Raw genomic sequence first — 54,724 nt, 5'->3', positions numbered from 1 at the left:
GCGCGCAGCTGGAACGCTGGCTGGGCGGCAACTCGGCAGTGGTGCGGGCGATGCCCAACACGCCGGCCCTGCTCGGCGCCGGGGTGACCGGCCTGTACGCCACCGCCGGCGTCAGCGTCGCCCAGCGCGCGCAGGCCGACATGGTGCTGGCCAGCGCGGGGCGCACGGTGTGGATCGACGATGAGGCGCGCATGGACGCGGTGACCGCGGTGTCCGGCAGCGGCCCGGCCTATGTGTTCCTGCTTGCCGAAGCGATGGAAGCGGCCGCCGTGGCCCAGGGACTGCCGGCCGATGCGGCGCGCACGCTGGTGGTGCAGACCCTGCTCGGCGCCAGCCGCATGCTGGACGAATCCGGCGAGGCCCCCACCGAACTGCGCCGCCGCGTGACCTCGCCCAACGGCACCACCCAGGCGGCGATCGAGAGCTTCCAGGGCGATGACTTCGAAGCGATCGTGGCACGCGCGATCGACGCCGCCACCCGGCGCGGGCAAGCGTTGTCGGCGGCGAACGACTGAGCCACCGGTAGAGCCACCCCATGGGTGGCTGGCGCGGTGCCGGAACGAAAAGCAGCCACGCATGGCGTGGCTCTACCTGGAGGCCCCTGACCGGGGTAGAGCCACCCCATGGGTGGCTGGCGCGGTGCCGGAACGAAAAGCAGCCACGCTTGGCGTGGCTCTACCTGGCCGCCCCCGGACCGGGGTAGAGCCACCCCATGGGTGGCTGGCGCGGTGCCGGAACGAAGCGCAGCCACGCATGGCGTGGCTCTACCGTGGCGGGACGTTGGCCAGCAGGAAATCCACGAAGCTGGACAGCTTCGGTCTTGGCCGGCGATCAGGCAGGTACACCAGATGCAGCGGGCGCGGCTCGGGCAGGTAGTCGGCCAGCACCGGTTGCAGGCGCCCGGCGGCGATGTCCTCGGCAAGCAACACTGCCGGTTGCAGGATCAATCCCGCACCGGCCAGGGCGGCGCGGCGCAGGCCGTCGCCGTCGTTGCAGAGCAGGCGCGACTGCGCCGACCAGTCCTGCTCGGGATGCCCGCGCAGGCGCCAACCATGGCCACCACGCCAGGCCAGGTGGGTCAGGCAATCATGATCGCGCAGGTCCGCCGGGTGCTGCGGAATGCCCTTGCGCTGCAGGTAGGACGGCGCCGCGCAGATCTGCATGGCATACGGCGGTAACGGTCGCGCCACCCATTCGGCCGAGCCGATCTGGCCCATGCGCACCACCGCATCGAACTGTTCGTCGATCAGGTCCACGCGCCGGTTGCTCAAGTCCAGCTCCACGGTCACCTGCGGATAGGCGGCCAGGTACTGCGCCACCAGCGGGGCCAGCACGCAGCTGCCCCAGGTGACCGGTGCGCTGATCCGCAGCACGCCCTGCGGCTGCGCCTGCAGCCCTTCGACGCTGGCCTCGGCCTGCTGCACCTGTTCCAGCACGGTGCGGCAGCCGGCCAGATAGTTGCGGCCGGCATCGGTGAGGCTTTGGCGGCGGGTGTTCCGCTGCAGCAGGCGCACGCCGAGGTGGGCTTCCAGCTGCTGGATGTACTTGCCGACCATCACCGAGGACACCGCCATGTGCGCGGCGGCGGCAGTGAAGCTGCCGTGTTCGACCACGGCGACAAAGGCCTGCATGCAGCGCAAGGTATCCATTGGTAACCACGGGTTTGCAATCTACAAAGCATACGCCCGTTACCTAACCGGCGATCCAGGCGCAGACTGCCTGCACACCTTTCGGAAGCCCCTCTCATGAAGATCCTTCTCGTTGGCGCCAGCGGCACCCTTGGCCAGGCCGTAGCCGCCACGCTCGGCCATCATCACCAGCTGATCCGCGCCGGCCGTCACGGCGGCGATGCGCAGGTCGACCTGACCGACGATGCCAGCGTGCAGGCGCTGTTCCAGCAGGTAGGGAACGTCGATGCGGTGATCGCCACCACCGGACGCCTGCATTTCGGCCCGCTGGCCGGGATGAGCCCGACGCAGTTCAACCTGGGCCTGCAGGACAAGCTGCTCGGCCAGGTCCGGCTGAGCCTGGTCGCCCAGCACCATCTGAACCCGGGCGGTTCAATCACCCTCACCAGTGGCATCGTCAGCGCGCAGCCGATCCGCGACGGCGCCAATGCCACCTCGGTCAATGCGGCGCTGGAGGGTTTCGTGCGCGGCGCGGCCTGCGAACTGCTGCCGCGTGGGCTGCGCATCAACGTGGTCAGCCCGAACGTGCTGGTCGAATCAATGGACGATTACGGCGCCTACTTCCCCGGCTTCGAACCGGTGACCGCCCATCGCGCGTCGCTGGCCTACCAGCGCAGCGTGGAAGGCGTGCAGAGCGGGCAGGTGTTCACCGTGTGGTGAGGGCGGTGCCGGCCAGCGGCCGGCACTACCTCCCACATGCCGGGTACCTCGATGCCCTGCCATACCGGGACCGGTAGTGCCGGCCGCTGGCCGGCTCCTGACGACGGAGGGCACTACGAGAGCCGGCCAGCGGCCGGCACTACTCCCAGCGGCGGGGGCCGTCGCCCTGATCGCCCAGTGCGTCCTCGGGATTGGTCAGGCGACAGCGCTTCAACGACAGGCAGCCGCAGCCGATGCAATCGGTGAGCTGGTCGCGCAGCAGCAGCAGTTGCGCGATGCGCTGGTCCAGTTCGCTGCGCCACAGCGCCGACATCCGGGCCCACTCGGCCTTGGTCGGGGTCTTGTTCTCCGGCAGCGCCGCAAACGCGGTCGCCACCGCCTCCAACGGCATGCCAACGCGCTGGGCGACGCGAATCACCGCCAGCCGGCGCAACACGTCGCGCGCGAAACGGCGCTGGTTGCCGGCCGTGCGCAGGCTGCGGATAAGCCCTTTGCGCTCATAGAAATGCAACGCCGAGACGGCCACGCCGCTCCGTTTGGCCACGTCCCCTACACTCAGTTCCTGCGCGATCACTGCTTGACCTCAACCTTGGTTCAGGTGGCATCCTGCGCGCCGCCGGGATGCACTGCAAGTCCGGTCCTTCCCCCGATGTCTGGAATCCGCATGTCCGTTGATGCCGCACCCCCACCCGTCGCCCTCCCGGCGGTGGAGACCCCGATCCCCTCGATTCTGTCGCCGGCCTATCGCGCCACCACCATCGGCATGGTCGCGCTGGTGTCGCTGCACGGTTTCGAGGCGCTGGCAGTGGCCGCGGCGATGCCAACCGTTGCCCAGGCGCTGGACGGACTGCCGCTGTATGCCCTGGCGTTCGGCGGCACCCTGGCCACCAGCGTGATCGGCATGACCCTGGCCGGGCGCTGGAGCGATCAGCAAGGGCCGGCGCGACCGTTGTGGCTGGGCCTGGCCTGCTTCATCGCCGGCCTGCTGGTGGCCGGGCTGGCCCAGCACATGCCGGTGCTGGTGCTGGGAAGGTTGCTGCAGGGGCTGGGCGCAGGGGCGATCTCGGTGGCGCTGTATGTGCTGGTCGGGCGGACCTTCCCCGAGCCGATGCGGCCGCGCGTGTTCGCCGCGTTTTCAGCCGGCTGGGTGGTGCCCTCGCTGATCGGCCCCGGCATCAGCGGGCTGATCGTGCAGCACCTGGGCTGGCGCTGGGTGTTCCTGATCGTGCCGCTGCTGGCCATTCCCGCCGCCCTGCTGCTGCGCCCTGCCCTGCGCAACCTCGCCCCGGCCGGGGCGGCAAAGGGCAACCGCACGGTGGTGCGCTGGGCGATCGGTGCCTCGGTCGGCGCGCTGCTGCTGTACGTCGGCGGCCAGCAGCGCGGCTGGGCAGCGGTGTCGATGCTGCTGCCAGCGATCGCGTTGCTGGCGTTGTGCAGTTGGAAGCTGCTGCCGGCCGGCACGCTGCGGCTGCGTCGTGGCCTGCCCAGCGTGATCGCACTGCGTGGCATCGCCGCGTCGGCCTTCTTCGGCTGCGAGGCGTTCCTGCCGTTGCTGCTGCAGCGCGAACGCGGGCTGAGTCCCTTGTTTGCAGGGGTGGCGTTGAGCCTGGGCGCGCTGGGCTGGTTCAGCGGGTCGTGGATGCAGGGTCATCAACGCCGCGGCTGGTCGCGCCGCCAACTGCTGACCGGCGGCGCACTGCTGATGAGCGTGGGCATCGTGGTCACCGCGCTGGCCCTGCAACCGGCGGTGCCGCTGTGGTGCGCGCTGGCCGGCTGGAGCATCACCGGGCTGGGCATGGGCATGATCTACCCGAGCCTGTCGGTGCTGACCCTGTCGTTGTCACCGCCCGCGCAGCAGGGCGCCAACACCTCGGCCCTGCAGTTGAGCGAGGCCCTGGCCGTGGCCACCACGCTGGCGGTGTCCGGCTCGCTGTTCGCCCTGTTCCTGCAGGGCAACGTGGTGGTGGGCTACCTGCTGACGTACGTGATCATGCTGATGCTGGCGGTGCTGGGCGTGCTGGTCGCGCGGCGGATCTGATCGCCGACGCGACGGTGCTGCCTCAGTGTCCGACGTCCTTGAGGTCCTCGCGCAGGATGCGGCGGATCTCGAGCACGGCCTGCGGGGTTTCCTGCACGCTGTGCCCGGAGATGATCACCTTCTCCGATACCGCCCCGTCCAGATGCGCGCTCCAGTACGGCACCAGGCCATCGTCGGATTGCTGCAGTGGCACGTCCGGTTTGCGCTGGGCGATGATCGAGTGGTACTTCAGGCCCGGCTCGATCGGCAGGGCGCCGGCGGCCTTGACGAACGGATCGCTGGCCTTGAGGTTGTCGATGCTGTTGGGGATCTGCAGTTTGGTCTGCTGTGCGGACTGCGTTTCGGCCTGCTGCAATGTCTGGAACACATCCTCGAACTTGCCCAGCAGGGTGATCGGCAGGCGCACCAACCGCCCAATCAGACGCCCGACGCGGTTGCCGGCGATGTCGGTGCCCTTGTGCGGGGCGGCAATGAAAATGGCGCGTTCCACGTTCGGTTCGGCGGTGAAGTGCAGCAGCGGACCGAGCTTGGCTTCCACGCGCTTGAGGCGTTCCCCCTTGAGGTCGTAGTTGGCCAGCAGCTGGTCCCACAGCACATCGCCCGACGAGGTGACCAGCAACCGCGCCAGCACGCCGCCCATGCTGTGGCCGATGAACACCATGTCCTTGGACGCCGGCGTGCTGCCGTTGGGATCGAAGTGCTTGAGCGTGTTGTTGAACGCCTGGTTGATCTCGTAGCGGTTCAATGCGATCGGCGCGTTGGTCGGGTAATACACCTGCCACACCTGGAAGTGCTTGCGCAGTTCGGGGTCGCCCATCACCTCGTTGGCCACGTTCACCCACGCCTCCGGGCTGCTGCCCAGACCGTGCAGCATGAAGATGATGCGGCGGTTGGGGTCCCATGGCTGCATCAGGTACATATGCGGTTCGCCGATGCCTTCGCTGAGCCCGAACAGGGTGCGCAGCGACTGCGTGGCAAAGCCGGACTGCGCCAGCCACATGCCGTAGGCCGCAGTGAAGTTGCCGGCCAGCGGCACTTTCTCGCCGTGCAGGTTGACGCTCTCGGTGGACTCCGGTGAGTACACATCGAACAACACCTGGGTGGTGTCCAGCACCTGCTTGAGGGTGTCGCCCTTGAAGCGCAGCAGCGCGGTGGCGTTGATCGCCGACATTTCACTGTACTGGGGAATCTCGGCCTTCTGCCCGTCCGCGGCGGCGATCAGCTTGGGCGGGTCCATCACCACCACCAGTTCGGCGCCGAAGCCATCGCGGCGATAGGTGCTGCGCAGGCCGGCAAAGCTCAGCGACGAGGCCGACACCATGCCGGTGGGAATGCTGGGCATGCGCAGCTCGTCGAAGTCCGAGGTCAGCGTCCAGCGCTCGCCGGCCACCGGTGCGTTGTAGTCCTCCCCTTCCAGCGCGCTCTCGCGGGCGCGCTTGAATACCACCGCGGCGGTCTGCTCGGCGGCGTAGTTGTAATAGTCGCGGACCTGGGTCTGGCGATCCTCGAAGGCCCGGTCCGATGGCGTGCGCCCACTGAAAAACAGGTAGGCGTAGGCATAGCGCGCCGCTTCCAGCCACGCATCCAACGCCGCATCGCTCATCGGATGCTTGTCGCGATCCTTCGGCTTGGGGCTCAACCCCAGCGCGTTCTTCACCCACAACTCGGACAGCGCGGAAAGCCGCTGTTCCTCGGGCAGCACGTCGGTGTCTTCCAGGGTCTTCTGGCAGGTCGCCACGTCCTTGGCGCACGTATCCTCGTCCAGCCCGATCACGCTCAACGTCTCCTGCGAGGCGGCGCTGAGCTTGCCCGAGGTGAGCACGTCGCCGCGCTTGTTGGCCAGGTAGTCGGTGGGGGCCACCTGTTTCATGGTCACCATCGCGCAGCCGCTGGACAGCAGCAGCGACAGCACCACCGCCAGCAACGGCAGCGTGCGGCGCGGGAACCTCATGGACAGCCGTTTCATGGAACGCTTCCTTGCTCGGCGCCGGGCATGCCCTGGCGGATCAGTCGGGAAAAATCGGGATCGTCGCCGGCGGCGCGTGCGCGATCGGTGATGCGGCCGCGCGCCTTCAACGTGGCAAAGTCCACGCCCGGCGTCAGCACGCCCAGGTCGCGTGCGTACTCGGCGAAATAGCCCGACACCAGCAGCCGGTAATCCAGCGGCAGGCCCGGCGCGATCTGCTTGGCCAGTTCGTACACGATGGTGGTGCAGTTGCTGGTAAGCGTGTTGTAGAACGCCGGGGCGGCATCCAGCTTGCGTGCCTCGCCCAGGTAGGACACGAACAGGCCCTTGAGCTGTTCGCGCGTCATGCCGTGCAGCCGATACAGGTAGACATCTTCGCCACGCACGTTGCTGCGCACGCGGATGATGTCGGTTTCCTCCGAGGCCACCAGGGTCATCTCGAACTTGCGGAAGAACCCGCCCAGTGCCGAGAACGACTCACCGCGCTCCTTGCGGATCTCCAGCGAGAACACCAGGTAGCGACCGTCGGCGAAGCCGAAAGACACCAGCGTGTGGGCGATCATCGGTCCCATCCAGTAGGACATCACCAGGTCGGCCGAGCGCAGCTGGTCCAGGTCATAGCTGCGCCGCACCCAGCGCACGTCGTGGTCGTCTTCGCTGCGCCAGGTGAAGTCGCGGACGTTGTCCAGCACGACATGCTGTCCGTCGAACGCAACGACCTTCAGCCGTTGGGCCACGTCATCGGCCCAGACCCGGTCCTGGCGCGGGGTGAGCAGCAGCCACCACACCCCCGAGGCCACCAGCGCGGCCACGTACAGCGCGCCCGGCCAGCGCCCGGCGCGCGCGCGCCCGACCGCCACTGCCGTGGTCAGCGCGAAGCCCAGCCACACCGCGATCGCGATCCCGCGCAACCACCCCGGACCGGGCAGCTGGTAGGCCAGCAGGCCGGTGATCCACAGCGCTGCGACCAGCATCACCAGCGCCAATCCCCATCGTCCTGCCTTCTTCACGCGTCGTTCCGTCGTTGGTTCGGGGCGCTAGTTAGCCATAACCGGGGGGTGGGGAACATATCTGCGTGTTCAGTTTGGGCCGGCGGCATACTTGCAGGCCCCGGTCCACCCCTCAGGAGCTGTCGCATGCAGGGTCTGCGTTCCATCGGCGGCGTGCCGATCCAGCGCCATCATCTGGCCCGCTGCCACTGCGGCGCGGTGGTCCTGCGCCTGCATCTTCCCGACGGCGTGCTGTCGCCGCGGCGCTGCGACTGTTCGCTGTGCCGGCGCAAGGGGGCGATTGTGGGCTCGGTAAAGCTGGCCGACCTGGAGGTGATCCAGGGCGACCAGACGCTGCGTCTGTACCAGTTCAACACCCACGTGGCCCGGCACTGGTTCTGCAGCATCTGCGGCATCTACACCCACCACCAGCGCCGCTCCTCGCCGGACGAGTACGGCTACAACCTCGGCTGCCTGGACGGGATCAACCCGTACGCGCTGGGCGACGTGCCGGTCAACGACGGGGTGAACCACCCTTCCGACCGTACACCGGGCTAGTGGCTGCGCCGCCGCGGCGGCGGTGCCACTTTCTGCCAGGGCGCCGCCATCCGGGGGCGTCCCACGCGCAGCGGGCGCTTGAACACGGGGCGACGCTGCGCGGCGTCCGCGGGGCTTGCAGGCGGCGGTGTCTGCGTGGCCGGCCGTGCAGGCCAGAGTCGGTCGAGCAACCACATGGCAGGTCTCCGTGGGGGACGGTGACGGGTGACGTTACCGACGCGTTGGCATAGGCCAGGTGAGGTCGGCACGACAATCGTGTGACGACCCGCCGGTCCTCATTGCACGGTGCGCGCCTTGCCCACCCCACGCACCAGCACGATCGCCAGCAGCGTGCCCGAGAGCATGCCGCCGATCACGCTCATGCCGATCTCGCGCCGGCTCACGGCACCGGCGCCCGTAGCCAACGCCAGGGGGATGACGCCGGCGATGAACGCCAGCGAGGTCATCACGATCGGCCGCTTTCCGGGCACCCGGATGAAATCGACCGGCTGTCGAGCATCGTCAACGCCATGCTCGAACGCATCGAGCAGTTGATGACCGAGGTAAAAGGCGTGTGCGACAGCATCGCCCACGACCTGCGCACACCGCTCACCCGGCTGCGCGCACACCTGTACCGCAACCGCGTCGAACTGGGCGAAAACGATCCGCACACCGACCAGATCGACAAGGCGCTGGTCGAAGCCGATCTGCTGATGGCGCGCTTCACCGCCCTGCTGCGCGTGTCCGAACTGGAAAGCCATCAGCGCCGTTCGGCCTTCGTCGAGGTGGATGTGGCCGAGCTGCTGCGGGAGCTGCACCAGTTCTACCTGCCGCTGGCCGAAGAGAAGCAGCAGGTGTTGCAGTTGGAGATCGCCGCGCCATTGCCACCGGTCAGCGGCGACCGCGAACTGCTGTTCGAGGCCCTGGAAAACCTGCTGTCCAATGCGTTGCGCTTTACCCCCGAACATGGCCGCGTCCTGCTGCGCGCGGTGGAGGACGCCGGCGCCACCCGCATCGATGTCATCGACGATGGCCCCGGCATCGCCCCGCAGGACCGCGCCCGGGTCTACCAGCGCTTCTTCCGTGGCACCGACGAGACCGGACCGGGCGACGGCTTCGGGTTGGGCCTGTCGATCGTCGCCGCCATCGCCGGCCTGCACGCCTTCCGCGTGCGCACCGGCGAGGCACCCGACGGCGGCGCGTGGCTGAGCATCCGTTGCATCGCCGATGCGCTGGTTTGAGCATCAGCCATCGGCGCTGGCCGCCGCAGGCATCCGTTCCCTCCCCAGCAAGGCGTAGACCAGCAACGCACTGCCGGCGGTGAGTGCGGCCAACCCCCGCAGCAGCCAGACCAGCGCGTCGCGGCTGGCCTGCTGCAGTACCTCCACCGGCACCCCCGGCAGCAGGGAAGACGCCTGCGCCAGCGAACCGGTGGCCAGGTAAGCACCGGCCTTGCCCAGGGTCGCCAGCGGCACACCGCTGCCCGGCGCCAAACGGTGCGCCACCAGCGTCGCCAGCACGGCCGTCACCGCCGCCAGCGCGATCCCCTCACCCGCCACCCGCACCGTGCCGAAAATGCCGGCGGCCATGCCGGCGCGCTGCACCGGCACCACGCTCACCGACAACCCGTCCATCAGGCCCCATGGCAGCGCAGTGCCGGCACCGATCAGCAGCAGTGCCGGCCACCACTGCGTGGGCGCCGCATGCAGCGCGCGTTGCGACAACAGATACAGGCCCACCGCGCACACCGCCAGGCCCAGCGTGCACAGCCGCGCCGCACCAAAGCGTCGCGCCCAGCCGGCGGCCAACATGGGCAACGCCAGCATCGGCGCGGACAACGCCAGCATCTGCAGGCCCACCTGCAGCGGCGACTGCGCCTGCACGCCCAGCAGGTGCAGCGGCAGGACCACCAGCAGCACCACGTAACCGAAGCAGGTCGCCACCGGCAGCAACTGCACGCCGAGGAAGCCGCGTTGCGCGAACAGCGACAGGTCCAGCAGCGGTTGCCGCTGGCCGCGCTCGATCCGCACGAACAGGGCCAGCAACACCGCCGTGGCCAGCAACGCGCCCACCACGGCTGGCGAGCGCGGCCCGTGTTCGCCCAGCAACAACAAGGCGACCGTCAACGCCGCCAGCATCAGGCTGAAGCTGATCATGCCGGCCACATCCAGGCGCACGTGCTGGCCCCGGCTCTCGTCCAGGTACCGCCGGGCCAGCGCCCACGCCGCCAACGCAAGCACCCCGCCCGAGGCGAACACGCTGCGCCAGCCCAGCGCCTGCAGCAGCATCCCGGCCAGCAGCGGTCCCAGTGCCAGGCCGACACCAAACATCGTGCCCATCAGCGCAAACACCCGGGTACGCGCATGCCCATCGAAGCGGTGCGCCAACGCCGCCCCACCCGACGCCAACGCGGCGGCGGCGGCCACGCCCTGCGCGCCTCGCGCAAGATCCAACCAGCGCAGATCCGGCGCCAGGCACACCGCCAGCGTGGCCAGCACGAAACCGCCGGTGCCGCACAGGAACAGGCGGCGGCGCCCGAGCCGGTCGGCCAGACCACCGGCGGCCAGCAGCAGGCTGCCGAAGCTGAGCATGAAGGCATTGGTGACCCAGGCCAGCGCCGCGGGCGATCCCGGGAAGCGGCCGGCCAGCACGGGTACCGCCACCGCCCCGGCGGAAAACGAGAGCGGCAAGGCCAGCGCCGCCAGGCATACGGCCAGCACGGCCCAGCGCGGATCGCGCCGGGACGGCTCAAGGGAAAACAGGGACATGGGATCTTCCAGCGAAGTCGGGTATTGACGATAGGGATGCGGCTATCTGCAATAAATGGCGCCAAAGTCGTTTGATTACGGCCACTTCTTCCGTAATGATCCGGACATGGACTCGATCACCGCCCTGCTAGCCTTCGTCCGCACTGCCGAGGCCTCCAGCTTCGTCGGCGCCGCCCGCAGCCTTGGCTTGTCGCCTTCCACCGTCGGCAAGCGCGTGGCCCGGCTCGAACAGGACCTCGGCGTGCGCCTGTTCCAGCGCACCACCCGGCGCGTGCGCCTCACCGAAGAAGGCGAGGTGCTGCTGCAGCGCTGCAAGCGCGCGCTGGACGAGCTGTCTGAAGCGCGCGCCGACCTCAGCCAGCGCCAACAGTCGCCCAGCGGCTTGCTGCGGGTGGGCCTGCCTACGATCGGCTACCGTTTCCTGTTGCCATTGCTGCCGCTGTTCCGGCAGCGCTACCCGGGCGTGCAACTGGAGCTGGATTTCAACGACCGCCTTGTCGATGTGGTCAGCGAAGGGCTGGACGTGGTGATCCGCAGCGGCGAGCTCGCCGACTCCAGCCTGATGGCACGCCGGCTCGGCCCGTTCCACTTCGTCCTGTGCGCAGCGCCTGCGCATCTGCATGCGCACGGTCAACCGGCCACGCTGGCGCAACTGGCCACCCAGCCTGCGGTGCGCTTCCGGTTCCCGACCACCGGCAAGCTGCAGGCCTGGTCACTGCCTGGCCACGACGACGACGCAGGCGACGCGCTGGTCACGGTGATGACCTGCAACAACATGGAGGCGCTGCTGGCCGCGGCGATCGGCGGCATGGGCGTGGCGTGGATGCCCGACTTTCTCGCCGCCGAGGCACTGGCCGATGGCCGCCTGCAGGAACTGCTGCCCGACCACCCGCGCCAGCTCGGTCAGTTCTCGCTGCTGTGGCCTGGCAATCGCCAACCCAACGCGCGGCTGCGTGTGTTCATCGACTTCATGGCCGAACACCTGTTTCCCGGCGTTGCATCCCCGCCACCACAGCGCCGTGGCCACCGCTGACCGCCGCGGCCGCATCACGTACCATCGCCGGCAACCTCGCCAGCCCCGCGCCAGCCGAATGCAACGATCCACCCTAAACGCCTGGTTCCTCGTGCACAAGTGGACCAGCCTGGTCTGTACCGTGTTCCTGTTGCTGCTGTGCCTCACCGGCCTGCCGCTGGTCTTCGGCGAGGAAATCGCCCACCTCAGCGAACCGGAGGTCACCAACGCCGCAGCCGATGCGGTGCCGCGCGATCTGGATGCGCAGGTTCGCACCGCGCTACAACGCTATCCCGGCGATGTACCGCTGTTCGTCGGCTGGGATCCGGATGCGCCCACCGTCTACGTCAACACCGGTGCACGCGTGGATACCCCGCCACCGCAGATGCACACCGCGCTGCTGCATGCGATCACCGGCGAGGTACTGCCGGCCGCACAGTTCAACGAAGGGGTGATGTACTTCCTCTACCGCCTGCACACCGACCTGTTCCTTGGGCTGCCGGGCATGCTGTTCATGGGCGCGATGGGGGTGCTGTTCGCCGCGGCGATCGTCTCCGGGCTGGTGCTGTACGGCCCGTTCATGCGCAAGCAGCCATTCGGCACGCTGCGCACCGGCCGCAGCCGCCGGTTAGCGTGGCTGGACCTGCATAACGTACTCGGCGTCGTCACCCTCGGCTGGGCGCTGGTGGTGGGTATCACCGGCGCCATCAACACCGTCGCCAAACCACTCGAACAGGCATGGCAGGGCGAGCAGTTGGGCGAATTCGCCGCGCGCTATGCAGGGCAGCCACGCCCGGCCACGCTGGCCTCGCTGCAGGCTGCGGTGGATACCGCGCGCGCCGCCGAGCCGGGCATGCGTCCGGCCTTCGTCAGCTTTCCCGGCACCGGCTATAGCGGCGATCACCACTATGGCGTGTTCATGCAGGGCAACAGCGCACTCACCGAGCGCCTGTATCGCCCGGTACTGGTCGATGCACAGACCGGCACGCTCACTGCGCAGCCCCAGCTGCCGGTCTACATGAGCGTGCTGCTGCTCAGCCAGCCGCTGCACTTTGGCGATTACGGCAAGCTGCCGCTGAAGATCCTGTGGGCGCTGCTGGATCTGCTGACCATCGCCGTGCTGGTCACCGGCCTGTGCCTGTGGCTCAAGCGCGGCAGCACCGAGGCGCGCGTGAGCGAACTCGAGCGCGCCGCACGGGCCGGAGCCGCCGCGTGAACCGGCCCCATTCCGCACCACGCAGCCCGTTCATCGCCCCGGCCTGGGTCGCTGCGGCCAGCGTGCTCGGCCTGGTCAGCGCCCTGATCGGCGACGGCGTGTTCGACGTGGTCTCCTGGCTGGTGTTTGCCGTACTCATCGCGCTGGTGGTGCGTGCGTGGGTGAAGCGCACGCGCTGAGCGCGCGTCTGCACGTGTAGTGCATGGTGGCATCGCTAGCATCGGGCGCGTCACCTCCCCCACCGGCTCACCCATGTCGCTCCTGCCCGGCCCGCGCTTCCTCAACACCGTACTGCTCGGCGGCAGCACCGAGCAGAAACTGCAGGCCGCCGCAGCGGCCGGCTTCGCGCAGATCGAACTGTGGCGCGAGGACGTGCAGGCCGCCTCGGTGGACGCCGTACGTGACGCACTCGCACGCACCGGACTGCAGCTGACCGACCTGCAGGTGCTACTCGATTTCGACGGTGCCCCGGCAGCCACGCGCGAGGCCAAGCGCGACGAAGCGCAGTTGCTTCTGGACATGGCCGTCGCCGTCGGTGCCGGCACGGTGCTGGTGCCCGCCTGCACCACGCCGGACTGCCAGACGCACCAGGTCACTGCCGATCTCCGCTGGCTCTGCGGGCAAGCTTCCGCGCGCGGTCTGCGCATCGCCTACGAGGCCATGGCATGGAGCCACCTGCATTCCACCGTGCCGTCGGCATGGCAACAGATCCAGGCAGTGGATGCCGACAATCTGGATCTGGTGGTCGATGCCTTCCATCTGTTCGCCGCCGGTCGTGGCGTCGACGACCTGCAAGGCATTCCGGCAGACAGAATCGCGCTGGTGCAACTGTCGGATGTGACCACCCAACCGCAGCCCGGTGCCGTGAAGCAGCAGGCCCGACACGCACGCTGCCTGCCCGGCAGCGGCATCTGGCCAGTGGCGGCGCTGGTGCAGCGACTTGCGCGCATGGGGTACACCGGGCCGATTGGCCTGGAGGTGTTCAATGATGCGATGAAGGCGCGCGACCCGGCCGCGGTGGCCAGCGACGCCATGGCGGCACTGGACCGGGTATTGCGCGCGCCCCGCTAGAGCCATCGTTGAACGAGGGCCTATCTATCCCAACCACGTTGCTGTGTAGACCGATGCAAGATCCGCTGCCTGCAGGAACTGCTGCAACGCAGGTGCCGGCGGGGCGGCATGCACGCACAACGGCACTGCGAGTCCCGCACCATGGTCGTCAAACAGCCGGCCGCGCAATCGCCGTCCACTGCGCGGCGACATCCTCGATGCTCTCCGCCCGCACCGCACGCAGGTCGCGCGGATACGCCACATCCTCGGCCTCCACGCTCCGCGTGGCATGGAACTGGCCATTGCTCGCGCGCAGGATCCAGCCACCCTCGCCGCACGCCGCCGACGCCAGATACGCAACACCCGGTGCCACCGCATCGGGATGCAACTCATCCGGCTCACCCTGCACGCCCCACATCCGCGTCTTGGCCACCGGCGACACCGCGTTGACCACGATCCCGTGCGGCGCGCCCTCCGCGGCCAGCACGTTGACGATGCCCACCGCAGCCAGCTTCGCCGCCGCGTAGGCCGCCAGCCCGTGCTGCACATACTGCGGATACAGCGCGCGATCAGAAGTAGTCAGCACGATGCGTCCGTAGCCCGCGTCCTGCATCGACGCCCACGCAGCCTGCGCCAGCCACAGGGGCGCCTTCGCGGCAATCGCCATCATCGCGTCGAAGCGCTCGTCCTCCAGCGTGTCGATCGGCTGATACTCGACCCACCCGGCGTTGTGGATCATGAAATCCAGGCGGCCGAAGCGCTGCAGGATATCGGCCACCAGGACCCGGCACTCCGCGCGATTGTCGAGCGCGCCGTGCGCGGCATGTACCGCCAGGCCCTGCGCGCGCAGCTCGGCCACCGCCCGTTCAATCCGCTGCGGATCAAACCCGGTGCCGTCACGGCCGGCCCCCACATCGTGCATCACCACCTGCGCACCGCGCCGTGCCAGCAAACGGCTGTAAGCCAGGCCGAGGCCACCGGCCGCGCCGGTGACCAGGCCTACCTGGCCAACGAAAGAAAGCGAGTCATCTCTGTCCATGCGCCCAGCGTCGCGCTGAACTGCCCCGGAGGCCAATACCAATTACAGGGGGGCTGCGATACGCGGCGCGTATCAAGCTTTACATGCGCGTGGGTTCAACCACCACCGCCGTGCCATAGCACAGCACTTCCGTCAGTCCGGTCATCACATCGGTGGCGTCATAGCGCATGGCGATGATCGCGTTGGCACCCAGCAGGCGCGCATGCTTGGCCATGTCCCGATAGGTCTCCTCGCGGGCCTGCTCGCACAGCTCGGTATAGATGGTGATATTGCCGCCGAAGATCGTCTGCAACCCGCCGAGGAAATTGCCCACGATCGAACGCGAACGCACGGTGATGCCACGCACCACGCCCAGGCTGCGCACGATGCGATAGCCGGGCAGCTCCATGGCGGTGGTCACCATCGAATCATCGAGCCGGGTAACCGAACTGGCACGTGGACTGCTGTTGTAAGGATCGGTCATTGCGGCCTCGTGGTTGTGCTGCGTGCGCGCCGATATGACGTGCCATCCGGTGGAGTTTCAGGGATACCGCTTGGGCAGGACATCCGTTGCCGACGAGGACACCTTCCCCGCGCGCCAGAACAGCCACGTGAACCACAGCACGCCCGCCCACAGCAGTGTCCAGCCGACGACGATCAACATCTGTGTGCCGTCATCGCTGCCGTTCCGATCCGGCCAGAAGCGCCAGGTGTCCACGTAGGCGAGATACACGCCGAGCAACGACACCGGGATGCCGAGCAACAACCCGATCCCCCTCGCCCAGCGGTGGCGTCGGAAGAACACCAACGCGCCCAACACCACCACGGCCGCCATGAAGACCGGCAGCCCGAAGAACATCGTCAGCATGCCAACCGGGTCGGAAGCGAGTGCCGGTAGCGGCACGCACAGCGCGATGGGCAGCAGCCAGCTGACCATCGGCGTTCGGGTACTGGGTCGACTATTCATCTGCTGCGCTCTCTGCGAGTGTGTCGATGATGCATCAGGCCGAATGCGTCCTGCTACAGACGAACGCTCATCGGGGCTGCCGCCTGACCACCTGATAGATCGCCACGTTCCGCTCGGCCAACGCGCGCACCACTTCAGGGATCAACTGCATCGGCAGATCCACCTCATAGCCGTGCGCCGTGGTGCGAAGCGCATCCGGCGCGAAGTGGAAGGCTGGATGACCATCGCTGCGTTGAACCAGGAACGCGATCATCGCGTCCCGCACGACGTGCTGCCACTCGCCCACCTCGAAATACACCGGGTACAACACATCACTGTAGTCGGCCGGGCTGGCGAGGGCGGGATCGGTTGCGTCGGGTTCCATGCGGCTCTCCAGGTCACGTGGCGGGAAGGCGGCGGAGGCACCTTATGCTCCCCATGACGAACACGGCCGCAAAGGCGAGGAAAAGCCACATGAAGGTTGTCCGCACCGGTCTTCCGAGCGGATTGAAGCGGGTCTGCTGCTTGAGCGACACGTCCCACGGTTCACGCCATTTCATGTCGCACTTTGCATCCGCGTCAGTAACTGATTCGTGGACATGAGCTGTGCCATGCACAATACGTTCGGTTGAATTGCCATGTGAATCAGCGCAGGCCGCGGCTCGTGCCCGTTCAGCGGCCGTCGTTCACCCCATTCGCATTGTTGCTCGACCGACCTCGTTCTGATTTTGGCTCTGTTCCTGCGCCTGCGCGCGCACCTGCTGCGCATCTGCTGTTTCCAATGCCTGCAGATTCTGCATCAAAGGCTGCTGCGTCGCTTCGCCCCGATCGACGTGAGCACGCATCACAAACTGGTCGTTGTCTGCGCTCTTCCAGACCGCAAACACATTGCCGTTGGTCGCGCTGGGCACGACTTCATGGATTTCCGGTATCGGAGGCACATGCGTACGGGCCCGCAGTGCGAGCGCAGCGGCGATGCGTTCCTTGTCCTGCACATCTGCATACACACCCACCTCGGGTCCGAGCTGCTCCAGCCCAGCGAGCGCCTGCCGATAGAGCGGGTTGGCGCGCAATTGCACCTCGCGTCCCGGATCGGCGGCAGCATCGTTGGCGCTGAACGTATTCCCCGAGGTGCCCAGCCCCGGCACCACGGGCTTTAGAGAATGATCCAGCGGGCGACCCGATGCGGGCGCCCAATGTCCGCCGACGCCATCTTGGGTGGGCTCGCGGAGATGCGCATCGCGCAGCACACTGTCGGCGAAGGTGTTGGAATTCTGCCGCTGCGGGTCGTAGGGGTATTTGTCGTCCTTGCCCTGGGCGTTGGCCACCATCTGCGCCCACGTCCCGGACAGGTCGGCACCGCTGGCAATCCGCTCGCGATATTGCGCCTGGCCAGTGGCATTGGGATTTTTCGGATGGTCTGGATTGGCGGCGTCGTAGGCGAGGTTAGCCTCTACCTGTATCCGTCCATACGGCAATCCCACCTGGGCATCGCCGGTCCATCCGCTGATGGTGTGTTGCTCGCCATTACGGTCGGTGTAGAGGATGAACTTGTGGTGGTACTCCTTGCCCAGCACCGATCCGATATTGCGATATCCGATCTCGATCTTCTCGTCCATGGCCCGATCCTTATGACTACTGGTACTTGAGATGAATCGCCTTCACGGCGATCAATGCCCCTTGGGTGTCGAAGGAAAAGGTCATCACGATCGAACGTGCATCCGGATCGAGCATCGCCTGACCCTTGTTGTCCCGGACCACCAGCTTTTCCGGCGTCTCCTCGACGATCTTCGACGACGCCGACGCAAGGAATGCCTCCTTGACTACGGCCCGGCCCGTGCCGACGGGAAAGTGCTCGGCGACAAGGTCGCTGACGTCAAGTTGCTCGAAGCGAACCGGCGTTGCCGAGGCATAGATGGATTCCAGCATGGGTCGAACTCCTGTCAGTGTGGTCTGTCCCTGGGCCGGGACGACTTTTCCGTCCCCTGCGGCGGCACAACCGGACAGCGGAAGTACTACAGCGGCGAGGGTAATGATTGCCGCCCATCGGCGAAACGACCTGCATCGCATCATGGTCTCCTGTCGTCCGTTGGCTTGTCGCATGCGCGTAGCCTCGGTCCAACCTCAATGGCCGAGGTGGAGAGAATATATCGCCCCAACGGTTCATGTTGCGTGGCGGCCCCATCCTTCACCGCCGGACGTCGGGTCCATCCCGCGCGACTGTATCCAATGCGGAATCCATGCCAGCGCCATCCCTGGCGAGCGCCTGCTGACTGCGGGCAAGGTGATGCCTGAGTACAAGGATGCGCCGCCCCCCCCCAACCCGCAGGCAACAAAAAAGCCGACCCAAGGGGCCGGCTTCTTCATGTTGCAGCGTGGTGGGCGGTACAAGGTTCGAACTTGTGACCCTTGCCGTGTGAAGGCAATGCTCTACCGCTGAGCTAACCGCCCGATGCTGCTGAGCCGCTCATTATAGGGCGGCAAATTTCGACGTCAACGGTTTTGCCGAATTTTCTTCACATCGTGTGGGTGGGCTTGTCCGAGGTGAGGATGCCGGCCAGCAGCGTCTCGATCCGGTGGCGCACGTTTTCCCCTTCCGCCCCTTCGGCCAGCTGTACGCCGATGCCGGCCGCCCGGTTGCCCTGGGCGCCGGCGGGGGTCACCCAGATCACCTTGCCGGCCACCGGCAGGCGCTCGCTCGAGTCGGGCAAGGTCAGCAGCAGGAACACCTCATCGCCCAGGAAGTAGCGCTTGGGGGTGGGCACGAAGACCCCGCCATTCTTCACGAACGGCATGTACGCGCTGTACAGCGCGGCCTTGTCCTTGACCGCCAGCGACAGGATGCCCTGGCGGGCGTTGGTGGCACTCATGCTCTATTCCCCTTTGCTTGCCGCTCGTTGACCTTGTTCCAGGCCAACAACAATTCCACCACCGCAAGGTCGGCGCGCACGGTGGTGCGCAGCAGATCGCGGGTACGGTTGGCGGCGTCGAACCACGCCGCCAGCTTGTGCAATCGATCCGGATCGGTCAAGCCGCCCGCGCTGGCCTGGGCCAGCGCCAGGTCGGCGGCGTGGCGCAGGCGCAAGGCCGCGTTGTCGTCCCCTGCCCAGCGCTGGGCCAGCTCGACCGCCCCGGTGCGGCCGGCCACCAGTGCCTCCAGATCGGTGGCCACCTGCTTGCGCAGCGCCAGACCGTCATCGCGCAGCCATTCATCGGCCAGCCCCGGGTGGCCACGCGCCGCGTCCAGCGCCTCGCGGGCAGTGGCCTCGGCGTGGCCCTGCGACTGCAGCCAAGCCAGCGCTTCCTCGCGGGGCGGCAGCTTGAATTCCAGGCGCTGGCAGCGGCTGCGCACGGTCGCCGGCAGGCGCGCCGGGTCGCTGCTGATCAGCCACAGGTAGCGGCCCGGCTGCGGCTCTTCCAGGGTCTTGAGCAGCGCATTGCAGGCGGCGCGATTGATTGCGTCGGCCGGATCGACGATCACCACCTGGGCGATGCCGTATTGCGGGGTCAGCGCCAGCTTCTGCGAGATCTCGCGGACCTGCTCGATCACGATCTCGGTGCGCAGCTTGTCGCCGGACTTGTTGGGAATGAACGAGATCAGCTGCAGGTCCGGGTGGGTACCGGCGGCGATCAGCTGCGCGCTGCGCTTGGCCGCCGCGGGCTCGCCACTGCACAGGATGTGCTGGGCCATGCGCAGTGCCACCGCGCGCTTGCCCAGCCCGGCCGGGCCGCAGATCAGCAGGCCATGGCCGAGTCGGTCGGCATCCAGCGCGGCCACCGTCTGGTCATACGCGCGTTGCTGCCAGGGGGAAAAGGTCTCGCTCATCTCAGCTCTCCAGTGCCTGCGCCAGCCACACATCCACGGCAGCCACCACCGCCGCGGCGACGCCGGCCTGGTCCTGGCTGGCGTCGATCAGGCGGAAACGGGCGGGATCCTCGCCGGCGCGCTGGCGGAACACCGCGCGCACCCGCTGGAAGAAGTCGTCCTGCTCGCTCTCGATACGGTCCGGCCACATGTCGCGGCCGTTGGCGCGGGCGCGCCCCACCGCCACGTCCACGTCCAGCAGCAGGGTCAGGCCGGGCAGCAGGCCGACCGCGCGACGCTCCAGGTCGGCGATCCAGGCCGGATCCAGCCCGCGTCCGCCGCCCTGGTAGGCGTAGCTGGAATCGGTGAAGCGGTCGCTGATCACGTAGGCCCCCCGGCGCAATGCCGGCTGGATCACCTGGCGTACATGCTGGGCGCGCGCGGCGAACACCAGCAGCAGCTCGGCCTCGGCCGACAGCGGCTCGGCGGCGATCTCGATGTCCGGCTTGAGGACCAGCGCGCGGATGCGCTCGGCCAGCGGCGTGCCACCCGGCTCCCGGGTCAGCAGCACCTCATGCCCGCGCGCGCGCAGTGCATCGCGCAGCGCGTTGATCGCGGTGGTCTTGCCGGCCCCCTCGCCACCTTCCAGGCTGACAAAGCGCGGGTGGCGCAGCAGCGCGGCGGTCACTGCGGGGCCGCCTGGCTGCGCTGCTGGCGCAGCTGCTGCAGGTAGCGGGCAACGGCGGCGTTATGGTCGGCGTAGTTGGCCGAGAACACGTGCGCGCCACTGCCATCGCCCACTGCAACGAAGTAGAGCGCATTGCCGGCAGCCGGCTGCGCGGTGGCATGCAGTGCGTCGCGGCCGGGCATGGCGATCGGCGTCGGGGTGAGACCGGCGCGGGTGTAGGTGTTGTAGGGGGTGTCGGTGGTCAGGTCGCGCTTGCGGATGTTGCCGTCGTAGCTGCTACCGATGCCGTAGATCACGGTGGGATCGGTCTGCAGGCGCATGCCGATCTTCAACCGGCGCACGAACACGCCGGCAATCTGCGGACGCTCGCTGGGCAGCGCGGTTTCCTTCTCGATGATCGAGGCCAGCGTCAGCAGTTCGTAAGGCGAGTTCAGCGGCAGGTCGTCGCTGCGGCTGTCCCAGGCGGCGGTCAGTTCCTTTTCCATGGCGGCGTGCGCGCGCTTGAGCACGTCCACGTCGCTGTCGCCGCGCTGATATACGTAGGTCTCGGGAAGGAAGCGGCCTTCCGGATGTTCGCCGGGGAAGCCCAGCGCCTTCATCAGCGCCGCATCGTCCAGGCCGTCGGTGGTGTGCACGAGCGGGTCGGCGCGCTTGAGCGCGGCGCGCAGCTGACGAATGTTCCAGCCCTCGACAATGGTTACCCGGTGCTGCAGCACCCGGCCCTGGCGCATGCGCAGCAGCAGCGCGCGCGGGGTCAGGCTGGCATCCAGCGCGTACTCGCCCACCTTGAGCTTGCCGGCCGCATCCAGCTGGCGCGCCAGCAGCTGCCACTGGGTGTCGCTGCCCTCGTCCACGCCGGCCGCGCGCAGCTTGCCCAGGACGGTGTTCAGGCCGTCGCCGGGGGCGATCACCATGCTGGGCTGGTCGGGCGTCAGCGGCGCATCGGCGAAGCCGCTCTGGCTGTGCCAGAACCACGCCCCCGCACCGGCCAGCAGCACTGCTGCCAACAGCAGCATCGCCAGCACGGCCAGACAACCCCGTTTCGCACCCGCCATGGTCACCTCGAATCGATTTCGCCGCCGCGCAGCATACCGCGCGGGTGCTGCACACCGCCAAACGGCTCAATCATGCCGGCCCAGCGCCCGCATCAGGCCGCGCGCCTTGGCGCGGGTTTCGTCCAGTTCCTTGTCCGGGTCCGAATCGACCACGATGCCGGCGCCGGTACGGAACGCGGCGCTGCCCGCGCTCACCTCGGCGGTGCGGATCAGGATGTTCAGGTCCAGGTCGCCGTCGCGGTTCAGCCAGCCGAACGCACCGGTATAGGCGCCACGCGCGGTCTGTTCCAGCTCGGCGATGATCTGCATGCAGCGCACCTTGGGACAGCCGGTGATGGTGCCGCCGGGGAAGGTCGCGGCGATCACCTGGCCGGGGCTGACGCCCTCGCGCAGGCGGCCACGCACGTTGCTGACGATGTGGTGCACATGCGCATAACTCTCCACCGTCATCAGCTCATCCACTTCCACGCTGCCCGGTGTGCAGATGCGGCCCAGGTCGTTGCGCTCCAGGTCGATCAGCATCACGTGCTCGGCGCGCTCCTTGGGATGGCCGACCAGCTCACGGATACGCGCGGCATCGTCGTCCCCGGCGAAGCGCGGGCGGGTCCCTGCGATGGGACGGGTCTGCACGTCATCGCCATGCACCGACACCAACCGCTCCGGCGAGGAACTGACCACCGCCCTGCCCTGCGCCATGAACAGCCCGGCGAACGGTGCCGGGTTGGCGACCCGCAACTGGGCGTACAGCGCCTGCGGCGACAGCGTGTCGCTGAACTGCGCCTGCCAGCGCCGCGACAGGTTGACCTGGAACACGTCGCCGGCACGCAGGTAATCGATCACCTTGCCGACGCCGTCGGTGAAGCGCGTCGGCGCGTCTTCATGCATGTCTGCCGGTGGCTGCCAGGCCGGCAATGACGGCAGCGCGGCGCTCGCCTGCAGGTCGGCCATCAGCGTCTGCAGCAACGCGTCGTGGTCAGGCTCGCACACCGCGTGGTACTGGCCGAGCACGCGGTCGTGCAGCACCGCAGCCGGGCAACGCAGGGCCAGTGCCGAGGGCAGCCCGTCGGCGCGCGCCGGCAGCTGCAGCACGGTTTCGATCTGCCCGGCCAGCTCGTAATCCAGCATCAGCGCCCAGCCGCCGCGGAACGGCAACAGCGTCTCTTCGCGGGGCAGCCGCAGGGCGGACCAGTGCGCATCCAGCACATCAAGGAAGCGGCCGGAGTGCGCTTGCCCTTCGGCATCGCGGACGACGCCGTCGGCATGCAGTGCCAGCGCCTCGCCGTTGCCCATCAGCAGCAGGTCCCAGCGCCCCTGCGCGGTGCCCGAGGCAGTGGATTCCATCAGCAGCGGATAGCGCTGCGGTGCCACGCGCTGCAGCGCGAGCAGGTCGGTGGTGGCGGGCAACGGCTGGATCAGGAGCATGGCGGGAAACCGGAAGGAGCGAAGGCCAGATACACCAAGGCCGCCAAGATGGCGGCCCGGTGCGTGTGCGGCGGCAGTGGATCAGACCCGCTTGAACACCAGCGTGCCGTTGGTGCCGCCGAAGCCGAAGCCGTTGGACATGACCACGTCGACCTTGGCATCGCGTGCGGTGTTGGGCACGTAATCCAGGTCGCAGCCTTCGCCGGGCTGGTGCAGGTTGATGGTCGGCGGAATCACGTTGTCGCGCAGCGCCAGCACCGAGAAGATGGCTTCCACACCGCCGGCCGCGCCGAGCAGGTGGCCGGTCATCGACTTGGTGGAGCTGACCATCATTTTGTGGGCGTGGTCGCCGAACGCGGTCTTCATCGCCATGGTTTCGCCGAGGTCACCCAGCGGCGTGGACGTGCCATGCGCATTGAGGTAACCCACCTGGTCCGGGGTCACGCCGGCGTCCTTGAGGGCCATGGTCATGCAGCGCGCCGCGCCTTCGCCGTTCTCGCTCGGGGCGGTCATGTGGTACGCATCGGAGCTGGCGCCGAAACCGGCCAGCTCGGCATAGATGCGCGCGCCACGCGCCTTGGCGTGTTCGTATTCTTCCAGGATCAGGATGCCGGCACCGTCGCCCAGCACGAAGCCGTCGCGGTCCTTGTCCCACGGGCGCGAGGCTTCCGCCGGCGCGTCGTTGCGGGTGGACATGGCCTTCATGGCGCAGAAGCCGCCCAGTGCGGTCGGCGAGGAGCCGCGCTCGGCGCCGCCCACCACCATCACGTCCGCATCGCCGTACTGGATCATGCGCATGGCGGTGCCGATGGAATGGTTGGAGGTGGCGCAGGCCGACACCGCCGAGAACGACGGGCCCTTCAGGCCGGTGATGATGCTCAACTGCCCCGGGAGCATGTTGATGATGGTCTTGGGCACGTAGAAGGGCGAGATCTTCTTGCCCTCGTGGAAATCGATGGTTTGTTCTTCGATACCCAGCAGGCCGCCGATGCCGGCGCCAACGATGGCTCCCACGCGCTCGGCGTTGCCGTCGGTGATCTCCAGGCCCGAATCGTTCAAGGCCATGAAGGCGGCACCGAGGCCGTAATGAATGAACGGGTCCATCTTCTTGGCATCCTTGCCACTGACCCGGAACGTGCCGAACTGTTCGTTGTCGGCGGTGATGTCGAAGTCCCTGACCTCACCTGCAATCTTGGTGGTGAAACGGTCCAGGTAGGATTGCGAAACGTTGGTCAGCGGACCGATGCCGGAACGGCCTTCGGTGATGCCCTTCCAACTGGTGGCCATATCATTGCCCAACGGCGAGACCATGCCCATGCCGGTAACGACGACGCGACGCTTCATTGCAGATTCTCCTGACCCGGATGTTGCGGGTATGACGCGGTGTAACGCTCAAATGCACAGGGCCGCAAGCGCGGCCCCATGGGATTGCCGCGCGCGGCTGGGGCAGGTGCCACCGCCGCGCGCAAGCCGCCTGACATCAAGCCTTGACGTGGGCGTTGATGTAGTCGATTGCAGCCTGGACGGTGCTGATCTTCTCGGCTTCTTCGTCCGGGATTTCGCACTCGAACTCTTCTTCCAGCGCCATCACCAGTTCAACGGTGTCCAGCGAGTCAGCGCCCAGGTCATCGACGAACGATGCGCTGTTGGTGACTTCTTCTTCCTTGACGCCAAGCTGTTCGACGACGATTTTCTTGACGCGTTCTTCGATGGTGCTCATTGGATATCGCTCCAGATGGAGTAGTGGTTCAAAAATGACGCCATCCGGTAATGGATGACCGTGGGATAGTGTAGTGGAAACCGGTGATGCCTTACATCGCTGCAAAACACCTTTCAGATCAACCACTTGCGGCGCGGTCCGTGCGCCACATGCTTACGGCATGTACATGCCGCCGTTCACATGGAGGGTTTCGCCGGTGATGTAGCTGGCCGAGGGACCGGCCAGGAACGCCACCGCATTGGCGATGTCGGAGGCTTCGCCCAGGCGTTCCAGGGCGATCGACTTGACCAGGCCGGTGCGCTGTTCTTCGGGCAACGCCTTGGTCATGTCGGTGTCGATGAAGCCGGGGGCGACCACATTGACGGTGATGCCACGCGAGCCGATTTCCTTGGCCAGCGACTTGGAGAAGGCAATGATGCCGGCCTTGGCGGCGGCATAGTTGGCCTGGCCGGCATTGCCGGTCACGCCGATCACCGAAGCGATGTTGATGATGCGGCCACGGCGCGCCTTCATCATGCCGCGGATGACCGCCTTGGAGGTGCGGAACACGCTGGTCAGGTTGGTGTCCAGGATGGCCTGCCAGTCCTCTTCCTTCATGCGCAGCAGCAGGTTGTCGCGGGTGATGCCGGCATTGTTGACCAGGATGGTGATGGCGCCGAACTCCTTGGCGATGCCGTCCAGCACCGCGTCCAGCGCAGCAGCGTCGGTCACGTTCAGCGCGCGGCCATGGCCGCCGGCAGCGGCCAGGCGCTCGCCGATCGCAGCAGCGCCAGCGTCGGTGGTGGCAGTGCCGATGACGGTCGCGCCCTGCGCGGCCAGTGCGTCGGCAATGGCGGCGCCGATGCCACGGCTGGCGCCGGTCACCAGTGCGATTTCACCCTGAAGGGGCTTGCTCATCTGTAGTTCCTCGAACGGGACCGATCCACGCGCCCGGCCCGAAGGCAGGGCGACGCGAACGCGGTCGAAGGATCAGGCAGCCCAGGTTTCGCGGGCAGCCTCGAAATCGGCGGGCGTGGACAGTGTGCGCGCGTCCAGCGATTTGTCGATGCGCTTGATCAATCCGCTCAGCACCTTGCCCGGGCCGCACTCGGCAACGCGGGTGACGCCACGGGCGGCCAGCGCCTGTACGCAGCCGGTCCACTGGACCGGCAGGTACAGCTGCTGGACCAGAGCCTGGCGGATGGCGTCGATGCCGTCATGCACGCGGGCATCGACGTTCTGCACCACCGGCAGCGCCGGGGCGCGCCAGTCCAGCCCGGCCATGGTTTCGGCCAGGCGGTTGGCCGCTTCGCGCATCAACGGGGTGTGCGAGGGCACGCTGACGGCCAGCTTGACCGTCTTGCGCACGCCCTTCTCGGCCAGCAGCGCCAGGGCACGATCGACGGCGGCGGCGTCGCCGCCGATGACGATCTGACCCGGGGAGTTGAAGTTGGCCGGGACCACCACCTGGCTGCCGGCGGCCTGCACGCAGACCTCCTGGACCAGGGCGTCCTCGGCGCCGAGCACGGCGGCCATCGCGCCGACACCGGCCGGGGCGGCGTCCTGCATCAGCTGCCCGCGCAGGCGCACCAGGTGGGCGCCGTCGTGCAGGGTGAGGGCGCCAGCGGCGACCAGGGCGGTGTACTCGCCCAGGCTGTGACCGGCCAGGACGGCGGGCTTGGCCCCCCCCACCGCATTCCAGACGCGCCACACGCCAATGCTGGCGGCCAGCAGGGCCGGCTGGGTGTATTCGGTGCGGTTGAGCATTTCCTCGGGACCGCCCTGCGACAGCGCCCACAGGTCGACACCGGCGCCGTCGGAGGCCTCGGTGAAGGCATCGCGGACCTGCGGGTGCAGCTCGGCCAGTTCGGCCAGCATGCCCAGCGACTGCGACCCCTGGCCGGGGAATACGAATGCGAGATTGGAATCGGTCACGCGGTCATCCGCCTGCAAAAATCGAACGGCGAATGATAAGGCCGAACACCGCCCTGCGTCTGTACTGGCGCGTATGTGGCGAGGGGTTATTGGCCGCGCTGAAGCGGGAGCGAAGGTCAAAAACGCGCTCGCACCATCGGGGAGAGGGCTGGGGCGGACCGGGGTGCGGGACACGCCGAGAATCCATCCCTGGGGGCTCGCATGCGCCATCCATGGCGCATGACGGTCCCGCACCGCGGCCCACCGCAGCCCTGCCGAGGATGGTCGGAACACCTGGAAAGACCAACGCCGGGCAGCGGCCTTCGTTTGGGGCTGGAGGTGCCGAGCATGGCTCGGCACTACCCTCTCCCCAAATGACTGGCAGACCTGCCTTACTGAGACTCGGCGACGCTGAGGCGAAGTGCCCTTGATCGCCCACCCACGCCAGCCCTTGCAGTCCTGGCCGGTGCGCAGGCGAGATCCAGAGTGGAGCAGCGGCCTTCGTTTGGGGCTGGAGGTGCCGAGCATGGCTCGGCACTACCCTCTGCCCAAATGACGGGCAGGCCTGCCGTGCTGAGATTCGGCGACGCTGAGGCGAAATGCCGTTGATCGCCCACCCACGCCGGCCCTTGTGCGCAGGCGAGATCCAGAGTGGAGCAGCGGCCTTCGTTTGGGGTTGGAGGTGCCCAGCATGGCTCGGCCCCACCCTCTCCCCAAATGACGGGCAGGCCTGCCGTGCTGAGACTCGGCGAAGCCGAGGCGAAGTGCCGTTGATCGCCCACCAGCACCGACCCACTGTCGGGGGTCGGTGTGGGTGGGTTGGCGGGACCGTCGGGCGCCATGGATGGCGCACGCGAGCTTACAGGGACGTACTTGCAGCGTGTCCCGCCAACCCACCCACACCGACCCGAACACGAAACCACGAGCAATGACGCTTCGGCTCCGGCTTCGGCTCCAGCTCCAGCTCCAGCTCCACAGCCTTGCCCCTGAAAAAGAAAACCCCGATCACACCAGCAACTGCAGAATGTCCAGGTCGCCGTCGGAGAAGAAGTCGAAGCAGATCACCGCCAGCATCAGCATGCCCAGCGTCGTGGCCCCGTGCACGATCAGGATCGCGTGCGCCAGCGACCGCGCCGACCGGCCGAGCTTCATGCTCGCCCGCGCCAGACCCTGCAACCGCCCGGAGACCGCGTGCGCGTGCGCCAGCACCGGCGCCTGCACCCCGTCCATCGCCTCGGACATCAGCTGCTGCAGCCGCTGCGGACGGTCCTCGTAATACTTGGCCACCCCATAGCCGAACATCAGCCAATCGCGCGCCTGCGCCTGGTCCAGCGCCATCACTTCCAGCGGGTCTTCCTCGAAATCGATGAACCCCACCCGCGTGCCGTCCCAAGTCAGATTGCGCGGCAACGGCTGGCCGAAATACGCGCCCTTGCCATGCGCAGCAGCGATCGCCTGCATCGCCGCCGACACCAGCCGGTCACGGCCGGTCTCGTCGGCCTGCCGCAGACAGGTATTGAACGAACTGCCGTTATCCTCCAGCACCAGCGCCGCGTGACCGCTGCCGATCACGTGCGGCACGTTCACCCCCTGCGCAGACAGCTCCGCCAGGCGACGCGCTTCGGTCTTCCTGGCCGCGTCACCGCCACGGTGCGGCGGCGGACGCAAGGCATCCAGCTGGAAACGGTGTGCAACGAAATTGAGCAGGCCCAAGGCGACTGCGCGGCTTCCTTCGCCGTACTGCTTCAGCCAGGCGCGTTGCCCTTCAATGACGATGGGCTCAACCATGACGGATCTCCTAAAATGCAGACGGCCCCAAAAGGGGCCGTAACGACAACGTCACGCTGTCGTAACCAGCACTATCAATAGCGCAGCAGCGCCGAACCCCACGTGAAGCCACCGCCGAACGCTTCCAGCAACAGCAACTGGCCGCGCTCGACGCGACCGGAGCGAACCGCCACGTCCAGCGCCATCGGCACCGACGCCGAGGAGGTGTTGCCGTGCTTGTCCACCGTCACCACCACCTGGTCCATCGACATCTCCAGGCGCTTGGCCGTGGCTTCGATGATGCGCAGGTTGGCCTGGTGCGGAATCAGCCAGTCCAGGTCGTCCTTGGTCAGCGCATTGGCTTCCAGGGTTTCATCCACGACCGAGTCCAGCGCCTTGACGGCGTACTTGAACACGTCATTGCCCTTCATCAGGATCGCGCCACGGGCGTTTTCGCCCTCGCCGAAACCGGCCGACACACCGACCGGATTCCACAGCAGCTCTTTCTTGCTGCCGTCCGAATGCAGGTGGGTACTGAGGATGCCGGTCTCTTCGTCGGCCTTGAGCACGACCGCGCCGGCACCATCGCCAAACAGCACGCAGGTGGTGCGCTCGGTCCAGTCAACGATCCGGGTCAGGGTTTCCGCACCGATGACCAGCACATGCCGTGCATCACCGGAACGAATGAATTTGTCGGCCACGCTCAACGCGAACACGAAGCCCGAACAGGCCGCGTTGACGTCGAAAGCGGGGCAGCCGGTCGCACCGAGCTTGGCCTGGATCAGGCACGCGGTGGACGGGAAAATCAGATCAGGCGTGGTGGTACCCACCACGATCATGTCGAGCTGCGAAGCGTCGATACCGGCCGCTTCAAGCGCACGTACCGCAGCGTGGTAGCCGAGGTCGCTGGTGGTCTCGTTCTCGGCCGCGATGTGCCGTTCACGAATACCGGTGCGCGATTGAATCCACTCATCGCTGGTGTCGACCATTTTCTCCAGATCCTGGTTGGTCAACACTTTTTCGGGCAAATAACTACCGGTGCCCGCGATCCTCGAGTAGATCCGCTTGCTCATTGCATGTCCTGCTGTACACGGCCGTCAACAGTGACAGCCGGGAAGAAAGGAGTAAAGGCCGCTGCCCGACCGGGCAGCGGCCCTCACGAATCAATCTTCTTCGACGGCCGAGTTCGACTTGGTCGTGATCACCTTCTTGCCACGGTAGAAACCGTCAGCGGTGATGTGGTGACGCAGATGCACTTCACCGGTGGTCGGATCGGTGGACAGCTGCTTGGCGCTCAGGGCGTCATGCGCACGGCGCATACCGCGGCGGGACGGGGTGACACGGGATTTCTGCACAGCCATGGGATTGCTCCAAACTCGGTTCGTTTTGCTTCGTCGTATCGTCGCGCAGGACGCCAGCGCCCAGCACAGTTTTCGCTTTCGCCGCAGCCGCCGACGACAATCCGGCTGCTATTGTTTTTTCAGTGCCGCCAACGCCGCGAACGGATTGGCCTTGCTGATTTCTTCTTCGGTCGGTGCCCAGTCCTGGTCCACGGCCTCACCATCGGGAGACAACGGCACGACGGGCACGGCCAGAACGAGTTCGTCCTCGACCAGTTCCAGCGGTCGCAGCATGCCGTCTTCCGGCACGAGCCACGGCTCCCACCCTTCCGGCAGCGAGGATTCTTCCTCTTCGCTGCGGATCAGGCCGAGCCGCTGCACCATCGAGACCGGCAACAGGAATCGCTGCAGGCTGCGCTGACAGATCAGCGGCAACGCGGTGTCGATGGACAGTTCCACATAGGATACCCGCAGGATGTCGTCGTGCGCGAATTCCAGTGCATAGGTGCACGTTCCTTCGGTATCGGCGACAAGGCCTTGCAGGCGAGTCAATTGCGCTAGATTCACCTGGCCGTCGAAGCGCCTTCGCGCTGCAACCATCCGCCAAGCATCCAGCATTTCGGGCACGTTTGCGGACATAAGCCGCTGAATGTTAAGGATCGTCCGGGCCGCTGTCAAATACCTGCGCAGTCAGGTTGCCGATCCCCGCCGGAAGGGCCCAGACTGCCGGCCTTCCGTGACCGGTATTGTCGCATGACCCCGCTGCTGCTTGCCTCTACCTCCCGCTACCGCCGCCAATTGCTGGAGCGCCTCGGCCTGCCCTTGGAGACCGCCCGCCCCGACGTGGATGAGACCCCGTACCCGGACGAAGCCCCGCGGGTCATGGCGGTGCGCCTGGCGCGGGCCAAGGCCGAGGCGGTCGCCCGGGCCCATCCCGGCCGCTGGGTGATCGGCTCGGACCAGGTGGCGGAACTGAACGGCGCCCCGCTGGGCAAGCCGGGCACGGCCGAGCGTGCGCAGGCGCAGCTGGCCGTGATGTCCGGGCAGGTGGTCCAGTTCCATACCGCCATCAGCCTGATGCGCGACGGCGAGGTCCTGCAGGCCTGCGACCTGACCCGGGTGCACTTCCGTGTCCTGGATGCGGCTGAAATCGCGCGCTACGTGGCCGTCGAGCAGCCGTTGGACTGCGCCGGCAGCTTCAAATGTGAAGGCCTGGGCATCAGCCTGTTCGAGGCAATCGAGAACCGCGACCCGACCGCGCTGGTCGGGCTGCCCCTGATCGCACTGAGCCAACTGCTGCGCCAGGCGGGCTACACCCTGCCCTGAGCCCGCATCCACCCGCCGCACTCAGCGCTCGGGCACCTGCAGCGCCTGTTCCTGCCACGTCTCGACGCTGCCATCGCGGCCATGCAGCCGCAGGCCCAGCCAGTGCTTGCCCGGGGCCAGCGCGCGCGTATCGATGCGCGCGTCGAAGCCCACGTTGGGATGCTGCGGGTCGTTGGAGATCGTCCAGAAACTGGTGATGTCGTAGGCGCGGCCATAGGTGGCCTCGGCAGCCGGCTTGCCATCGACCAGCACGTCCACCCGCGACAGCCCCACCCCGTCCTTGAATGCCCAGCCACGCACGTCGAGCAGTCCGTTGACGTGCGCGTTGGGTTGCGGCGTGTCGATCCAGGCCATCGCCGGGGTCACGCAGGGCCCGGAGGCCTGCCCGGCCGGCAGCTTGAACAGCAGGAACCGCTGGAAGCCATGGTCGTTGCTGACCACGCGCGGCGGCGGCAATGGCCCTACCTGTGCGCAGACCTCGTGATAACGCTGCAGCAGGTCGCGGTAACGCTGGTCGCTGGGCGACAGCACCAGCAGCATCGGTGCCTTGCGCGGGCCCTCGTGTAGCAGCCCCCACAGCCCGAGCTGCGCGGTGCGGCCGTGCTTGTCGTTGAGCGGATGGCGCAGCACGTCGATCGACGGATCCCGCAGCTGGAAGCCCAGCTCGGCGCCCACCTTGAAGTTGCCGGCGAGCACGCGGGTACCGGGCGGCATGGTCTTCAGCTCGTCGCGCACCGCCGCCGCCAGTGGCTCCCAACCGGCGAAGTTGCGCGGATAGTATTTGTCCCCCGCCAACTGCTCGCGCAGGCTCGGCGTGGACGCCATCAGGTAGTAGCCGAACGCCAGCGCCAACCCGCCTCCGGCCAGCCACCAACCGGTGCGGCGCAACCAGCGCGGCCATCCGTTGAGCACCACCGGCACCGCCACCAGCAGCGCCAGGTAACCCGGCAGCGGCCAGTGGAAGCTGATGCGCTCCACGTCGGTGAAGAAGCCCAGGCCGAAGATCGACAGCGTCGACACCGCACCGACCAGGCCGAAGTAACGCCACTGCGCGCGCGCCCCACCGCCGGAGCGGGTACCGGCCAGTGCCACCTTCCACATCGCCATGCACAGGATCGGGGTGACCAGCATCGGCTGGATCACCAGGAACCACAGACCGCTCCACTCGAATGCCCACGGATGGCGTTCGACCACCTGGAATTTCAGCCCGGCATCATGGTTGTCCGCATTCCACGACAGCAGCGGCAACCACGCCAGCACACCCACCGCCAGCGCCACCCAGACCCGCGGATCGCGCAGCATGCGCCGGCCCTGTGGCAACAGCAGCAGCGCGATGAAGCCAACCACGATCACGCCGATGAAACGGTAATGGCTGAGCGCGCCAATGGTCAGGCCCAGCCCCAGCTTCACCGCAGAGGCGGCATCGACGGTACGCAGCAGGCGTGCGCCGGCATCCAGGCACAGCACCGCGGCCAGCGCCATCGGCACATCCGGCACCGCCAGCATGCCCAGCGTGCCCGACAGCGGCATCAAAACGGTCAGGCTGCCGGCCTGCCAACCGGCCACCGCACCGAACCAGCGGGCAGCGATGCGGGACACCAGCCACGGCAATGCCGCACCGATGGCCAGGAACGGCAGGCGCAGGGCCAGTACATGCGTGCCGCCCAGCTCCACGCCGAGCCGCGACAACCAGGCCGTCAGCCCGGGAAGATCGGAGTAGGCCGCGGCCAGGTGCTGGCCTTCCTGCCAGTAGAAAGCCTCGTCCACGAACAACGGCAGACGCGCGGCGACCACCAGCTTCACTGCGGTGATCAGCGTCCACAACAGCAGAAAAATTGTGCGTGCGCGTTGTTCGCCCTGCATTGCTCTATAGAATCGAAAGGAACATCGACACGAGACGGACATGGAAAATTCGCCCCACGTGCCAGCCATGCTAACCGATGTACTGCGACAGGCTCTTCGCAGCGCCCAGGACCAGGTCAATGGTCTGGTGCTGGGCAAGGTGCACGAAGTGCGGCTGGCGTTCGTCGCGCTGCTGTCCGGCGGCCACCTGCTGATCGAAGACCTGCCCGGCCTGGGCAAGACCACGCTGGCCCATGCGATGGCTTCCAGCCTGGGACTGGGCTTCCAGCGCGTGCAGTTCACCTCCGACCTGCTGCCTGCCGATGTGCTCGGCGTCTCGGTTTACGAGGCGGCCAGTCGTCAGTTCCAGTTCCATCCGGGCCCGGTCTTCACCCACGTGCTGCTGGCCGATGAAATCAACCGCGCGCCGCCACGCACCCAGAGCGCCCTGCTCGAAGCGATGGCCGAGCAGCAGGTGACGCTGGACGGGGTGACCCACCCGCTGCCCGATCCGTTCTTCGTGATCGCCACCCAGAATCCGGTGGATCTGTCGGGTACGTTCCCGCTGCCGGATTCGCAGCTGGATCGGTTCCTGCTGCGGCTGGCGCTGGGCTACCCCAATGCCGAATCCGAACGCGAACTGCTGCGCGGCACCGACCGCCGCCACCTGATCGCCCAGGCCACGCCGCGGCTGGACGATGCGCAGGTGCGCGCGCTGCGCGAGGCGGCCATCCAGGTGCATGCCAGCGAGGCACTGGTGCATTACGTGCAGGCGCTGCTGACCCGCAGCCGGCAGCATGCGGGCGTGCGCGTGGGGCTGTCGCCGCGCGCCGGGCTGGCGCTGCTGCGCGCGGCCAAGGCGCATGCCCTGCTGCTGGGGCGCACGCATGTGGTGCCCGAGGACGTGCAGACCTTGTTCGTGGCCGTCGCCGGCCACCGCCTGGTGCCCGAGGCCGAGGCCAACACCGGGCCGGCGCTGGCCCGCGCGATCCTCCAGACCGTGCCGGTGGATTGAGCATGCGCCGCGGCTGGGGAGACCGCTTGAAGCATGCGATGTTGCCGGCCAACAACGGCCGGCCCTACACGCGACCGCGCCAGCCGGAGGCGTTGCCGCGCCGGCTGGACCGGCGCCGCATCTACGTGCTGCCCACCCGTTTCGGCCTGTTCGTGGCCGCGCTGCTGGCGGCGATGCTGCTGGGCGCGCTGAACTACAACAACAACCCGGCGATGCTGTTGGCCCTGCTGCTGGCCACCGTGGCCATTGCCAGCACCATCAGCGCGCACCTGCAGCTGTCGGACCTGCAGATCGATGCGGTCTCGGCCGAGCCGGTCCACGCCGGGCAGCCGATGCGCCTGCGCATCAGCCTGTCGCGCCGCGATGCACGCGCGCGTCGCGGACTGGAAGTGGCGCATGCGCAGGCCGTCGCGTTCGGCCATCTGATCGACAGTGAGCAGATCGAAGTGGACTTGATGCTGCCCACCGAACGCCGCGGCTGGCTCGACCTGGAGCGGATCCGGATTTCCACCACCCAGCCGCTGGGACTGGTACGGGCGTGGTCGTGGGTGTGGCCGGATGCGCCGCTGCTGGTGTATGCGGCACCGGCGACACAGGCACCGCCGCTGCCCGAGAGCGGCGGCGATCCCCTGCATACCCGCGTGCGTGCCAACGGCGATGAGCTGCACCAGCTGCGCCCGTATCGCGCGGGCGACCCACAACGCAGCATCGCCTGGAAACACTCGGCGCGACGCGACACCCTGCTGGTGCGCGAGTACGAACAGGCGGTCGGCGTGGATGTGCTGCTGGACTGGCGGCAGCTGTCATCGCTGCCGGTCGAAGCGCGCATCGCGCGACTGGCGCGCTGGGTCGACGTGGCCGAACGCGACGGCCGCCGCTACACCCTGCAGTTGCCCGGGCAACCGGTGCTGGGGCCGGGCAACGGCAGTGCCCACCACCACCTCTGCCAGCGCGCACTGGCGCTGATGCCGCATGGCTGAGCCGACCTCCCCCGCGTTGAGCGCCAGCGCACGTCACTGGACCCTGGCCAGCGCCGCGCTCGGTCTGGTCCCGCTGCTGCTGCAGCTGCCCAACCTGTTGGCGGCCATCATCGGCGTGGTGGCGTTGGCAACCGCGCTGATATCGCGCCAGCGCGTGCTGCCCGCGCCGCTGCGGCTGCTGCTGGTCATGGGCATGCTCGCGGCCATTTACTGGCAGATGGGCGCCCGCCCCGGCCGCGATACCGGCTGCGCGCTGCTGGCGGCGATGCTGGCCCTCAAATCCAGCGAGCTGCGCAGCCTGCGCGATGCCCGCAGCCTGCTTGGTTTCGCGTTGTTCGCACCGTTCGCCGCGTTCCTGCTGGACCAGGGCCCGCTCACCATGGGCCTGGCGGTACTGGCTGCGCTGACCGCCTTGCTGGCGCTGCAGCGCCTGGCGCATGCCGAAGGCCAGGCCCCGAGCCCACGCCTGGGCGGCCAGATGCGCAGTGTCGGGCGGCTGATCGCGCTCGGGTTGCCGCTGGCGCTGGCCGGGTTCTGGCTGTTCCCGCGGCTGGCCGAACCGTTGTGGGGCATCCCCGAACGCGCGGTCGGCAAGCCGGGGCTGTCCGACCGGATGGACCCGAGCCAATGGCTGGACCTGATGGCCGACGACAGCCCGGCGCTACGTGTGCAGTTCTACGGCGCCGTGCCGGCACCGCAGCAGCGTTACTGGCGCGGCCCGGTGATGACCCACTTCGATGGCCGGGTCTGGGAGCGCGACCGTGGCAGCCAGAGCCGGCCGCCACCGGCGGTCACCCAGGGCGGTCCACGCTGGGACTACCAGATCGACTACGAGCCCACCGACCGCCGGCAGCTGGTGGCGCTGGACCTGCCGCTGCTGGCACCGCCTGGCAGCGACCTGGATGCCGACCACAGCCTGCGTAGCCGCAGCAGCCTCACTGCACTGACCCGCTGGCGGATGCAGTCGGCACCGGCCACCGCCTATGCCAATGACCTGTCGCGCTACCAGCGGCAACAGGCGCTGCAGTTGCCGGCGGGCTTCAATCCGCGCACCGCCACGCTGGCCCATCAGTGGCGCGCCGAGGCCGGCAATGACGACGCCGCGATCGTGAACCGTGCGCTGGGATGGATCCGCGCGCGCTTTGCCTACACCTTGGACACGCCCCTGCTGGGACGTGATGGCGTGGATGCATTCCTGTTCGACCAGCAGGCCGGCTACTGCCAGCACTTCAGCTCGTCGTTCGTGGTGCTGATGCGCAACGCCGGCATTCCCGCGCGGGTAGTGACCGGCTTTGCCGGTGGCACCCGCAACCGCTACGGCGACTACTGGGTGGTGCGGCGCATGGATGCCCACGCCTGGGCGGAAGTGTGGTTGCCCGGACGCGGCTGGGTGCGCGTGGACCCAACCGCCGCGGTTGCGCCCGAACGCATCTACGACACCCTGGAAGACCGTCTGCAGGCTGGCGGTGACGTAAGCACCCTGGAAGGCCGCTGGATGCAGTTGCGCCAGGCCAGCGACTGGCTGCGACGCGGCTGGAACGACCTGGTGCTGTCCTTCGACGCGTCGCGCCAGCAGCAACTGCTGCGCCCGCTGGGCATCGACAAGCTCGAGCCGACGCAGCTGATCGTCGTTTTCACCCTCTTCGCACTGGCCGCGCTAGGGTGGATGGCATGGCTGCTGGGCCGTGGCGAACGCGAACGCGATCCGCTGCTGCGCGCCTGGCACCGGCTGGGACGCCGCTACGCCAGACGCGGCCTGGCCCGCGACCCTGCCGAACCTGCCAGCCAGTGGGCCGAGCGCATCCACCGGCAACGCCCCGATCCGGCGCTGCTGTCGCTCAGCAGCCGTTTCGTTCGCGCGCGTTACGCTGGCGCGGACGTCGACCTCACTTCATTATTGCGCGACCTGCGCAGGCATCGCCCGTCCTCCGGAGCATCCCCATGAAGATCCAGATTCTGCTTCCCCTCGCTGCTTCGCTGGCGCTGGCCGCCTGCGCGACCGCGCCCAAACCGCTGCAAGGCCAGTTCAGCATGGTCAGCCCGCGCGATGCGGTGCCCACCCAGCAGGTAGGCACTCCGGTGCGCTGGGGCGGACGCATCATCGAGACCAATCCGGGGCAGGGTCAGACCTGCTTCCAGTTGATCTCGCGCCCGCTCAACGGCAGCGGCCGCCCGAGCACCACCTCGGCCGACGCCAGCGACGGCCGCTTCATCGCCTGCCGCGCCGGCTTCTACGATCCGGCCGTGTTCGAGCCGGGCCGCGATGTGACCTTCATCGGCAAGATCGCCGGCTACGAGAACACCCGCATCGGCGAGTACGACTACCGCCTGCCCAAGCTGGATGCCGACGTCATCTACCTGTGGCCGGAAGTGCGCCAGGTCGATGTGGTGCCGGCCTACCCGTATGGCCCTTGGGGCGGTCCGGGCTGGGGCCCGGGTTGGGGCTACCGCGGCTGGGGCTGGTGGTAACTGGCTAGGTACCGACCGTTGGTCGGTATGCCTTGAAGAAAAAGCCGCCGAAGGGCGGTTTTTTCTTTGCTTCCCGGTAGAGCCACCCCATGGGTGGCTGCCTTCCGATCAGGCGTCGCGCAGCCAACCGTGGGGTGGCTCTACCCTGGTCTGGCACCGCGCAGCCACCCTTGGGGTGGCTCTACCGGGCAACGTCGCCCTTGGCGCGTCAGGCGTTGGGCGTTCCGAAGTGGCCAAGCGGCGCGCCGGCCAGCAGGTGCAGGTGGATGTGGAACACGGTCTGCCCGGCATGCTCGCGGCAGTTCATGACGATACGGTAGCCGTCCTGCGCGAATCCTTCCTGACGCGCGTAGTCGGCCGCGGCCAGGGCCAGCTTGCCGATCAGGTGCGCCTGCGACGGCTGCACGTCGTCCAGGGTCTTAATCGCCTCGTTCTTGGGAATGAACAGCACATGCACCGGCGCCTGCGGGGCGATGTCCTTGAAGCCGAGCACTTCGTCGTCTTCATAGACGATGCTGGCCGGGATTTCGCGGCGGATGATCTTGCCGAACAGGGTGTCTTGGCTCATGGGGCACCGTTTTGAACAGGGGGCTGGAGCTTAGCGCGGATGATCGCCTGGATCATTGCCGCGCCTTTCGCGGGCAGCCGACCATGGGTCGGCTCTACCATGTGGATGCATCGCGAGGCCAGCCGACCATGGGTCGGCTCTACCGTGTGGATGCATCGCGTGGCCAGCCGGCCATGGGTCGGCTCTACCGTGTGGATGCATCGCGTGGCCAGCCGGCCATGGGTCGGCTCTACCGTGTGGATGCATCGCGTGGCCAGCCGGCCATGGGTCGGCTTTACGCGTGGATGCTCGACATTGCCGCCCGGTCGCCTGGGGTCATTCCTGCACTTCGGTGCGCGTACCGAAAGCATGCGAGAGCGTGCCACGGTCCACGTATTCCAGCTCGCCGCCCAGCGGCAGGCCCTGGGCCAATCGGCTCGGGCGCACCTTGTGCGTGCGCGCCAGCTGCGCCAGGTAATGCGCGGTGGCTTCGCCTTCGACGGTGGCGCTGGTGGCAATGATCAGCTCCTGCACCTCACCCTGCTGCAGGCGTGCTTCCAGCTGGTCCAGACCCAGTTCGCGCGGCCCCACGCCATCCAGCGGCGACAGACGCCCCTGCAGTACGAAGTACACGCCCCGGAATCCGGTGGCGTGTTCGATCGCCAGGCGATCGGCCGGGGACTCCACCGCGCACAGCTGCTGCCGCTCACGACTGCCGTTGGCGCACACCGCGCAGATCTCGGTCTCGCTGAAATCGCGGCACTGCGCGCAATGGCCGATGCGTTCGATCGCCTTGGCCAGCACCTCGGCCAGCTTCTGGCCACCCACCCGTTCGCGCTCGAGCACGTGGTAGGCCATGCGCTGGGCAGTCTTCTGGCCCACGCCCGGCAACACCCGGAAGGCCTCGATCAATTGTTCGAGCAGGGGCAGGCTCATGGCGGTGTGCTCATCTCAGAAACAAGCGCGCGAAGCCGACAAGGCTTCGCGTCGCGGTCGCCAGCATGGCACCGGGCAGCGCCCGGCGCGGGTACTGGCTCAGAACGGCAGCTTCATGCCCGGCGGCAACTGCATGCCGGCCGTGGCCGAACCCATGCGGTTCTTCGATTCGGCATCGATCTTGTTGGAGGCATCGTTGAACGCGGCCGCCACCAGGTCTTCGGTCATTTCCGCATCGCCCAGGATCGACGGATCGATACGCACCTTGCGGCACTCCTTGGCACCGGTCAGGGTCACGCTGACCATGCCGCCGCCGGCGCTGCCGGTGACTTCCAGCTTGGCGAGTTCTTCCTGGGCCTTCTGCAGGTTTTCCTGCATCTTCTGGGCCTGCTGCATCAATTGGGCGATGTTGCCGCGCATGGTTCTTTACTCATCAAAAGGACGGATGGAATCGGCCACGACCCGGGCGCCGTGCTGCTGGATCAGCAGCTGCACCTGCGGGTCGGCCATGAAGGCGGCTTCGGCCGCCTGTTGCCGCTCGCCACGCTGGCGGTCGGAACGCTGGTGCAGCGTCTCGGCCTCGGCGTTGCCATGTTCGATCACGATCCGCGGGGTCTGGCCCAGCGGCCCGGACAGCGCATCGGTGAGCGCCGCCAGCGAACGGTCCGAACACAGGTACTCAAATCCGGGCGATACCGCCAGTTTCAAGACACCCTGCTGAAAACTGATGAACGCCGCGTGCGCGGCCAGCTGCCGCGACGGACCGTTGAGCTGGCTCTGGGCGACCAGTTCCAGCCAGGCTTCCGGCGAGGCCAGCGTGATCGGTGCACCTGCCGCAGCAGCCTGGGACGGGGCGGCCGACGGCGCGATGGCGATGCCCTGCGGGCGGGGTGTCGGCGACGGGGCGGCCACAGGCGCAGGCGCCGCCTGACGTGCCGCCGGTGCTTCCCAGGGCGCGACCATGGCCGCGTCGGGGCTGGCCATTTCCGCCGCCAGCGCCTCATCGCGATCTTCCGCGCCGCCGTGGTGCCACGGCGGCGGGTCGTCTTCGGGCGCCGGTCCGGCCGGCGGAGCCGCCTTGGACGGGGCGACCTCGGAAACGACCACCGGCGGGGCGACGGGCGGCGCGGCCACCACTGGCGCCGCCGGTGCCACAACGGCAGCGGGCGCGGCGGCGGCGACGACGGTGGCGGTTACGGCCGCGGGTGCAGCCGCCATCCCACTGCCCTGGGGCGCGTTGCCGGAGCCACTGTTCACCTCGGTGCCGGTCCCCGGATCACGCGGTACCGGCGGCACCGCCGCGGCCGGACGGAACGCCAGCATGCGCAGCACGGCCATTTCAAAGCCGGCGCGCGGGCTCGGCGCCAGATACAGGTCGCGACGGCCGCCCAGTGCCATCTGGTACCAGAGTTGCACCACTTCCGGGCGCAGGCGCTGGGCGAAAGCGGCGGCATCGATGCCTTCGCCGTCGGCCTGGGCACCCGGCACCAGCTGCTGCACCTGGATGCGGTGCAGGGCCTCGGCGAGCGCTTCGAGCACGCCACTCCAGTCCGGCGAGAACTCGGCCAGCGCAGCCACCACCTGCAACAGGCGTACGCCGTCACCGTCGGCCAGGGCCTCCAGCATGGCGGCCACCTGGGTGCGGTCGACCGTGCCCAGCATGGTGCGCACCACGTCCTCGCGCAGCGCCCCGCCGGCATAGGCGATGGCCTGGTCGAGCAGCGACAGGCCATCACGCAGGCTGCCGTCGGCGGCCTTGGCCAGCTGCACGATCGCCGTCGGGTCGGATTCGATCTCCTCGGCGGCCAGGATCCGGGTCATCTGGCCCTGGATCTGGTCCTCGTCCAACCGCTTCAGGTTGAACTGCAGGCAGCGCGACAGCACCGTCACCGGCAGCTTCTGCGGGTCGGTGGTGGCCAGCAGGAACTTCACATGCTCCGGCGGCTCTTCCAGCGTCTTCAGCAGCGCATTGAAGGCCGCCTTGGACAGCATGTGCACTTCGTCGATCAGGTAGACCTTGTACTTGCCGCGCGAGGGCATGTACTGGGCGTTCTCGATCACTTCGCGGACGTCGTCCACGCCGGTATTGGACGCGGCATCGATCTCGAGCAGGTCGATGTAACGACCCGAATCGATGTCCAGGCAGGCCGGGCACTGGCCGCACGGGTCGGCGCTGGTGCCCTGCTCGCAGTTCAGCGACTTGGCGAAAATACGCGCGATGGTGGTCTTACCGACCCCGCGGGTACCGGTAAACAGGAACGCATGGTGCACCCGGCCGCTGTCCAGCGCATTGCTGAGCGCACGGACCACGTGTTCCTGGCCCACCAGCTCGGCAAAACGCTTCGGACGCCACTTGCGGGCAAGGACGAGATAGGACATCAGGCCACCGTCTTCATCGGGACGTCCATTGTGCCACGCCTGTCCAGCCCCCCTGCCCTCCGTCTCGTGCCGCTTGTGCGATTGCAATTCCCCCGCTAGAATCTGCGCCCCTGCAGCGGGTTATCGCAGCAGGTCCGGAGAGGTGTCCGAGCGGTTGAAGGAGCACGCCTGGAAAGTGTGTAAGCGTCTAAACCGCGCTTCGGGGGTTCGAATCCCCCTCTCTCCGCCAGACAAATGAAAAGGGCTGCCCATCGGGTGGCCCTTTTTATTTGTCTGGCCGGGAAAGCGGTAGATGAAAAGCCCCGTCGGGGTTCGACGGATCTGCAGGAGCAGATCCGGACAGCCGAAGGCTGGCCCTGCAGCGCACAGCGCGGAAGGGCCGGGGGCAGGATGCCCCGGCAATCCCCCTCTCTCCGCCAGGTTCAGGAAGAAGCCGCTCCTCGGGGTCGCTTCTTCGTTTTCCGGCCGGCCTTGCCGCCACGTTCCGCCCCTGCGACCGACCTTCATCCCAGCCAATGGGGAGCCTCGATCGTACGGCCTGAGTGCGCCCTACCCCGATGCCCGTTACGGACGCACAGCGCGCGCGGCTGGGTATCGCCCGGCGGGGATCACCGCCCATGGCACAGTAGCCTCCCCTAGTCGCCCGCTGATGATTCCGTGTCCACCCTTCGCCTCTTCGCCACTCCCGATGCAAGCGCCTGTCTGGAGATATTCGACAGCAACGTGCCGTACTACTTCGGCGCCCACGAACGCAGGGATTTCTCCAACTACCTGCTGCAACGCGAGCGCGCGCAGGATTACCTGGTGGTGGAGCGTGCCGGCCGGATTGCTGCCTGCGGCGGGCTGATGCGGACCGATGAGGACACGGCTGCATTCTGCTGGGGCATGGTCGACAGCAGCCTGCACCGCCAGGGCCTGGGCAACATCCTGGCGCTGGCGCGCGTAGCGCGGGCACGTGCCCTCGGCGTGCGTCGCCTGACCCTGAGCACCAGCCAGCACACCCGGGGTTTCTACGCTGCACAGGGCTTCATCGTGACCGCGATCGTGCCCGATGGCCACGGTCCCGGCCTGGATGCGGTGCACATGGAACGCCCGTTGGCGCCACGCTGAGCGGCGCCACCACAAGCGTCAGCCACGCATGGCGTGGCTCTACCCGGGGTCAACTGCTCGACAGCTTCATCAGCACCAATCCGCTCACGATCAGCACCGCCGCGGCAATCCGCATTGCGCTGACGGTTTCGCCGAGGAAGGTGATACCGATGACGAACGCGCCGACCGCGCCGATGCCGGTCCAGATCGTGTATGCCGTGCCCAACGGCAGCGTGCGCATGGCCAGTGACAACAGCCAGAAGCTGGCAATCATGGTGACCAGGGTGATGATCGACGGGGTGAGCTTGCTGAAGCCGTCGGACTGCTTCATCGCGAACGCCCAGACAATTTCCAGTACACCGGCTGCCAACAGATAGATCCAGGCCATACGGCCCTCCTTGATGGGGGCCAGGTCGTCCTGGACGTTGTTCCCGATGCGGGGGAGGTCGTTCCTCCTGTACCGGCCATTTTAGCGCCACGCCACGCCAATGGGCGCCGGGCCATGATGTTGGCTACAGGTGATTCAGGCGAGTATCTGGCACTGCGTGCCGCGCATGCGCTAGAATGCGCGACTGCACTACGGGGGCACGCTCCTGCAGTACAGCTTCCCACGCCGAGCGCCGATCCCTGATCGCCCCGCGTGCGGAACGTCTCTATGGTGGCCCCGTCGGCCCCTCGCGACGCTAGGTCGAAAATCCCGCCAGGGCCGGAAGGCAGCAACGGTATCGATCGACGCGGGCGCCGAGGCAAGCCGGCGGGGCCGCCACCTTTTCCGGCCCCGGTTTTCCTGTCGAGACGCTGCCGCTCAAGGCGCCGTTGGCGTGCCCTGGTGGAACACCACACGCCAGGCATCCTCGCGCAGACGCCAAAGCGAACTACGCAGCACCTCGCGCTGGCGCACGCCGTCGATCACATACCAGCTCCGATACCGCACCTGCGCCACGGTCGGGGCGAGCAGGCTCACGGCATAGTCGTCAGACTCGATCTGCACTGCGGTCCGTTCGGCCGGGATGTCGACCAGCGCCGAGGCGCGCCCGTAACAAGTGCCTGAGCTGCCGATTTCACTGAAGTCCGCATCAAGCAGCGCCGCCAGGCGCGCCACATCGCCGCGGACGACCGGGTCATGCAGGGCGCGCTCGAGCGCTTCGAGATGGGCGGCAAGTGCGGCGGCGTTGGACGCGCGCGGCATGCTCAAGGTGGATCCTGGGCCAGCACGTGCATCGCCGTCGGCGTAGCCAGCGCCACGCATTCGCCCGGCAGCGCGACGCGATGCCCGCGCTGGCGCAATGCCTGTCCGTCGGCATGGCTGGCGTAGTGGTACAGCATCATCCGCGACTGCAACTCACGGCTGTACTCGCGCTCCAGATCATCCACCCCGGTATGCGAGGGATTGCCATGCAGGCCACAGTCGTGGGCGATCAGTTCGTTGTCGTCGGCATAGCGGGCCAGCATCTCCGGAATCGGGCGGGTATCGCCGCTCCAGGTGATCGCGCCCTTCAGGCGCAGGCCGTAGGCGGTTTCCGGCCAATGGTGACGCACCGGGAACACCTCCAGCCGCACACCGTCGTGCCAGAACGCATCGCCGACCACGATCAACTGGAAGGCGTCCCAGAAATTGGCGCCGCCCTCGGCCAGCACGTTCGGATAATCGGCCACCCGTTTATGCAGCAGCGGCACTACCGTGGCCGGCACATACAGGCGGATGCGACCGCGCCGTTGCGGCGAGAAAAAGGCATCGACGAACAACCGCTCGAAACCGGCCACATGGTCCAGGTGCACGTGGGTGACGAACAGCGCCTGCGGGACATGCCCGTACTGCGCCTGGAACGCGGTCAGACCCTCGCCACCGCAGTCGATGGTCAGCCACGGCCGGCCCTCGCGTTCGATCACCGCCATCGGCGAGCCGAGCTCGACGGCCGACGCATTGCCGACCCCCATGAAACGCAGCGCCCAGGACATCAGTACCCCCGGTTCCAGGCCAGGTCGTAGGCACGGCGCAGCCGTGCGTAATCTTTTTCCACATCGTCCTGGCTGCGCTCGCCGCGCAGCTTGATCAGCGAACGCAGCAGGCGCTTGAGGTTCTTTTCGCGCCAACGGGTGGCGGGAATACGCTGCACGCAACGGTCGAAATCGATCAGCCAGCCATGGCCGTTGGCATCGAACAGGATGTTGTGCGCGTTGAGGTCGGCATGGTCCAGGCCGGCGCGATGGAACCGCGCGATCAGCCGGCCGGTTTCCTCCCACGGTGCGCCCCGTCCGGCCACCAGCGCGCGGTCGGCAAGTGAGCGCACCCCTTCCAGCCGCTCCATCAGGATCGCGGCCCGGTAGCGCATGCCATCGCGCATGTAGAACGCGGCGATCGGCTGCGGCACCGGCAGTTTCAACGCGCGCAGTGCGCGCATCAGGCGGAATTCGGCGAAGCTGCGGGTGCGGTTGGCGCCGCGCCACAGGTACTGATCGCGGCTCAGCTTGGCCGCCATGCCGCCGCGCAGGTACAGCCGCAGCACGCATTGGCCGAAGGGCGCATCGACGAACCACGCACCGCCCCGGCCGCCGTCCCCGACCGGCCGCGCCCGCTCGGCCCAGTGGGCTGGCGAGAACAGACCGATCTCGGCTTGCCGCAGCCGTTCCCGGTCGAACAGAATGGCACCCATGCCGCGTCCATCACGGCAAGGCGTCAGCGCTTCAGTGGCGTCGAATGCGACCATTACTTCGAGTCTAACAACACCATGGCATCAGCGTCCTCTTCCTTGTGTCTTTTGCGTTTGTCCGCACTGGGCGACGTCACCCACGTGGTGCCGCTGGTGCGGACCCTGCAGAAGGCCAGGCCAGGCACGCCACTGCACTGGATCATCGACAAGGCCGGTCACAAACTGCTCGACGGGCTGCCCGGCGTGGTGTTCCACCCCTACGACAAGAAGACCGGGCTGGCCGGGATGCGCGCGCTGCGCGCGACGTTCCCGCCGGGGCGTTTCGAGGCGCTGCTGCAGATGCAGGTGGCCTTCCGCGCCAACGTGCTCTCCGCCTTCGTACCCGCCAGGCGCAGGATCGGCTACGACAAGGCGCGCTCGAAGGACCTTCACGGACTTTTCATCAACGAACGCATCCCCGACCGCCCCGGCATCCATGTACTCGATGCGATCGGCAGTTTCGGCGAGCCGCTCGGCATTGCCCAGACCGAGGTCAGCTGGGACCTGGCCGTGCCGCCGGCGGCGGTCGACTGGGCGCAGGCGCAATGGGAGGACGATGGCCGCCCGGTGCTGATGATCTCGCCCTGCTCCAGCCATGTGCGCCGCAACTGGTATGCCGACCGCTACGCCGCCGTGGCCAACCATGCCAGCGCGCGCGGCTGGCAGGTGGTGCTGTGCGGTGGGCGCAGCGCGCTGGAGCGCGACATGACCGACGCCATCCTGGCCCAGCTGCACACTCCCGCGCTGGACCTGGTCGGCAAGGACACACTCAAGCAGCTGCCGGCCCTGCTGGCCCGCGCCGCGCTGGTGATGACGCCCGACTCGGGCCCGATGCACATCGCCAACGCCATGGGCACCAAGGTGCTGGGCCTGCATGCGGCCAGCAATCCGGCGCGCAGTGGCCCGTATTCGGACCGCCGTTACTGCGTGGACCGCTATGACGATGCCGCGCGCAGGTTCCTCGGCAAGCCGGCCAGCGAACTGAAATGGGGCACCAAGGTCGAGTTCGACGATGTGATGCAGCTGATCACCGTCGAAGACGGCATCGCCGCGTTCGAGCGGTATGTCGCCGATCATCGCCCGGCCTGACCGGCGCAATTGACGCTGCGCGGTCAAGCGGGGCCGGGCATTGCGGGGTTGCCGGCCAGCGGCCGGCATTACCACCTGCGCATCGCAGGCCGACGGAGTTACGCGCCCCTGGGTGCGTAATCCTTGTACGACTTCTCTTCGACGTAACCCGAGCCCAGCGCCAGGTTGATCGCCTTCTTGATCCGGGCACGCTCGTCGTTCTGCAGGTACACGCTGCGGGCCAGCGCGACGAAGTTCTCGTCGAAGGCCTGCGCCTTGTCCTGCAGGCGGATGTTGTCCTCGATGTCCCACAGCCGCTCGTTGACCGCCTTCAGGTCGGCACGCAGACGCGCGATGTCCTTCACCGCCGCCGGGTGCGCCATCCAGGTCTTGTCCAGCGCGCTCAGCTCGGCATGGATGTTGGCCAGCTTGGCGGCATCGTCGATGCGCTCGGACTTGATCTGCAGGATCGAGATCTTGTCCAGCAGCTCGCCAAAGGAAACAGGAACCAGAATTTCAGCGGTCATGGGGGAGATCCGTTACATGAGACGGGCAGTTTAGCGGACCCGGCGTAGAACACAGGTGGGCTGCCTGACGCACTGTCCCCGCGTTTCTCATCCTGCCGTCAGGTGGCGCACTCCCCACTGGTGGCACAAGCCCCTCTGTTGAGGGGCTGCCCCGACAGGGGCGGGGAGAGGCAGGCAAAGGGACCGGGCCCAAACGCTGCGACGCGGCGTTTGGGGCGACGGCGCAACGCGCCGTCGCATCCCGCGCCAGATCAAAAGAAAAGGGCTGCCCACCGGGCAGCCCTTTTCTTTTGATCTGGCGGAGAGGGGGGGATTCGAACCCCCGAGGCGCTATAAACGCCTGCCTGATTTCGAGTCAGGTACATTCAACCGCTCTGCCACCTCTCCAGATGGTCCCGGCGAACCGGGAGGCGAATGATACGGGCAGGACGCGTCGGCGACAAGTCATTCGTTTGCAGCGGAAGTGAATTTCTTCTGTATGGATACCTTGCCGGATGTCCGGCGGGCCGCGATCATGCCGTTCTCCCCCGCAACGTCCCCTTGCCTGCAGCCACCCCATGATCGAATTCGGACACCTGACCCACCCCGGCCTGCGCCGTGACCTCAACGAGGACACCTACTACGGCGATGGCGAACTGGCGTTGTGGCTGGTGGCCGACGGCATGGGCGGGCACGCCTGCGGCGAAGTCGCCAGCGCGCTGGCGCGCGAGACCATCGTGCGCGAGATCCGCCAGGGCGCGTCGCTGGCGCATGCGATCCGGGTCGCCGACGAGGAAATCATCCGCACCTCGCGGCGGCGCAATGACAGCCTGCCGATGGGCACTACCGTGGTCGCCGCGCGCGTCCAGGGCAACCGCTACGAAGTGGCCTGGGTCGGCGACAGCCGCGCCTACCTGTGGCGCGATGGCCAGCTGGCCCAGCTCAGCCAGGACCACAGCGTGGTCCAGGAACTGGTCGCCCAGGGCAACCTGACTGCCGAACAGGCGCGTGCGCACCCGCACCGCAACGTGGTGACCCAGGCGCTGGGCGTGACCGACCCGGCCCACCTCAACGTCGCCACCACCACCGGCGAACTGCGCCCGGGCATGCAGCTGCTGCTGTGCAGCGACGGGCTGACCGAGGAAGTGGAAGACAAGGGCATCGCCAGCACGCTGGCTTTTGACGACGCCAGCGCGCAGGAATGCGTGGATACCCTGGTCGCCGCCGCGCTCGATGGCGGCGGTTCGGACAACATCACCGTGATCCTGGTGCGTTGCCACTGAGGACTGACGGGTTGCGGGGCGGTGGACGGTTCGATACGCCGGTTGGATGGGCGCTGGCCGAGCAGGCGGCGTCCAACCCTTGAGGGTCGCCGAACAAAAGGCAGCCACGCAGGGCGTGGCTCTACCCGTGAAGATCGACGCCTGGAGCGGCCCGTACCGCCAGGTGAGTCGCGCCGATGTCAGCCCGCTTCGGCCATCTCGCGCTCGCCGTCCCATATCGCATGGCCGGCCTTCTTGCGCAGCTTGGCCAGGCGCGCCTCGTGCGCTTCCAGCTCGGAGGCGGTTGCCACCACACGGGGGCGCGGTAGCAGGCGCGAGGTGTCGAACGCCTGCGCGTGCGCGGTGCCGCCCTTGGCTTCGTCGGCCGAACCGAAGCCGATTTCTTCCTGGCCCGAGGTCAGTGCGATGTACACATCGCCCAGGATCTGGGCATCGAGCAGGCCGCCGTGCAACTGGCGATGCGCATTGTCCACGCCCAGCCGCCGGCACAGTGCGTCCAGCGAATTACGCTGGCCCGGGAAGCGCTCGCGCGCCATCTTCAGCGTATCGATCACCGTGCAGCGGTCGGTGATCTTGCCGTAGTGGTCGCCGAGCAGCGACAGCTCGTTGTCCAGGAAGCCGATGTCGAACGCGGCGTTGTGGATGATCAGTTCGGCGCCATCGATGAAGGCGAGGAACTCATCGGCGATCTGCGCGAAGTCGGGCTTGTCGGCCAGGAAGTCCAGGGTCAGCCCGGTGACTTCCTGCGCGCCCTGTTCGAACTCGCAGTCCGGCTTGATGTACTGGTGGTAGTTGTTGCCGCTGGGGCGGCGTTCGAGCAGTTCCACACAGCCGATTTCGACGATGCGGTTGCCCTTTCGCCACTCCAGGCCGGTGGTTTCGGTATCGAGGATGATCTGACGCATGGGCTCAGTGTACCGGGCCGGCGGCGCGGATCCGGATCGCGGCATCGCGCGCCAGCTGGTCCACCCGCTCGTTGTCCGGGTCACCGGAATGGCCCTTCACCCAACGCCAGTCGATGGTGTGCATGAGGGTGGCCGCGTGCAGGCGCTCCCACAGTTCGCGGTTCTTGACCGGAGCGCCACCGGCGGTCTTCCAGTTCTTGCGGATCCAGCCCGGCATCCACTCGGTCAGGCCCTGGCGCACGTACTGGGAATCGGTGAACAGCACGATGTTGCACGGCTCGCTCAGCGCCTCCAACCCGGAGATGGCGGCCATCAGCTCCATCCGGTTGTTGGTGGTGTGCGCTTCGCCGCCGCTCAGCTCGCGCTCGTGCGCGTTGTAGCGCAGCAGTGCCGCCCAGCCGCCGGGGCCGGGATTGCCGAGGCAGGAACCGTCGGTGTGTATTTCTATGGTCTTCATTGCATTCCAGATCAGGTCGCCACGGTGCCGTGCCATTGGCGGACCGGCAGTGGCGTAGGTCCCGGCAAGGCCAGGGTGCGTTTCTCGGCGCTGAACAGGCACGCCGCGCGCAGCAGTGCGAGGCTGCGGTGGCCGGGTGCCCGGTCGTGCCACATCGGTCCCAGGTAGGTCACGTCCTGGCAGGCCAGCCCGCACCGCTCCAAGGTATGCCGGAGCCGCTGCGGGCTGCGCACCACCAGCCCGTGGTGGCGCCATTGGCGGCGATACGGGCTGAACGGGTTGAGGGTGGACAGCCAGAGCCGGCCGCCGGGCATCAGCACCCGTGCACATTCGTCGATCAGCTGTTCGGCGTCGCGGGCGGTGACGTGCTGGAGCACGATCGCGTTGACGCTCTCGCTCGGCAGCGGCAGGGGCAGACCGCAGTGGGCATCGCCGGCAAATCCGGCGCCGTCACGGTATAGGCGCAGCCCACGCCCAGGCAGGCTGGGCAGGGCCGCCCACGCGGCGGTCGGCGCCACCCACAGCCAGGGCGTCACCGGGTGCTCGGCGAGCAGGGGCATCAGGTGCTGCAACTCCAGCTGGCACAGCACTTGTGCCGGTTCAGTATCAAACCAGGATGCGACTGACGCTTGACGGGGGCTCGGCGGGGCGGGCATGGTCCAATTCTATGCGACTCACTGCCCTACCCGCATTTGCGGACAACTACATCTGGGCCCTGGTCGCCGACGACGGCCGCGCGGTCGTGGTCGACCCGGGCCAGGCATCGCCGGTTCTGGCTGCCGCAGCGCAGCAGGGATGGACGCCTGAGGCGATTCTTCTCACCCACCACCACGACGACCACATCGGCGGCGTGACCGAGCTGCAGGGCCGGTATCCGGGGCTTGCGGTATACGCGCCACACGATCCGCGCATGCCGATGGCGACGCATCGGGTAGGCGAAGGTGAACACGTTCAGGCATTGGGCCAGACGTTCCACGTAGTATCCGTGCCCGGTCACACCCGGTCGCATGTCGCGTTTCACACCGCTGAACATCTTTTCAGTGGGGACGCGCTGTTCAGCCTGGGCTGTGGTCGCATGTTCGAAGGTACGCCGTCCCAGCTGCAGGCATCCCTGCACAAGCTGGCGTCCCTGCCCCCGCACCTGCTGTTGTGTTGCGGGCACGAATACACCGTGTCAAATGCCGTCTTCGCGCGGCACGTCGACCCCACCAACGCTGCGTTGCTGCAGCGCCATGAGGAGGCCCTGGCCATGCGCCGCGATGACCGCCCCACGCTGCCGGTAACACTGGCCAGCGAGCTGGAATGCAATCCGTTCCTGCGCACCCGTTTTCCCTCGATCCAGCAGGCCGTCAGTGCCCACCTGGGTCGCCCCGTCACCGATGAAGTCGATGTCGTCGCAGGTCTGCGCGGCTGGAAAGACGGATTCCGTACATGAGCCGGCGATTGTTGCCGCTCGCGCTCGGCCTAGGACTTGCCCTTGCCGGTGGCGCGAGCGCCCAGTCGTTGAGTGCGGGAATGTCGCAGAACGTGGCCGGGCTCTCGCAGCTGCCACTGGACCCCGCCGCCCTGCCGCCGGTTTCGGTGCGCAACGGGCAGGAGATCTTCGCCAGCTTCCGGGAAGGCCTGGCCGAACCCACCTGCAACGCCGAGGCCACCAGCCCGCGTTGGCAGAAACAGTTCGCCCACGCCCCGTCGCGGCTGGCCAACCAGGACGATGACGCCCTGGTGCTGTTCGGCTATGTGGTCGAAGAGCTGCGTCGCTCGAACCTGCCCACCGAGTTCGCGCTGATCCCGTTCGTGGAAAGCGGCTATCGGCCCAATGCCCGCAACGGCAGCGGCCCGGCCGGGCTGTGGCAGTTCATCGCCACCACCGCCAAGAACCACCGGGTCCAGATGACCGCCGGGTACGACGGCCGCCTGTCGGCGGTGGACTCCACCCAGGCCGCGGTGCGTTACCTCAAGACCCTGCATGGCATGTTCGGCGGCGACTGGCGCCTGGCCACGATGGCCTACAACGCCGGCGAGTACCGCGTCCTGCAGTCGTTGCGCAAGGCCGGCATGAACGCGCAGAACGCGCGGCCAGCCGAGCTGCCGGGGCTGTCGCCGATCACCTACGCCTACGTCGAGAAGCTGCACGCGCTGGCCTGCGTGCTGGAAACAGCTGAAACCAAGCCGGGCGTGATGGCCTCGCTGGACCGCACCGTGCCGGTGCTCAAGGGGCACACCCTGCCGGCCGGCACCAGCGTCCAACAGTGGGCCGCACAGCGCTCCCTGGACCCGGCGCGGATCGCGCGGCTCAACCCGGCCTTGGCCAGCGGCAAGGGTCGTCCGAGCGGCCAGGTCACCGTGCTGGCCCCGGCCAGCCACGCGCCGGTGGACGCCAGCGCAGCGGTAATGGCGACAGTCGCCGCCGCCGACAGCCCCACCCCCGTCGATACGACAGCGCCGTCGGCCAAGGCCGAGGCACCGGCACCGCGCGTGGCGCGGACCGTGGCCAGCAGCGCCGATCGCCCGCGTAGCCGCCGCCATACCGTCCGCGACGGCGAGTCGCCGTGGACGATCGCCCGTCGCTATGGCATGCCGCTGAAGGCCCTGTTGTCACTCAATGGGCTCAACGGCAGCAGCGTGCTGAAGCCCGGCGCGGTGTTGCGCGTGGAGGATTGACGGGGTTGCCCGGGGATCCAGAGCGGTACCTGCGATGCCCGGCGATGCCGGGCATCGTCGTTTCCGGGTTCTGCGTCTCGTTGCGGGGCCGCGCCAAGGGCCGAAGCGCCGGTTCGGGGCAGCGCGCGATCCCGCCGATCAGCCGGATGGGCGGTTGCCTGGGCGAGACCTAACGGAACCCGAGCGGAGCACATCGTCGAGGATGCGGCGCAGCGCGCTGGCGCGCGAGGTGGCTGGCGCACCTGATGGTCCACGCGAGGCGGCTCGGAGCCGCCCCGCGGCCGACTGCCGACCCGGGCACGGGATGCGGGTGTCGGCAGGACCATGGCCGAAGGCGCACTGGCACTGGCACTCGCACTCGCATCAGCCGTTGTGCGGTTGGCCTCGATCCTCTGGCTTCCGACCTCACTCGCCTGAAACCTGGCGCCCCGCCCTGCCCTACCCTCCACAACGCAGAAGGCCCGGCAATGCCGGGCCTTCTGCTGCCACTGCAACCGGGTCGGTTACAGGTTCGCCTCTTCGGTCTGCACCTTGTAATGCTTGCGCATCGCGTCGATGTAGGCCTTGGCTGCGGCCATGCCATCGATCTGGTTCAGCTGATCGGTGAAGGCCTTTTTCTGCTCCGGCTGGACCTCGGCCAGGTTGGCCGGGGTCACCTTGGTGACCGCGTACACCAGGTAACGGCCCTGCACGGCGACCTTGCCGTAGCTCGGCTTGCCTTCGGTCGGTGCCTGCGCGCCGAACACGGCACGGTTGATCTCCGGGGTCGGGACCGGCTGGGTGCGCGGCAGGCCCGGCAGCGGGCTCACCTGCAGCTTCTCGCTGACCGCGAGCGCCTGCAGGGTCTGCCCGGCCTTGAGCTTGGCCAGCAGCGCGTCAGCGGCCTTCTCCGAGGCCTGGCGGCCACGGTCGGTACGGATCGCGGCAATCACCTGCTCACGCGCCTTGACCAACGGCAGCGCCTGTTCCGGGCTGTGGTCGGTCACCCGGATCATCACGTTGTGGTTCGGTGCGATCTCGATCGGGTCGCTGACCGTGCCGTCCTGGGTGAGGATGTCGGAGAACGCGGCGCGCAGCACGGCCGGATTGGCGGCGATGCCGCTGGCGGTGGTGCGGGTGAACGGCCCCAGCGTCTGCACCGGCAGGCCCATCTCCTTGGCCGGGCCTTCCAGCGAGGTCGGGTTCTTGTAGACCAGATCCACCAGGCGACCGCTCAGATCGGTGAAGGCGCGCTCGTTGTCGGCCTTGAGCTGCTCGGCGGCCAGCTGGTCGCGCACTTCTTCGAACGAACGGCTCTCGCCCCCCTTCTTTTCGCGCAGCAGCAGCACGTGGTAACCGAAGTCGGTCTTGACCGGACCGGTCACTTCACCGGCCTGCATCGCAAACAACGCGTCTTCGAACGGCTTGACCATCGCGCCACGCTCGACCCACCCCAGATCGCCACCGTGTTCCTTGGAACCGGGGTCTTCAGAGTTGGCTTTGGCCAGCGCGGCGAAGTCGGCACCCGGCTTCTTGGCGTCGGCGGCGATGCGGTTCGCCTTTTCTTCGGCGGCTTTCAGCTTGGCCGGATCACTGCCATCGGCGGCGATCAGGATGTGCGAGGCCAGGCGCTGTTCCGGCGTGGCAAAGCGTGCCTTTTCATCGGCATAGCGCTTGCGCAGGGTCGCCTCGTCGGCCGCGGTGGCGGCCGGCAGGGTGGCACCGTTGATTTCCACGTATTCCAGCGACACGGTTTCCGGCTGGCGGAAGTCCTTGATATGGCTGTCGTACCACTGCTTGATCTGCGCGTCGGTGACTTCGGCGGTATCGGCCGGCAGTTCCGGCAGCGCGGCCAGTTCAACGTCGCGGGTTTCGCCCAGCAGCTTGAGCAGGCGCTCGGTTTCAGCGGCAGTGGCGAAACCGGACAACTGCAGCGCCGACGGGATCACCGACTGCTGGATGCTCTCGCGCACCAGCGCCTCGAACTGGGTCGGGGTGCGCGGCGGATTGCCACCGGCCAGCGCCAGGCGGTACTGGGTGTCGCTGAACTTGCCATCGGGACCCACGAACGCCGGGATCGCGGCGATGTACTCGCGTACGGCGTTGTCGCCAATCACGATGCCGGACTGTTCGCCGGCCAGGCGCACGACCTGCTCGTCGATCATCTGGTCGAGCACGGCCAGTTTGTTCTCGGTGCTTTCGAAATGGCGCGGGTCGAAGTCCTCGCCCTGCTCCTGGCGGGCCTGCTGGCGCGCCTGTTCGAAACGCACGCGGAAGTCCTGCGAGCTGATCTCGTGGTGCTGCCAAAGGAACGACATCGGCCACCATGCCGGCGCCGAGCGCCACCACGTCGGCGGCGCTGCCACCTTGGCCACGTTCTGCGCACCCACGCCACCGAGGTAGCTGGAGTCGATCACGAACAGGAACGGAATCATCAGCAGCCCCAGGATCACGGTAACGATCCAGCCCGAGGTCTTGTCGCGAAGTTTCTGCAGCATGGGAAAAATCATGGCCTGAGTGGCGAGCCGGGCAGTGTAACCCGCTTCCGGCGTGGCTCCAAAACCATCGCGGGCAGGCGCGGTGCCGCTACCGCAATGGCTGCGGGCCGCCGGATGTCGCCATCGGATCGGCCCCGGCATCGGCAGCTGGTCATGACGCGCTTGATGCTGTCGCGATAGACAGAAGCGGTTCTTGTGCCAGCGGCGTGGCAGGCAGAAACGCGCTGTGAACCTCCCCAGGCGCGGCTGTTGGTGGATCGGGCGCTGGTCCCCCATGCCCCTTCGGGCGAATGTCCTCCGGCGTCGGCCTTCGGCCGCCCCCTCCTCCTTTATTTCGCCTCCAAGGGCATCGGCGCCCAGCGCCCGACCCACCGACCAGCGTCAAAACAGCTTGGCTTCTACCTGCTCACCGCAAGCCGAGCCCCGTAGCGGCCGGTAGGCCCCTGGGCAACATAAAGGGTTCTTCTCCCATCTGAGGGGAGAAGGCGCACGGCCGGCCAGCTAGATTGTGGT

58 protein-coding genes, 3 tRNA genes and 1 other RNA gene (1 of these 62 cut by a window edge) are annotated in these 54,724 nt (G+C 67.6%); 21 read left to right on the top strand and 41 right to left on the bottom strand.

Features of this window, described 5'->3' with window-relative positions; all coding sequences use genetic code 11:
- On the top strand, window positions 1–515 hold the 3' portion of the coding sequence (proC, locus tag NR101_RS12850; RefSeq protein WP_256775696.1) for a pyrroline-5-carboxylate reductase. 307 nt of this gene lie to the left of the window's left edge; only the last 515 of its 822 coding nucleotides appear in the window; the start codon falls outside the window, past its left edge; it ends in the stop codon at window positions 513–515.
- A 249-nt stretch (window positions 516–764) separates the two neighbouring features.
- Here the strand turns inward: proC and NR101_RS12845 are convergent, their stop codons facing one another.
- Window positions 765–1,649: a LysR substrate-binding domain-containing protein gene (locus NR101_RS12845; RefSeq protein ID WP_256775695.1), complete on the bottom strand. Its 885-nt coding sequence runs from the start codon at window positions 1,647–1,649 to the stop codon at window positions 765–767.
- Window positions 1,650–1,745: 96 nt separating this feature from the next.
- Here NR101_RS12845 and NR101_RS12840 point away from each other — a divergent pair, with 96 nt between their 5' ends.
- Window positions 1,746–2,348 carry a short chain dehydrogenase gene (locus NR101_RS12840; RefSeq protein ID WP_256775694.1) on the top strand — a complete coding sequence of 201 codons (603 nt, stop codon included), beginning with the start codon at window positions 1,746–1,748 and terminating at the stop codon, window positions 2,346–2,348.
- Between the two features lie 139 nt (window positions 2,349–2,487).
- Here NR101_RS12840 and soxR read toward each other — a convergent pair whose 3' ends face one another.
- Window positions 2,488–2,922: a redox-sensitive transcriptional activator SoxR gene (soxR, locus tag NR101_RS12835; protein WP_256775693.1), complete on the bottom strand. Its 435-nt coding sequence runs from the start codon at window positions 2,920–2,922 to the stop codon at window positions 2,488–2,490.
- 90 nt (window positions 2,923–3,012) lie between these two features.
- On the opposite strand from soxR, the gene NR101_RS12830 reads away from it, so the two are divergent.
- Window positions 3,013–4,386, top strand: a complete 1,374-nt coding sequence (locus tag NR101_RS12830; protein WP_256775692.1) for an MFS transporter — start codon at window positions 3,013–3,015, stop codon at window positions 4,384–4,386.
- Window positions 4,387–4,408: 22 nt separating this feature from the next.
- Here NR101_RS12830 and NR101_RS12825 read toward each other — a convergent pair whose 3' ends face one another.
- Window positions 4,409–6,352: an alpha/beta fold hydrolase gene (locus tag NR101_RS12825; protein ID WP_256775691.1), complete on the bottom strand. Its 1,944-nt coding sequence runs from the start codon at window positions 6,350–6,352 to the stop codon at window positions 4,409–4,411.
- Entirely contained in the window at window positions 6,349–7,326 is a 978-nt protein-coding gene (locus tag NR101_RS12820; protein WP_256775755.1) for a DUF4105 domain-containing protein, read from the bottom strand. Before NR101_RS12820 ends, NR101_RS12825 begins: the two co-directional genes overlap by 4 nt.
- A 162-nt stretch (window positions 7,327–7,488) precedes the next feature.
- Between NR101_RS12820 and NR101_RS12815 the strand changes: the two genes are divergently transcribed.
- The gene (locus tag NR101_RS12815) at window positions 7,489–7,899 is read left to right on the top strand and encodes a GFA family protein (RefSeq protein WP_256775690.1); all 411 of its coding nucleotides are present in this window, start codon (window positions 7,489–7,491) and stop codon (window positions 7,897–7,899) included.
- A 275-nt stretch (window positions 7,900–8,174) separates the two neighbouring features.
- On the opposite strand, the gene NR101_RS19035 is transcribed toward NR101_RS12815, so the two are convergent.
- Window positions 8,175–8,471: an efflux RND transporter permease subunit gene (locus tag NR101_RS19035; RefSeq protein WP_345779482.1), complete on the bottom strand. Its 297-nt coding sequence runs from the start codon at window positions 8,469–8,471 to the stop codon at window positions 8,175–8,177.
- On the opposite strand from NR101_RS19035, the gene NR101_RS12805 reads away from it, so the two are divergent.
- Window positions 8,433–9,119 (top strand): HAMP domain-containing sensor histidine kinase, encoded by a 687-nt coding sequence (locus tag NR101_RS12805; RefSeq protein WP_256775689.1) that lies wholly within the window; start codon window positions 8,433–8,435, stop codon window positions 9,117–9,119. The two genes, NR101_RS19035 and NR101_RS12805, sit on opposite strands and share 39 nt — an antisense overlap.
- 3 nt (window positions 9,120–9,122) lie before the next feature.
- On the opposite strand, the gene NR101_RS12800 is transcribed toward NR101_RS12805, so the two are convergent.
- Window positions 9,123–10,646 carry an MFS transporter gene (locus NR101_RS12800; protein WP_256775688.1) on the bottom strand — a complete coding sequence of 508 codons (1,524 nt, stop codon included), beginning with the start codon at window positions 10,644–10,646 and terminating at the stop codon, window positions 9,123–9,125.
- 106 nt (window positions 10,647–10,752) lie between these two features.
- On the opposite strand from NR101_RS12800, the gene NR101_RS12795 reads away from it, so the two are divergent.
- The 4 genes from NR101_RS12795 (at window position 10,753) to NR101_RS12780 (ending at window position 13,945) form a co-directional block, all read left to right on the top strand.
- On the top strand, window positions 10,753–11,679 hold the full coding sequence (locus tag NR101_RS12795) for a LysR family transcriptional regulator (protein ID WP_256775687.1): 927 nt from the start codon (window positions 10,753–10,755) through the stop codon (window positions 11,677–11,679).
- A gap of 91 nt (window positions 11,680–11,770) precedes the next feature.
- Window positions 11,771–12,874: a PepSY-associated TM helix domain-containing protein gene (locus NR101_RS12790; protein WP_256775686.1), complete on the top strand. Its 1,104-nt coding sequence runs from the start codon at window positions 11,771–11,773 to the stop codon at window positions 12,872–12,874.
- Window positions 12,871–13,053 carry a hypothetical protein gene (locus NR101_RS12785; RefSeq protein ID WP_256775685.1) on the top strand — a complete coding sequence of 61 codons (183 nt, stop codon included), beginning with the start codon at window positions 12,871–12,873 and terminating at the stop codon, window positions 13,051–13,053. Before NR101_RS12790 ends, NR101_RS12785 begins: the two co-directional genes overlap by 4 nt.
- A gap of 73 nt (window positions 13,054–13,126) precedes the next feature.
- Window positions 13,127–13,945, top strand: coding sequence for a sugar phosphate isomerase/epimerase family protein (locus NR101_RS12780; RefSeq protein ID WP_256775684.1), 819 nt, complete (start codon window positions 13,127–13,129; stop codon window positions 13,943–13,945).
- 148 nt (window positions 13,946–14,093) lie between these two features.
- Here the strand turns inward: NR101_RS12780 and NR101_RS12775 are convergent, their stop codons facing one another.
- The 20 genes from NR101_RS12775 to NR101_RS12680 all read right to left on the bottom strand — a co-directional run bounded on the left by NR101_RS12775 (window position 14,094) and on the right by NR101_RS12680 (window position 30,217).
- A complete protein-coding gene (locus NR101_RS12775; RefSeq protein ID WP_256775683.1) occupies window positions 14,094–14,963 on the bottom strand; it encodes an SDR family NAD(P)-dependent oxidoreductase in 870 nt (289 codons plus the stop codon).
- Between the two features lie 79 nt (window positions 14,964–15,042).
- Window positions 15,043–15,426: a YbjQ family protein gene (locus NR101_RS12770; RefSeq protein ID WP_256775682.1), complete on the bottom strand. Its 384-nt coding sequence runs from the start codon at window positions 15,424–15,426 to the stop codon at window positions 15,043–15,045.
- 57 nt (window positions 15,427–15,483) lie between these two features.
- A complete protein-coding gene (locus NR101_RS12765; protein ID WP_256777742.1) occupies window positions 15,484–15,879 on the bottom strand; it encodes a hypothetical protein in 396 nt (131 codons plus the stop codon).
- A gap of 97 nt (window positions 15,880–15,976) precedes the next feature.
- The gene (locus NR101_RS12760) at window positions 15,977–16,273 is read right to left on the bottom strand and encodes a hypothetical protein (RefSeq protein ID WP_256775680.1); all 297 of its coding nucleotides are present in this window, start codon (window positions 16,271–16,273) and stop codon (window positions 15,977–15,979) included.
- Between the two features lie 301 nt (window positions 16,274–16,574).
- On the bottom strand, window positions 16,575–17,507 hold the full coding sequence (locus tag NR101_RS12755) for an XVIPCD domain-containing protein (protein WP_256775679.1): 933 nt from the start codon (window positions 17,505–17,507) through the stop codon (window positions 16,575–16,577).
- Between the two features lie 16 nt (window positions 17,508–17,523).
- Complete coding sequence (locus NR101_RS12750; RefSeq protein ID WP_256775678.1) at window positions 17,524–17,817, bottom strand: DUF6393 family protein; 294 nt, start codon at window positions 17,815–17,817, stop codon at window positions 17,524–17,526.
- Window positions 17,818–18,264: 447 nt separating this feature from the next.
- Window positions 18,265–18,339: transfer RNA gene (locus NR101_RS12745), tRNA-Val, on the bottom strand.
- Between the two features lie 65 nt (window positions 18,340–18,404).
- Window positions 18,405–18,758 (bottom strand): PilZ domain-containing protein, encoded by a 354-nt coding sequence (locus NR101_RS12740; protein ID WP_256775677.1) that lies wholly within the window; start codon window positions 18,756–18,758, stop codon window positions 18,405–18,407.
- Window positions 18,755–19,714 carry a DNA polymerase III subunit delta' gene (locus NR101_RS12735; RefSeq protein WP_256775676.1) on the bottom strand — a complete coding sequence of 320 codons (960 nt, stop codon included), beginning with the start codon at window positions 19,712–19,714 and terminating at the stop codon, window positions 18,755–18,757. The genes NR101_RS12740 and NR101_RS12735 overlap by 4 nt, the downstream gene beginning before the upstream one ends.
- A gap of 1 nt (window position 19,715) precedes the next feature.
- Entirely contained in the window at window positions 19,716–20,381 is a 666-nt protein-coding gene (gene tmk / locus NR101_RS12730) for a dTMP kinase (protein ID WP_256775675.1), read from the bottom strand.
- A complete protein-coding gene (gene mltG, locus NR101_RS12725; protein WP_256775674.1) occupies window positions 20,378–21,436 on the bottom strand; it encodes an endolytic transglycosylase MltG in 1,059 nt (352 codons plus the stop codon). Before mltG ends, tmk begins: the two co-directional genes overlap by 4 nt.
- Before the next feature lie 66 nt (window positions 21,437–21,502).
- Complete coding sequence (locus tag NR101_RS12720) at window positions 21,503–22,858, bottom strand: aminodeoxychorismate synthase component I (protein WP_256775673.1); 1,356 nt, start codon at window positions 22,856–22,858, stop codon at window positions 21,503–21,505.
- Window positions 22,859–22,939: 81 nt separating this feature from the next.
- On the bottom strand, window positions 22,940–24,202 hold the full coding sequence (gene fabF, locus NR101_RS12715; RefSeq protein WP_256775672.1) for a beta-ketoacyl-ACP synthase II: 1,263 nt from the start codon (window positions 24,200–24,202) through the stop codon (window positions 22,940–22,942).
- A gap of 136 nt (window positions 24,203–24,338) precedes the next feature.
- Window positions 24,339–24,578, bottom strand: a complete 240-nt coding sequence (acpP, locus tag NR101_RS12710) for an acyl carrier protein (RefSeq protein WP_017357544.1) — start codon at window positions 24,576–24,578, stop codon at window positions 24,339–24,341.
- 153 nt (window positions 24,579–24,731) lie between these two features.
- Window positions 24,732–25,475: a 3-oxoacyl-ACP reductase FabG gene (gene fabG, locus NR101_RS12705; protein ID WP_256775671.1), complete on the bottom strand. Its 744-nt coding sequence runs from the start codon at window positions 25,473–25,475 to the stop codon at window positions 24,732–24,734.
- Between the two features lie 72 nt (window positions 25,476–25,547).
- The gene (fabD, locus tag NR101_RS12700) at window positions 25,548–26,492 is read right to left on the bottom strand and encodes an ACP S-malonyltransferase (RefSeq protein WP_256775670.1); all 945 of its coding nucleotides are present in this window, start codon (window positions 26,490–26,492) and stop codon (window positions 25,548–25,550) included.
- Between the two features lie 984 nt (window positions 26,493–27,476).
- Window positions 27,477–28,259: a serine/threonine protein phosphatase gene (locus NR101_RS12695; RefSeq protein WP_256775669.1), complete on the bottom strand. Its 783-nt coding sequence runs from the start codon at window positions 28,257–28,259 to the stop codon at window positions 27,477–27,479.
- A gap of 74 nt (window positions 28,260–28,333) precedes the next feature.
- Entirely contained in the window at window positions 28,334–29,311 is a 978-nt protein-coding gene (locus tag NR101_RS12690) for a beta-ketoacyl-ACP synthase III (RefSeq protein WP_256775668.1), read from the bottom strand.
- Between the two features lie 90 nt (window positions 29,312–29,401).
- On the bottom strand, window positions 29,402–29,599 hold the full coding sequence (rpmF, locus tag NR101_RS12685; RefSeq protein WP_017357626.1) for a 50S ribosomal protein L32: 198 nt from the start codon (window positions 29,597–29,599) through the stop codon (window positions 29,402–29,404).
- A 108-nt stretch (window positions 29,600–29,707) separates the two neighbouring features.
- Window positions 29,708–30,217, bottom strand: a complete 510-nt coding sequence (locus tag NR101_RS12680; protein WP_256775667.1) for a YceD family protein — start codon at window positions 30,215–30,217, stop codon at window positions 29,708–29,710.
- A gap of 114 nt (window positions 30,218–30,331) precedes the next feature.
- Here NR101_RS12680 and NR101_RS12675 point away from each other — a divergent pair, with 114 nt between their 5' ends.
- Window positions 30,332–30,904, top strand: a complete 573-nt coding sequence (locus NR101_RS12675) for a Maf family nucleotide pyrophosphatase (RefSeq protein ID WP_256775666.1) — start codon at window positions 30,332–30,334, stop codon at window positions 30,902–30,904.
- Window positions 30,905–30,925: 21 nt separating this feature from the next.
- Here NR101_RS12675 and NR101_RS12670 read toward each other — a convergent pair whose 3' ends face one another.
- Window positions 30,926–32,767 (bottom strand): glycosyltransferase family 39 protein, encoded by a 1,842-nt coding sequence (locus NR101_RS12670; protein ID WP_256775665.1) that lies wholly within the window; start codon window positions 32,765–32,767, stop codon window positions 30,926–30,928.
- Between the two features lie 67 nt (window positions 32,768–32,834).
- On the opposite strand from NR101_RS12670, the gene NR101_RS12665 reads away from it, so the two are divergent.
- Genes NR101_RS12665 through NR101_RS12650 form a run of 4 tightly spaced genes read left to right on the top strand, consistent with a single transcriptional unit; the run spans window position 32,835 to window position 37,210 of the window.
- Entirely contained in the window at window positions 32,835–33,761 is a 927-nt protein-coding gene (locus NR101_RS12665; RefSeq protein WP_256775664.1) for an AAA family ATPase, read from the top strand.
- 38 nt (window positions 33,762–33,799) lie between these two features.
- Window positions 33,800–34,741: a DUF58 domain-containing protein gene (locus NR101_RS12660; RefSeq protein ID WP_256775754.1), complete on the top strand. Its 942-nt coding sequence runs from the start codon at window positions 33,800–33,802 to the stop codon at window positions 34,739–34,741.
- Window positions 34,734–36,686, top strand: a complete 1,953-nt coding sequence (locus NR101_RS12655; RefSeq protein ID WP_256775663.1) for a DUF3488 and transglutaminase-like domain-containing protein — start codon at window positions 34,734–34,736, stop codon at window positions 36,684–36,686. The genes NR101_RS12660 and NR101_RS12655 overlap by 8 nt, the downstream gene beginning before the upstream one ends.
- Complete coding sequence (locus NR101_RS12650; RefSeq protein WP_256775662.1) at window positions 36,683–37,210, top strand: Slp family lipoprotein; 528 nt, start codon at window positions 36,683–36,685, stop codon at window positions 37,208–37,210. Before NR101_RS12655 ends, NR101_RS12650 begins: the two co-directional genes overlap by 4 nt.
- Before the next feature lie 208 nt (window positions 37,211–37,418).
- On the opposite strand, the gene NR101_RS12645 is transcribed toward NR101_RS12650, so the two are convergent.
- From NR101_RS12645 to dnaX, 4 genes are all read right to left on the bottom strand, one after another.
- Window positions 37,419–37,778 carry a histidine triad nucleotide-binding protein gene (locus NR101_RS12645; RefSeq protein ID WP_256775661.1) on the bottom strand — a complete coding sequence of 120 codons (360 nt, stop codon included), beginning with the start codon at window positions 37,776–37,778 and terminating at the stop codon, window positions 37,419–37,421.
- A 315-nt stretch (window positions 37,779–38,093) separates the two neighbouring features.
- Window positions 38,094–38,693 carry a recombination mediator RecR gene (recR, locus tag NR101_RS12640; RefSeq protein WP_256775660.1) on the bottom strand — a complete coding sequence of 200 codons (600 nt, stop codon included), beginning with the start codon at window positions 38,691–38,693 and terminating at the stop codon, window positions 38,094–38,096.
- A gap of 99 nt (window positions 38,694–38,792) precedes the next feature.
- Window positions 38,793–39,113, bottom strand: coding sequence for a YbaB/EbfC family nucleoid-associated protein (locus tag NR101_RS12635; protein WP_256775659.1), 321 nt, complete (start codon window positions 39,111–39,113; stop codon window positions 38,793–38,795).
- 6 nt (window positions 39,114–39,119) lie between these two features.
- Complete coding sequence (dnaX, locus tag NR101_RS12630; RefSeq protein ID WP_256775658.1) at window positions 39,120–41,072, bottom strand: DNA polymerase III subunit gamma/tau; 1,953 nt, start codon at window positions 41,070–41,072, stop codon at window positions 39,120–39,122.
- A gap of 136 nt (window positions 41,073–41,208) precedes the next feature.
- On the opposite strand from dnaX, the gene NR101_RS12625 reads away from it, so the two are divergent.
- Window positions 41,209–41,301: transfer RNA gene (locus NR101_RS12625), tRNA-Ser, on the top strand.
- 428 nt (window positions 41,302–41,729) lie between these two features.
- Entirely contained in the window at window positions 41,730–42,182 is a 453-nt protein-coding gene (locus NR101_RS12620; protein ID WP_256775657.1) for a GNAT family N-acetyltransferase, read from the top strand.
- Window positions 42,183–42,231: 49 nt separating this feature from the next.
- Here the strand turns inward: NR101_RS12620 and NR101_RS12615 are convergent, their stop codons facing one another.
- Complete coding sequence (locus NR101_RS12615; RefSeq protein WP_256775656.1) at window positions 42,232–42,549, bottom strand: multidrug efflux SMR transporter; 318 nt, start codon at window positions 42,547–42,549, stop codon at window positions 42,232–42,234.
- Between the two features lie 276 nt (window positions 42,550–42,825).
- Between NR101_RS12615 and ffs the strand changes: the two genes are divergently transcribed.
- Window positions 42,826–42,922, top strand: an RNA gene (ffs, locus tag NR101_RS12610) — signal recognition particle sRNA small type.
- Window positions 42,923–42,966: 44 nt separating this feature from the next.
- Here ffs and NR101_RS12605 read toward each other — a convergent pair.
- From NR101_RS12605 to NR101_RS12595, 3 genes are read right to left on the bottom strand one after another with little or no spacing between them, the layout of a single operon-like run.
- Entirely contained in the window at window positions 42,967–43,350 is a 384-nt protein-coding gene (locus tag NR101_RS12605) for a nuclear transport factor 2 family protein (protein ID WP_256775655.1), read from the bottom strand.
- Between the two features lie 2 nt (window positions 43,351–43,352).
- Window positions 43,353–44,120 carry an MBL fold metallo-hydrolase gene (locus NR101_RS12600; protein WP_256775654.1) on the bottom strand — a complete coding sequence of 256 codons (768 nt, stop codon included), beginning with the start codon at window positions 44,118–44,120 and terminating at the stop codon, window positions 43,353–43,355.
- Entirely contained in the window at window positions 44,120–44,869 is a 750-nt protein-coding gene (locus NR101_RS12595) for a 3-deoxy-D-manno-octulosonic acid kinase (RefSeq protein ID WP_256775653.1), read from the bottom strand. The genes NR101_RS12600 and NR101_RS12595 overlap by 1 nt, the downstream gene beginning before the upstream one ends.
- A gap of 21 nt (window positions 44,870–44,890) precedes the next feature.
- Here NR101_RS12595 and NR101_RS12590 point away from each other — a divergent pair, with 21 nt between their 5' ends.
- The gene (locus NR101_RS12590; protein ID WP_256775652.1) at window positions 44,891–45,940 is read left to right on the top strand and encodes a glycosyltransferase family 9 protein; all 1,050 of its coding nucleotides are present in this window, start codon (window positions 44,891–44,893) and stop codon (window positions 45,938–45,940) included.
- A gap of 98 nt (window positions 45,941–46,038) precedes the next feature.
- Here NR101_RS12590 and NR101_RS12585 read toward each other — a convergent pair whose 3' ends face one another.
- On the bottom strand, window positions 46,039–46,446 hold the full coding sequence (locus NR101_RS12585; RefSeq protein ID WP_256775651.1) for a DUF6165 family protein: 408 nt from the start codon (window positions 46,444–46,446) through the stop codon (window positions 46,039–46,041).
- A gap of 296 nt (window positions 46,447–46,742) precedes the next feature.
- Window positions 46,743–46,833, bottom strand: a tRNA-Ser gene (locus NR101_RS12580).
- 170 nt (window positions 46,834–47,003) lie between these two features.
- Here NR101_RS12580 and NR101_RS12575 point away from each other — a divergent pair.
- Complete coding sequence (locus tag NR101_RS12575; protein WP_256775650.1) at window positions 47,004–47,708, top strand: protein phosphatase 2C domain-containing protein; 705 nt, start codon at window positions 47,004–47,006, stop codon at window positions 47,706–47,708.
- A 179-nt stretch (window positions 47,709–47,887) separates the two neighbouring features.
- On the opposite strand, the gene dnaQ is transcribed toward NR101_RS12575, so the two are convergent.
- Genes dnaQ through NR101_RS12560 form a run of 3 tightly spaced genes read right to left on the bottom strand, consistent with a single transcriptional unit; the run spans window position 47,888 to window position 49,726 of the window.
- Window positions 47,888–48,613, bottom strand: a complete 726-nt coding sequence (dnaQ, locus tag NR101_RS12570) for a DNA polymerase III subunit epsilon (protein ID WP_256775649.1) — start codon at window positions 48,611–48,613, stop codon at window positions 47,888–47,890.
- A gap of 4 nt (window positions 48,614–48,617) precedes the next feature.
- Window positions 48,618–49,070, bottom strand: coding sequence for a ribonuclease HI (gene rnhA / locus NR101_RS12565; RefSeq protein ID WP_256775648.1), 453 nt, complete (start codon window positions 49,068–49,070; stop codon window positions 48,618–48,620).
- An 11-nt stretch (window positions 49,071–49,081) separates the two neighbouring features.
- The gene (locus NR101_RS12560) at window positions 49,082–49,726 is read right to left on the bottom strand and encodes a methyltransferase domain-containing protein (RefSeq protein ID WP_256775647.1); all 645 of its coding nucleotides are present in this window, start codon (window positions 49,724–49,726) and stop codon (window positions 49,082–49,084) included.
- An 11-nt stretch (window positions 49,727–49,737) separates the two neighbouring features.
- On the opposite strand from NR101_RS12560, the gene gloB reads away from it, so the two are divergent.
- Both gloB and NR101_RS12550 read left to right on the top strand, forming a co-directional pair.
- Window positions 49,738–50,505: a hydroxyacylglutathione hydrolase gene (gloB, locus tag NR101_RS12555; RefSeq protein ID WP_256775646.1), complete on the top strand. Its 768-nt coding sequence runs from the start codon at window positions 49,738–49,740 to the stop codon at window positions 50,503–50,505.
- Complete coding sequence (locus NR101_RS12550; RefSeq protein WP_256775645.1) at window positions 50,502–51,734, top strand: lytic transglycosylase domain-containing protein; 1,233 nt, start codon at window positions 50,502–50,504, stop codon at window positions 51,732–51,734. The genes gloB and NR101_RS12550 overlap by 4 nt, the downstream gene beginning before the upstream one ends.
- A 503-nt stretch (window positions 51,735–52,237) precedes the next feature.
- On the opposite strand, the gene NR101_RS12545 is transcribed toward NR101_RS12550, so the two are convergent.
- The gene (locus tag NR101_RS12545) at window positions 52,238–54,211 is read right to left on the bottom strand and encodes a peptidyl-prolyl cis-trans isomerase (RefSeq protein WP_256775644.1); all 1,974 of its coding nucleotides are present in this window, start codon (window positions 54,209–54,211) and stop codon (window positions 52,238–52,240) included.
- Between the last annotated feature and the right edge of the window lie 513 nt (window positions 54,212–54,724).

It is taken from the genome of Stenotrophomonas sp. Ste86 (assembly GCF_024519465.1).
Taxonomy (GTDB): Bacteria; Pseudomonadota; Gammaproteobacteria; order Xanthomonadales; family Xanthomonadaceae; genus Stenotrophomonas.
This window is presented reverse-complemented; position numbering and strand designations above follow the sequence as displayed.

Coding starts and splice junctions, on each gene's coding strand:
- NR101_RS12655 (WP_256775663.1), top strand. CDS start 34,734: ATGGCTGAGCCGACCTCCCCCGCGTTGAGCGCCAGCGCACGTCACTGG.
- NR101_RS12760 (WP_256775680.1), bottom strand. CDS start 16,273: ATGGAACCCGACGCAACCGATCCCGCCCTCGCCAGCCCGGCCGACTAC.
- NR101_RS12805 (WP_256775689.1), top strand. CDS start 8,433: ATGACCGAGGTAAAAGGCGTGTGCGACAGCATCGCCCACGACCTGCGC.
- NR101_RS12585 (WP_256775651.1), bottom strand. CDS start 46,446: ATGACCGCTGAAATTCTGGTTCCTGTTTCCTTTGGCGAGCTGCTGGAC.
- fabG (WP_256775671.1), bottom strand. CDS start 25,475: ATGAGCAAGCCCCTTCAGGGTGAAATCGCACTGGTGACCGGCGCCAGC.
- NR101_RS12660 (WP_256775754.1), top strand. CDS start 33,800: ATGTTGCCGGCCAACAACGGCCGGCCCTACACGCGACCGCGCCAGCCG.
- NR101_RS12735 (WP_256775676.1), bottom strand. CDS start 19,714: ATGAGCGAGACCTTTTCCCCCTGGCAGCAACGCGCGTATGACCAGACG.
- NR101_RS12840 (WP_256775694.1), top strand. CDS start 1,746: ATGAAGATCCTTCTCGTTGGCGCCAGCGGCACCCTTGGCCAGGCCGTA.
- fabF (WP_256775672.1), bottom strand. CDS start 24,202: ATGAAGCGTCGCGTCGTCGTTACCGGCATGGGCATGGTCTCGCCGTTG.
- NR101_RS12595 (WP_256775653.1), bottom strand. CDS start 44,869: ATGGTCGCATTCGACGCCACTGAAGCGCTGACGCCTTGCCGTGATGGA.
- NR101_RS12635 (WP_256775659.1), bottom strand. CDS start 39,113: ATGCGCGGCAACATCGCCCAATTGATGCAGCAGGCCCAGAAGATGCAG.
- NR101_RS12690 (WP_256775668.1), bottom strand. CDS start 29,311: ATGAGCAAGCGGATCTACTCGAGGATCGCGGGCACCGGTAGTTATTTG.
- NR101_RS12780 (WP_256775684.1), top strand. CDS start 13,127: ATGTCGCTCCTGCCCGGCCCGCGCTTCCTCAACACCGTACTGCTCGGC.
- NR101_RS12770 (WP_256775682.1), bottom strand. CDS start 15,426: ATGACCGATCCTTACAACAGCAGTCCACGTGCCAGTTCGGTTACCCGG.
- NR101_RS12575 (WP_256775650.1), top strand. CDS start 47,004: ATGATCGAATTCGGACACCTGACCCACCCCGGCCTGCGCCGTGACCTC.
- NR101_RS12775 (WP_256775683.1), bottom strand. CDS start 14,963: ATGGACAGAGATGACTCGCTTTCTTTCGTTGGCCAGGTAGGCCTGGTC.
- NR101_RS12550 (WP_256775645.1), top strand. CDS start 50,502: ATGAGCCGGCGATTGTTGCCGCTCGCGCTCGGCCTAGGACTTGCCCTT.
- NR101_RS12825 (WP_256775691.1), bottom strand. CDS start 6,352: ATGAAACGGCTGTCCATGAGGTTCCCGCGCCGCACGCTGCCGTTGCTG.
- dnaQ (WP_256775649.1), bottom strand. CDS start 48,613: ATGCGTCAGATCATCCTCGATACCGAAACCACCGGCCTGGAGTGGCGA.
- NR101_RS12845 (WP_256775695.1), bottom strand. CDS start 1,649: ATGGATACCTTGCGCTGCATGCAGGCCTTTGTCGCCGTGGTCGAACAC.
- NR101_RS12820 (WP_256775755.1), bottom strand. CDS start 7,326: ATGCTGGTCGCAGCGCTGTGGATCACCGGCCTGCTGGCCTACCAGCTG.
- NR101_RS12680 (WP_256775667.1), bottom strand. CDS start 30,217: ATGTCCGCAAACGTGCCCGAAATGCTGGATGCTTGGCGGATGGTTGCA.
- rnhA (WP_256775648.1), bottom strand. CDS start 49,070: ATGAAGACCATAGAAATACACACCGACGGTTCCTGCCTCGGCAATCCC.
- NR101_RS12600 (WP_256775654.1), bottom strand. CDS start 44,120: ATGTCCTGGGCGCTGCGTTTCATGGGGGTCGGCAATGCGTCGGCCGTC.
- NR101_RS12650 (WP_256775662.1), top strand. CDS start 36,683: ATGAAGATCCAGATTCTGCTTCCCCTCGCTGCTTCGCTGGCGCTGGCC.
- NR101_RS12750 (WP_256775678.1), bottom strand. CDS start 17,817: ATGCTGGAATCCATCTATGCCTCGGCAACGCCGGTTCGCTTCGAGCAA.
- gloB (WP_256775646.1), top strand. CDS start 49,738: ATGCGACTCACTGCCCTACCCGCATTTGCGGACAACTACATCTGGGCC.
- recR (WP_256775660.1), bottom strand. CDS start 38,693: ATGAGCCTGCCCCTGCTCGAACAATTGATCGAGGCCTTCCGGGTGTTG.
- NR101_RS12800 (WP_256775688.1), bottom strand. CDS start 10,646: ATGTCCCTGTTTTCCCTTGAGCCGTCCCGGCGCGATCCGCGCTGGGCC.
- NR101_RS12615 (WP_256775656.1), bottom strand. CDS start 42,549: ATGGCCTGGATCTATCTGTTGGCAGCCGGTGTACTGGAAATTGTCTGG.
- NR101_RS12755 (WP_256775679.1), bottom strand. CDS start 17,507: ATGGACGAGAAGATCGAGATCGGATATCGCAATATCGGATCGGTGCTG.
- NR101_RS12815 (WP_256775690.1), top strand. CDS start 7,489: ATGCAGGGTCTGCGTTCCATCGGCGGCGTGCCGATCCAGCGCCATCAT.
- NR101_RS12675 (WP_256775666.1), top strand. CDS start 30,332: ATGACCCCGCTGCTGCTTGCCTCTACCTCCCGCTACCGCCGCCAATTG.
- acpP (WP_017357544.1), bottom strand. CDS start 24,578: ATGAGCACCATCGAAGAACGCGTCAAGAAAATCGTCGTCGAACAGCTT.
- NR101_RS12545 (WP_256775644.1), bottom strand. CDS start 54,211: ATGCTGCAGAAACTTCGCGACAAGACCTCGGGCTGGATCGTTACCGTG.
- NR101_RS12645 (WP_256775661.1), bottom strand. CDS start 37,778: ATGAGCCAAGACACCCTGTTCGGCAAGATCATCCGCCGCGAAATCCCG.
- NR101_RS12665 (WP_256775664.1), top strand. CDS start 32,835: ATGCTAACCGATGTACTGCGACAGGCTCTTCGCAGCGCCCAGGACCAG.
- NR101_RS12795 (WP_256775687.1), top strand. CDS start 10,753: ATGGACTCGATCACCGCCCTGCTAGCCTTCGTCCGCACTGCCGAGGCC.
- NR101_RS12740 (WP_256775677.1), bottom strand. CDS start 18,758: ATGAGTGCCACCAACGCCCGCCAGGGCATCCTGTCGCTGGCGGTCAAG.
- NR101_RS12720 (WP_256775673.1), bottom strand. CDS start 22,858: ATGCTCCTGATCCAGCCGTTGCCCGCCACCACCGACCTGCTCGCGCTG.
- NR101_RS12605 (WP_256775655.1), bottom strand. CDS start 43,350: ATGCCGCGCGCGTCCAACGCCGCCGCACTTGCCGCCCATCTCGAAGCG.
- NR101_RS12590 (WP_256775652.1), top strand. CDS start 44,891: ATGGCATCAGCGTCCTCTTCCTTGTGTCTTTTGCGTTTGTCCGCACTG.
- NR101_RS12765 (WP_256777742.1), bottom strand. CDS start 15,879: ATGGTCAGCTGGCTGCTGCCCATCGCGCTGTGCGTGCCGCTACCGGCA.
- NR101_RS12830 (WP_256775692.1), top strand. CDS start 3,013: ATGTCCGTTGATGCCGCACCCCCACCCGTCGCCCTCCCGGCGGTGGAG.
- NR101_RS12560 (WP_256775647.1), bottom strand. CDS start 49,726: ATGCCCGCCCCGCCGAGCCCCCGTCAAGCGTCAGTCGCATCCTGGTTT.
- NR101_RS12695 (WP_256775669.1), bottom strand. CDS start 28,259: ATGGTTGAGCCCATCGTCATTGAAGGGCAACGCGCCTGGCTGAAGCAG.
- mltG (WP_256775674.1), bottom strand. CDS start 21,436: ATGGCGGGTGCGAAACGGGGTTGTCTGGCCGTGCTGGCGATGCTGCTG.
- dnaX (WP_256775658.1), bottom strand. CDS start 41,072: ATGTCCTATCTCGTCCTTGCCCGCAAGTGGCGTCCGAAGCGTTTTGCC.
- rpmF (WP_017357626.1), bottom strand. CDS start 29,599: ATGGCTGTGCAGAAATCCCGTGTCACCCCGTCCCGCCGCGGTATGCGC.
- NR101_RS12670 (WP_256775665.1), bottom strand. CDS start 32,767: ATGCAGGGCGAACAACGCGCACGCACAATTTTTCTGCTGTTGTGGACG.